Genomic DNA, 56,151 nt, shown 5'->3' with positions numbered 1-56,151 from the left:
CCAGGAGAGCCGGACGGCCACTCCTGGGGAACCACTGAAGGCAAGCCCTGTTCAGCCACATCCGACCCTCCCGGGCCACCCAACAACTTACGGAGGCCCTGTTGTCGCAGTTGTACGCGCTCCGTTGATCTCACCTCGCATGCCCGAACGTGCGATTGTCCCGGGCACGTGTACGGCAACGCGGCCGATCACCCCGACCGGGCACGAAGCTATCCGTCGGACATGCGGGATGCGGAGTGGGTGGCCGTGCGGCCGTTGCTGCCGGTGCCGGCCTGGCTCCAGGGTCGGGGCGGGCGGCCCGAGGGCTACTGCCACCGCCAGCAGCTGGACGCGGTCCGGTACCTGGTCGCGGGGGGATCTCCTGGCGGGCGATGCCCGCGGACTTCCCCGCCTGGGGCCGGGTCCATGCCTTCTTTTGCCGCTGGCGCGAACACGGGCTGATCGCCGAGTTCCACGACCGGCCGCGCGGAAAGGTCCGTGAGCGGGAGAGCCGTGGGGCCGAGCCCAGGGCAGGGGTCATCGACGCGCAGTCGGTGCGGGCCGCGGCTTCGGTGCCGGCCTCCTCACGCGGCCACGACGGCGGGGAGAAGGTGCCCGGCCGCAAACGGCACATCGTGACCGACACGCTCGGCCTGCTCCTGGTCGTCGCGGTCACCGCCGCGAACATCGGCGACCGGGACGCCGCGGTAGGCCTGCTGAGGAGGCTGCACCGCCTGCACCGCGACATCACCCTCATCTGGGCCGATGGCGGCTACACCGGCTCCCTCGTCGGCTGGGCACGCGAGAAACGTGCCCTGACCTTGCACATCGTCAAACGCACCGACGACATGCGGGGATTCGTGGTGCTGCCGAGGCGGTGGGTGGCAGAGCGCACGTTCGCGTGGCTGATGAACTCGCGCCGCCTGGCCCGGGACTACGGGGCGCGGCCGGAGAACAGCGAGGCGGTGATCCAGTGGTCGATGGTCACACGGATGAGTCGGCGTCTGGCCCGGCCACGGGCAGCCGACCAGCACTGAAGGCCCCCGACGCGTCCAGCCGGAGCCACCTGCCCTCCGCCAGCCGCCTGGCCTTCGAGCGCACCCCCTCGACCTTCGCCGGCGTCGTCTCCAGCCCCACCCCCACCGCGATCCCCTTGGCCTTCAGCGGCCCCTTGCCTGCTGAGGATTGCTCCTCCACCACACCCAGAATCCGCCCGTAGTCCGGCGCCAGCACGGTCACCGGCAGCCCCTCCCGCCACGGCGGCACCGTCGATCCCGGCACCGGCGTGGGCGCCGTTTCCCGCTCCGCCTCAGTCTCGGTCACGGCAGTCGCCTCGGCCGTGGACGCGGCCAGCACCTCGACCAGCTCTTCCCACGCGATCACCCGCCGGTCCAGCTCGATCTCCGCAGCCTCCAACACCTCAGCCAGCCGCGCGGCTTCCTCCCGCAGGCCCTCCACCCGCACCCGGGCAGCCGTCTCCCGCTCCTCCAGTATTCCCAGCACTGATGCCACCGGACACCCCTCGGTCATGAAGCAGACACAAGACGCCGCATGCCTCCCTCACCCCGAGCGAAACCATGCCTGACCACCAAGAATCAAACGATCACGTTCGGTTGGGATACGGCTTCTCAGGACTGATGAATGGCCTCAGCAAGCGGTCAGATCCGCCGCCGCACCGTCGGCCACGGCGAGGGCAGCAGCGGCCTCGCCTACGACGGACTGCACCTGGCCGGGGACGACCCGCACGCCCTCGGCTCAGAGGGAGCAATTCCCCAGGAATGATCGCCTGTAGGAGCGAAGGGCTGCCCCCGTTCGGCCCTGAACGCATGGCTGTAGTGCGTACCCTGCGCGAGCCTGTCCGAAAGTCTCGTTCTTTCCGGGTACGCCCGGCTGTGCGTCACACCGGCTGCGGATGGGAGCTTCGGTGAGCAAGGTCCTTGTGAGCAAGTTGCCGATGGTCGGCGCCCTCTTCTGGACGATCAAGATCGTCGCGACCACGCTGGGTGAGTCGGTCTCGAATTACGTGTCGATGGCACCCCTGAACATGGGCTACGCCGCCAGCGCACTCATCTTCCTGGCAGCCTTCGTGCTCACGCTGACCGTACAGTTGAGGTCCGACCGGTTCCGGCCGGTGGTGTTCTGGTCGGTGATCCTGACGACCAGCATCGTGGGCACCGCGATGTCCGACTTCATGAACCGCACCGCGGGTCTGGGCTATGCCGTCGGCGCGACCGTGCTGACGACCCTGCTCGTGCTCGTACTGATCGGGTGGCGGGCGACCGGCCAAACCATGGATGTGGAACGCATCGCCACCACCAAGGGCGAGATCCTGTACTGGACCGCGACTCTCGTGTCCAACACGCTGGGCACCTCCAGCGGTGACTTCCTCTCCGACGGCCTGGGCATTGGTTTTCGCGACAGCGCCCTGGTGCTGGGCGGGGCGATGCTGCTGATCCTGGCCGCCCACTACTTCTCACCGATCTCGGGCACAGTGCTGTTCTGGGCTGCCTACGTCCTGACCCGACCTCTCGGGGCGGTCGCTGAGAACGCTGTGGAAAAGCCCGTGGCACAGGGCGGCCTCGGGGTGGGGACCACCATCACCTCCGGCGCCCTGCTCGCTGTGCTGGCGGTTCTGGTGGGTTACCAGCAGCTCACTCACCACGAGCGAACCATCGCGCCGGACCATGCTCCCCGAGCTGCGGGCCAAGCCGATCAGCACCCGGAGGCGGCTCCGCGGTGGTGAAAGCAGACTGATCGTCCAGCTGATGGACGCAGGGCACCGGTGCCGCTGTACGACGACGGACACAACTGCCAACTCGTCCACGTCAACTGATAGTTGAACACATCATGCCCAGAGCTTTCACCGGCTGAGTCGTCAAGGTCATCACCAGCGCTGCTCTGGCGGGGAGCCGCGTTCCTCGCAACCGCCGCACATGCCCACGCCACGGCTCCCAAGCCGTCGGCAGTCAGCGTCAGGCCCGACGCCTCGGCCACCGAGTACGGTCTCCTCGCCGGCCAGCCTGACGCCACGGCCGTCCAGTAGTCCGCCCCAGGTCGTATCGCGCCTGGCTAGGGTGTTCACCACCGTCACTCCGTCCACGGGATACGGCGCCTCCCCACACGAACGGTTGGCGCACCGGCCGCGCTTCCCAGTCGATACGCACCTGAGTACGCCGCAAGGATCAGGCATGCCAGATTGGGGTGGAGGAGCCGCGCCCAAGGACCTTGTCGGGGACGTGGGCCCTGGCGCGACGGTGCCCGTTGCCGAAAAGGCCGTTGGCGAAGGCTCGTCCGAGGAAGCTGCAGCCCAGGCCCCCGACACTGAGGGTGAATCGAACGGCGAGTAGCCCTTGCCGGCGGCGGCTGACTGCATCACTGGTCGGCCGCCGTTCGCTCGCCGCCAGTTCCCCAGGAGGGCTGGACACCAGTGTCGTCGACTCACCGCGAGCCCCCGGCGGTTTACGGAGCCTCGCCGGTTCCCGGTTGAGCCCGCGACCTGCGGCGTGCTCCGTAGCGACGCCCATCGCCTCTCCGTGATGGGACCCAGCCGGGATTCATGTCGCGATATAACGTTACTCTTCTACTCGCGCCGCCGCCGGCGTCGCGCGGAGACGTTCGACAGGACCAGGACGGAAGCATGTCGGGAGAGATTTCGCCCACCGGGAAGCGGTCCGGCCCCAGCTCGTCGCCTGAGCTGCGAGCCTCTCATGCGGACCGGGACCGGGTGGTGGATGTGCTGCGTATCGCGGCGGGGGACGGCCTGCTGACCGCGGACGAGTTGGACGAGCGCCTGGAAGCTGCCCTGTCGGCGCGGACTCTGAGCGAACTGACCGCGCTCACCGCTGACCTGCCACCCGTCGGCGCGACGGGAGCAGAGGTCAAGGACGTAGTCCGGATCGAACAGGTCCACAGCGGCGCGGTCCAGCGTGTCGGGCGCTGGGTGGTGCCGCGGAGGCTGGAGCTCGCGGTGACGTACTGCGAAGTGACGCTCGACTTCACTGACGCCGTGATCACGCACGACACCCTGCGGATCGACGTGGGTATGACGGGGAAGACCCTGACGCTGGTCACGAGGCCGGGCATCGTGGTCGATACTGATGGTCTGCAACTGGTGCACAGCAGGGTGAAGCACCATCGGACTCCGACGAATCCTGACACGCCGGTCACTTTGCGAGTGGAGCTGGTCGGTCAGAAGGCTCACGGCCGTGTGGTGGTGCGGCCCCCGCGTCGGACGTTCGGGCAGTGGCTGCTGCGCAGGCCCACGTCCCCTTCCGTCAGCGCCTGACTCCATCGTTGTGAACTGCCGGCGGGGCGATCACTGAGGTCTCCTGACCTGGGCGACGCTCGGGTATCGCGGGTGCGGCCGCTGCCGAGGTGAGTCTGGTCAGCTCGACTGCTTTGTCCGGTGGGCTTTGCTGCGGGTGAGCCTGTAGGACTCGGTTCCAGTCGCGATCACGTCGCCGCCGGCCGGTACTTCGCCTCGGCGGTCTGGGTTGCCTCCGCCGACGTGGAAGAACCCACGCCGTAACATCGACCAACCCCCTCGACCGTCCGCGCGCCGAAAGGCGGGAACGCGGGAGTCGTTCCGTGGCGACCGCGGGAGCCGATCGCCTGCGCGGGAACGGCTCACAGGACGGCCGAAGAGATACTTCCGCCAGGCAGTTGAGGCTGCTGCCGGGACAGGTGGGCACCAGGCCAGGGAGCGGAGGGCAAGACCTGCGCCAGCTCGTGGCGTACGCGGTCGGCCTCACCATGGACCTGGGCCGGCACATCACCCCGCTCCGCGACAAGGCGGTTGAAGATCGGGGTTTCCTGGAACACGCTGGGACCTGCCTTCTGAGGTGGGCGCGACACGGCAACCGCCGAGCTGCGAACCGATCATGTGACGGATCAAGTATCCAGCGCCACAAGCAGGGCAGTGACCAGCCATACCCCAAACCGAGGTCCCAACCCAAGACGCACGCAGCGACTCCCGTCCAGACCGGCACCGAGTCCTACCGCCTCGCCCACACCAAGGCCCAGATCCAGCAGACTTCCGCCGGCTGAAGGCGGCCCACCAGCACAGGTCCCAGCGCAACCCTACGCAGAAAGGCCGACGAGGAATGGGGACATCAGGTCATACACGATGTCGGGTTGCTCCAGGTGCAGGTCATGACGGGTTCCAGGAATGCTGACGGACACGGTCGGGACGCAACGGCGCATGAGATCATCGACCCGTGCAGGCGGGATGAAGCTCGACTGGGCGAGGATGAGCAGAGTGGGGCAGGTGATGCGCTCCCACTCGTGCGCGAAGGAGTGCTGGGCGGCATCCGCCACGGACCGGACCATCACGTCCCGGTCGAAGCGGGGCCACCACTGCCCACCGCGTTCCTCCAGGCCATCCGCCCAGCCCATGCCGATCGCTCCGCCGCCGAAGAACCGGACCGCGGCATCGCGCGAGGGAAAGGGGGCCGGCCATGAGTCGAACCACCGGCGGATGTGAGCCGGCCATTCGGGGTCGGGACCGCTCACGTCTGCTTCGATGGCCACCAACGCACGGACGAGCTCAGGATGCCTCGCGGCGCCCAGGATTGCTGTGTGTCCGCCCAGCGACTGTCCGACAAGAACAACGCGCTCCAGGCCCAACTGGTCTGCCACGGCAACGACGTCTTCAACGAAGGCGTCCCTGGAGACGTCAGAAGGGAAGCGGTCGCTGGCGCCTTGACCGCGTTGGTCGACTGCGACCACCCGATATGCCGAACTCAGTCGTCCTGCCAGTGCATCCCACTCACCCGCATGACCGGCCAATCCATGCAACAGCACCAACGTCGGCCCGTCTCCGCCCCAGTCCCGGCAGACAAGCCGCACGCCTTCCCGCTCGACCACACGCTCGGTCCAAGTCACCTCGGCACCCTAGCGGGAAGAGATCTCCTGACAACACCCTCGGCAAGCCTGGCTGCCAGGATCCAACGAGCCATCGGCTGGCATCAGTTCTCACGAATATTGATCAAGCAGAACAGCCATGAGCGACTCCCGACCCCGGGCACCACGGCCGCACCGACGGCCGATCATCCTCGAATCCCCCGCGTGAGCGCGAACACCCGCCACTCCGGTACGCCGTCGGTCCACTGCACAGCCAGCCATGGACCGCCGGACCAGGACCCGGCGTCGAATCCGGTACCCGGCATCGAGCGCCCCGCTACGGTGAGCTGCACCAGCTGCCGGTCCTCGTGGTCCAGCTCGGCCGCCTTGTCCCACGCGGCGCCGACGTCGGGCGTTGCGGCTTCAACTCGAGGCGCCCGGCGGCCGTGGCGCTCTTACACGCCCGCGAGCCGCGCCGGTCCGACAGCAGCTCGGACGTCACCGGCCCGGCAAGGTCAGTGATGACGTCGCCGACACTGCCGCAGAGCAGGTTGACTGCAGATTCGGGGTCAGTGTTCCAGACATCCACTGTGCTGCTGATACCGGATGAGGACCGTTCGCGGCGGTGGCTTCCAGACCGGCCAGGCGCAGCAGGCTCTGGGCGACGGGCATCCAGTCGATGACGGCGAACCCGAAGTGAGAGAGGACGCTGTCCTGGGTGACGATGACGCACGGCCCCAGGAACTCTGTGAGCGCCATCGTGGGTGCGTCGTCCGGGTCGCCCCTGTGCTTTCTCGCGGCATCTCCAGGTCGACCACACGTAGGGCGGGCAAGATCTGCTGATCGAGTACGCGGCGCGCCTGACGCTCCGGCACCTCGAAGTCGGCTGCATCTTGGCCGGGTGTTCGTCGACCTCGCCGGGGACGTGTGCGGCGACGTACCGGGGGGCTCGGCCGGTAGCGGCCAACGCGGTGACCCGGTCCTGTCGGCCGCTGTGCCTGGCAGAGAGCAAGCTTCGACCAGCAGGGCATCGGTGCCGAGACGGCACGGTCGAGCATCATGGATGAAGTCCGGCGGCCGCCACTGACATCGGTACGGAATTTTCGAACTCACCGTTCGGCAACGCGCCGGCTGCCCTGATCGCGCCGCCCCCACTCGGACGGGGTGACGTCGTGCAGGCGGATCCAGTGCGATGCCCACCGCTCAAGGCGCGCAAGCCACCGGCACCCCTTCCCCCGCCGTGCAGCGTCTACCACTGCGAGCGGGCGCTCACTGCGGCTGTCGTGCATCGGTCAACGCAACCTGCCCGGCTTTCACCTCGGTGTACCACCGGTTTTCACCCGTTTGCACCGGATGAGGGGCTTGAGAGCGCGAATGCGTGAACGCTGGTGTGCCGTAGGCCCCAACGGAAAGCGAGTTCGGCATGACGGCATCTGCGGTCCCTGGCATAGGACGCCGCACGCGGCGTCTGCGCTTCGCGGCGGCGGGATGCGCGGTCGCCGCCTTGTGCACGGTCACGGCGGCATCGACTGCATCGACTGTCGCGGACGTCGGCACGGGCGGCGCCAAGCCGACCATCGTGCTGGTGCACGGCGCCTTCGCCGACGGCTCGAGCTGGAACGGCGTGATCGAACGGCTCGAGCGCCGTGGCTACAGGGTCATGGCCCCCGCCAATCCGCTGCGCGGGCTCCACAGCGACTCCGCCTACATCGCCTCCGTACTCAAGAGCATCAAGGGGCCCGTCGTACTGGCCGGCCACTCCTACGGCGGAGCAGTGATCAGCACGGCCGCTGCAGGAAATAGCCAGGTCAAGTCCCTCGTTTACATCTCGGCGCTGATGCCGGACGTGGGCGAGAGCGGCATGTCGCTGTCCGCCCGGTTCCCCAGCGCTCTCGGCACCGCCACCACGTCCGTGCCTTACCAGGCCGCCGGCACCAGCGGAACCGACCTGTACCTCAAGCCCGACAAGGTGCACCCGGTCTTCGCGGCCTGCCTCCCGGCCGGCCAGGCGAACCTGCTGGCCGTCACCCAGCGGCCCGCGGCGACCACCGCCTTCTCGGAGAAGGCCAAGGTCGCGGCCTGGAAGAACATCCCGTCCTGGGCCCTCGTCGGCCGGCAGGACATGACCATCACTCCGGACCAGGAACGCTTCGAAGCCAAGCGCGCCCACTCACACACCGTGGAGATCAACACCTGCCACGTATCCCTGATCGCCCGCCCCGACGCTGTCGCGGACCTCATCCTCAAGGCCGCCACCGCGACCGCGGACCACCGCCGCTGATCCTGCTGGCTCAGCACTCGCGACCACCGGTAACAGGGGCCCCGGGCGGTCTTCATGTGGGACACCCCGGTGGGAGCACGAGTTGGACGGCCTGCTGGAGCCCGAGGAGCATGTGTGGTCCGGGCTCTTCGAAACACCGATACCGTCCAGCGGATGCCCGACCTTCTGGACAAGCCACCCTCGGCATCGGTCAAAACCGTACCCGCGAGAGGGGGCGTCGTGCGCTGTGGCGACAACGACTACGCGGTGGGTCGCTCGTCGCCGGACGCCACGAGGTAGTGGGACCGTGAACCCCGCGCGAATGGCCTCGCCGAAGGAGGACGACGCCGCGGCTTCCGCCTGCTGCAACCGGCTCCACAACACGCTCGTCGGGCACGCGGATCTGCTCGACCCGGGACGCCGAGGACGGCCGGGCGACCGGAGTCACGTACCGCATCGACGCCGTATGTCGTGTCCTGGCCGCGGCAGTAGCGGCCCCCGCGGCCGCGGACGTCTCACGGGTCGTGCCCGGCGCTGGTGTGCCCCGGCGTGTGCTGTCGTTGCGCCCGGTTCGCGCCCTGCCCCCACCCGCTTGGCGGCCCGCACGCTCCAGAGCATGGGGGACGACGAGTACGTCGAGCGCGAGAACGGCATGATCCCGTTACCCGGGCCCGGCCCGGACAGCTTCCGGCAGCCACCCGCCGGAGCCCGGCAGCCGTGGGAGCTGGTGGACCGGGCGCAGGCCGCCATCGACGGCGCGACCGGCCCCGAGCCACCCGCTCCGCCCATCTGCCCGAACTGCCATCTCCCGGGCGACCGCTGGCCTACCTACACCGGTCGGCACGTCCTCCTCGAACCCATGCCCATACCCGCCCACCTCGTGCCCGGCGGACACCGCTGGACCATCGACTCCGGCGCCGGCATCGCCTGGAACCGAGGTCTGGACGAACCGCCGCCTGGTGCGCTGTGCCGGATTCCGCACCAGCTGGCCTGTCCTGGCATTCCCCTGGACGAGATCAAACCGTGGGCGTGGCTGACCTCGGTCCGCGAGCACAACGAGGCCGAGGCAATGCGGCGCTCGGACGAGGCCGGGTATCCGGGCCGGTTGCCGGATGCCGGCTGACCAACCTGGAAAGAACCCCGGGCTCTCATGCCGGGGGGCCGTAGTATCAGTCGGCCTGTGTCCAGGGCGGGTCCGGGGTCCAGTTGTCCCTACCGCAGTCCCAGCACTCGAACTCATGGGGGAGCCAGTACCTGTCGGTCCACCACGATGTGACCGGCTTGCCCCACATGACGCACTCGGCGCCGCACCAGCCGTACACGAACAGGAAGTTCACGCTGCCCCTCCCCCAGGCCGTCCGGCCATTCCACCCTTGACAGCAGGGGCGCCCCCTGGTGGCGACCACGCGTCGGCCGGGCCTTCGCGCTCTGCCGCACCATCTGGAGCGAACCGCATTCAGCGGCACACTGCCGCCCAGCATGCCCATGGCCGACATAACCCATGGACACCCGATGGGCGAAAACGACCCGCAACACGACGGCACCCCGTCGTGACTTCATCGAAGACCACGACAGCGGCCAGCAGACCATCCGCGTCTGGTGCCGCTGGCGCTGCCACTGGCACGAACACGGCTACAGCGGAATCCCGATCGGCGACACCGCCGACCGGGCCTCGCACTGCTACGCCCCCGACAGCCCGTACAAGGACACCGGCTACGAGATCCTCATCAGCGGCACACCGTTCTCCGGCCGGATGACGGCGAGGACCGAGCCGGGGGAACGCGGTCGCGGTCGAGGTGATGCTGTACGCGTGCCCTTCGGGGCATCTGCGCGCAAGCACGTCGAACGGATCCGCGTCAGCGGCGGTGGGGACGGCGACGACCAGGAGGAGCGGGAGCTCCGGCTCGGTGCGTGGATCGGGAACCAGCGGGGCAGGGCCACGACGCGGTCGCCGGAGCGAGTGGAGCAACTCTCCGCGATCGAGATGCGCTGGTCGTAGCGGCGTCCGAACGGACGACGGGGGCGGGCAGAGTGATCCCTGTCCGCCCCCGTCGTCAGGCGAAGAGGCCAGCGACAAACAGCGACAAACACGAACTGCCGCAGCGGGCCGAAGGGGACCTCGATGGGACCAGAGACCACGATCGGTGGCTTGGGCGATGGCACGTGGCTGCCCCTCGCGGACGCCCTCACCCTTGCGTCGCTCGCCGTGACGTTGCTTGGTGTGTTCGTCCCTCCCATAAATCCGGCTCTTGGCTGGGAGGACCGCAGCACCACGGTCAGCTCATGGCCGGCTCGGGCTCATAGTCTCTCACCGTGACCGATGCAACTGAGCACGAAGACGCCTTCAAGAACCGAGTGGCGAACGCGGCACGCACTCTGTCTGCATGCGCCGGATATTTCATCGACCGAATCTCCTTCGACGCCTTCGCCCAGGAGGACTCCATGGAGATCGCGCTTCGTGGAGGACCCTGGAAGCCCGATGTCGTCATCTCGCTCTCCAACCTCCATCAGGTCTCGGTTGCCAAGGGGCCCGAGCTCTCCGGCTCCTTCATCGACGAGATCTCCCTGATCCATCTCCCGAAGATGCCGCATCCCTGGCCCGACGACGCCATCGGACGCCTGCCTCGATTCGGCGGACTGTCCGAGTTCGCGTGGCTCAGGATCATCGGCCCAGCCGAGGTGGAGGCGATCGCATCCATCGTGACCGTCTACACGGCGATGAGCGACGCCGAGGCCACCTCGGCGCAGCAGACCGCCTGAGACGAGTCCTTGACAAACGACATTGGGAATCGGTGACAAAAGGCTCAAGGTCGGATGACACAGGACAGTGTTCGGGGACTGCGATGGGCACACAGGAAGTGTCCCGTCCCTGTCGATCTGGTCCCTGTCTCAGATGATCTGGTTCGATTTGCCTGCGGACTCAGGTGACCTGGTTCGCTTACGCGTTTGAAGCGGGCGTCGCTCGCACGTGTCCGAGCATCCTGGGTACACCGCGTCTCCTCAGCCAGCGGTGGTCGGCGGTTCTGCAATGCCGATGAAGTTCCCGGCCTTGGTCCGGATACGGACCGACCACCCCAGCGCGGTGAGGTCGTCCGTGAGGGTCTGGGCGTCGTGGAATACCTTCACGATGCGGTACTGGCTGCCGTCATCGAGTCGGCGCAGCGCCGCCGGGGCCGGCTGGTTCGCGAGGACTTGCTCGTATGCGGCTGCGGCGGGGCCGTCGTCGATGAAGATCGCTTTGCCTCCCGGCGCGAGTGCGGCGGCGATGGTGTTCCAGAAGTCGGGCAACCTCGTCGGCGGAACATGAGAGAGCCAGAAGGCGAAGAACACGGTGTCGTAGCGTCGTGGCGGCCGCCACTCGAACAGGTCGGCCTCGAGGAACCGGACGGAGAGGGATGCGGTGCGTGCCCGAGCGAGGGCCAACACTTCGGCTGCCGAGTCGACGGCCGTCACCGAACGTGCCCGTTCGGCAAGCCTCAGGGTCCACTGGCCCGTTCCGCAGGCCAACTCCAGCACATCCCCGGCAATCGGAAGGTCATCGACGACAGCCAGCAACTCCTGCAGGGCTTCGTACTCTGCGTATTGCCGGTCGTATTCGGCAGCGCCGGCCCGGTAGTAAGCCCTCTGCTCCGCCAGGAGAGCGTCGTCATCCATGCAGGTTCCTCTCATCCGGGTTCGGTCCAGGCCTATCACGCCCAGCTCGACGGTTTGGTCTCCGTAGACACTGTCGGCCTTCACCTTTGGGCAAGGTCAAGACTCATGAGGACCTGGGAACGTCCACGCCGGTCGGCCGGTGGCGGTGCGGGCGTGGTGGGCTGGCATGCGCTGTTCGGTGTCCGGGTCAGGGGGGAGGCGAGTACACCGGTGATCTCCCGCAACTGGGCGGCGGTCAGGGTGGGTTCGGCGACGGCGTCGGCCGCTTCCTTCCAGTGCGACGTACTGGAGTCGGCGATGAGGACGTCCGTCACCCCTGGGCATGACGCCACGCTCAGGGTGCAGGCCCGTGCGGGGGTCAGGCCCGGCCGGATGAGGTCGGCGAGCTCCTGGCCGACCATGCTGGGTAGTTGGCCGCCGTGCAGCGGCGCGGATGCCATCACCCGCAGCCCCGCACCGTCGGCCACAGGGAGCGGGCCACGGCCGTGAAAGGCCTGCGCGATCGGCGTCATCATCAGCAGGCTGACCGGCAGCTGGATCGCGGCCAGGTGGTGCCGGCCGCCCGCGGCTTTGGCTGCGAGGGTGAGCAACTCCCCTACCGTGAACGCCTCCTCCTCCAGGCCCGCCCACGTGGCGATCCCGTATCCGGCCGCGTGCCCGGCCGCCACGGCTTCCTCAAGGATGGCGAAGGCGTCCCGGATCGCGCGGTGGAGAGCTGCGCGGCCACCGGGGTGGGCGCGCTCGGGGTTGTGCCACAGGACCAGATCCAGCCGGTCACGCCCGAGCTGTGTCGGTTGCGGTCGATCTGCCAGCGCACGTGATCCGGGGTGAGGCTGTGCCCGGCCGGGGCCTGGCCCGCGGTGAGAAAACCGGCGTTCACGGCGTCGGTACCCGTGGTCAAGGTGCGGTAGCCAGCATTCGTGGAGATCCGCAGGGCCGGGTGTGCGGCGAGGGTGGGGGCGAGCAGGGTCTGCGCCTCCCCCAGTGGCGTAGTTTGGGGCGGCGTCGATCCACTGCGCGCCGGAGGCAGCCGCGCGCACGGCCGCTTCCGACATCGCCCGGCACCTGTAGGTGCCTAACGCGAGCGCGGCTGTCACAACAGGCTCCCCACCACGGCGGCCTGCCCGGCAACGAGCTCCTGCACCAGAGCGACGACGGACGGGGCGTCCAGGCCGGCCGCATCGGCGAGCGCGGCCAGATCGGCGGTGCGGCCGTCGACCAGCGGGCGCAGCACCGCCTCCACCTCGGGCGCGAACTCGTACGTGTTGCCGGCGGCGGGCAGTATCACCGCGTCCTCGCCTGTCTCCCGGACCGCGCGGGCGGTGGTCAGCCGTACCCGCAGGTGCGAATCGGTTGGGATGCCGTCGACGTGCGGCAGGCTCGGTGTCATGCGGCCGACGGCCTGGCCGTCCATCGCGTCCCGGTAGCGGGCGATCAGCGCGGGGTCGTCGAGCAGTTCGGCGAGGCGCTTGCGCATGGCGTCCAGGGCGTCGGCCTGGACATCGGACGGGGGCGAGCAGCGACAGGTCGCGGCGCCAGTCCTCGAGGGAGCGGACGCCCTGGTCGACGGAGACCGCGTGTCAGACGCCGCACGGCACGTACAGCACGGCCCCGGGGTGCGGGACCAGGTCGTCCACGGGCTCGGTGGGTGCCTCGGCGGGGTCCTCGATGTCGCGGTACAGCGGGGTCGGGCGGTGGTGCCGTAGATCCGCCACCGGTTGGCGCCGTCCGACTGGACCACGATGGTGTCGTGGTGATCGTCCCAGTGGACGCAGAAGCCCTCGGTGGCGCTCCAGGAGGCGTACGGGTTCGCCTGCACGGGGGTGCGGAAATCCCGCTCGATCGCTTCGGCGAGGCGCGCGATCAGCGGGTAGCTCGTCGACGCTGTCCAGGGCGAGCGAAACACCCTCAGACAGGCGGGTGTGCAGTTCGGCGGGGTGCAGGCCGTGCCACACGATGTGCCGGCGCATGGTCACGGAGCGGTGTATACACCGGCCAGCAGCGTCTCGCCGTCGCGGGACAGGCGCATGCGCGGTGGATGAAGGCGGTGGCCGGCCAGCAGGTGCTCGGGGGTCGGTGAGGTCCTTGGCGTACGCGACGCGCTCGGCCTTCGTCCAGGCGTAGGCACCTGAATCCCAGGCCTCGGCGAGTGGGACGAGGTGTTATTCGCCCTGGGACAGGGCGCCGCTGACGCCCGTGACATGAACGATGCGCACCGTGTCCCCTTCCTGGACGGCGCGTTATCCGGCACAGCAATGAGATACCACTGACAGTGATGACAGAGGGGGTGTGGTGGCGAGTACGCAGCAAGTGGTCACCGCTCCAGCTGTGACCGGATCGGTCCGTACCCGGACCCGATGAGGCCTGTCGCCACTGCGGCCTCGCCGGTCAGGCTTGGGAGCATGACCCGAGCACTGATCGTCATCGACGTCCAGGAATCCTTCCGCGCCCGCCCGCTATGGGAGACCATCTCCAACCCGAAGATCGCCCACCAGGTGGACCGACTGGTCCGGCTCGCCCGCCAGGCCGGGGACCTGGTGGTGTGGGTGCTGCACTCCGAGCCCGGCAGCGGCGATGTCTTCGACCCCGCGCTCGGCCATGTCCGGCTGATGAAGGAGTTGCAGCGCCGGGACACGGAACCGCTGATCCACAAGACCTCGCACAACGCTTTCACCACGACCAACCTGCAGCAACTCCTCACAGAGCGCGGTATCCAGGAGCTCACTGTCTGCGGCATCCGCACCGAGCAGTGCGTAGAGACCACCACCCGCGTCGCGAGCGACCTCGGCTACCTGGTCACCTTCGTCATCGACGCCACCGCGACCAACCCCATCCCGCACCGCGACGCTCCCGCCGACCAGACCGTCGCCGAACTGCTGTCGGACCCCCGCACCCTGAGCGCCGAGGAGATCATCAGGCGCACCGAGTACGCCCTTGCCGGACGCTTTGCCACCATCACCACTGTCGGGCAACTGGAGGCCTCGGCCGAGCCTCGGGCATGATGACCGGATCGTGAGCCACATCGCCTTTCTCCTGGTGCCCGGACTCCACCTGCTGGACCTGGCAGGCCCCGCGCAGGTCTTTTCCACGGCCTCCGACTTCGGGCACCCCTACACACTCAGCTACGTCGCCGAGCAGCCGCTGGTCCCCACCGCTCAGGGCCTGCCACTGGTGGCCCAGCTCGACTGGCCCGACCTCGGCCCCGAGGACCTGATCGTGGTGCCCGGCTGGCGGGCGCTCACCCTGGCAGCCAGTCCTGCCATCGGCGCGGCCTCCCTGCAGTCTCTCCGGGACCACCACGCCAGGGGTGGCACCGTTGCCAGCGTCTGCGCTGGAGCCGAGGCGCTCGGCCGAGCCGGCCTGCTCGACGGCCGCCGCTGCACCACCCACCACGATGTGCAGGACGAGCTCGCACGCCGCTACCCCAGGGCGATGGTCATTCGCGATGTTCTGCATACCGCCGACGACCGGGTGGTCACCTCGGCCGGCATCGCCAGCGGCATCGACCTGGCCCTGCACCTGATCGCCACCCGGCACGGCCCCGCCGTCGCCGCGCAGGTGGCCCGGGACATGGTCGTCTACGCGCGGCGCAACGGCCATGAACCGCAGGCCAGCGCAATGCTCAGGTACCGATCCCACCTCGACGACACCGTGCACCACGCCCAGGACCTGCTCGACGCCCGCTTCGACCAACCGTTGCCCCTGTCCGCCCTGGCCGCGACCGTGGGCGTGAGCGAACGCACTCTCACCCGACTCTTCACCCGCGCCACCGGTGGCCTCACCCCACTGCGCTATCAGCAAACCCTCCGTCTCGAACGCGCCGAGCACCTCATCAGCCACGGCGCCACGGTCGATGCCGCCGCCCGCGCGGTCGGCTTCGAGGACCCCCGTATGCTGCGCCGCCTGCGAGCTCGCCAGCACTGACCAGTAGCAGCGCACGCCAAAACGAAATGCAAACCACTCTTGGCGAGGGCGGCACCGGGCCGGATGTCTGGACCCGACTGGTCTACCTCCGGCCGGGCCCGAGCAGACGATGCGGTCCGGCATGCCGGCAGCAGGCACTCGACGCGCTCCGGCGCCAGCTACCGGCATGCCTCACTGCCGGCCGGACACGGCCCTCGGCGTCGCCGACCAGCGTCAGCGCGGTCGGGCGCTGCGCGGGCGGCGGCCCGTCGTCTTCTTGGCGGCCGTCTTCTTCGCCGCGGTCTTCTTGGCAGGCTGCTTCTTCGCGGCCGCCTTCTTCTTCGGCTTCGGCAGCTCGTGCACTTCGGCCGGACCGGCCTCCTCACCCCCCGACGCCCTGGCCTGCTGAACGGAGGCGTTCAGGGCGGCCATGAGATCGAGGACCTGGGCCGACTGCTCCGGCTCGGGCGGGCGTCGCCACGAACCCGGCGCACGCCCAACCTCTCGCGGCCGCTCCACGCGTATTTCGCGATGGCCACCCTGCTGGAGCGGCGCAGCGCTTCGACGAGGAGCCTGTATGGCTTCGCGGCCACCTGCCCGCCGGCGACGAGGTAGTACCCGGCGCCCCTACGGTGTGGGCACGGCCAGTTGTGGGCCGAGTCCGTCTCGCGCTGCGAGGCAGCGAGCAGGCCGAGCAGCAGGGCAGCCAGGGCGAGGGCGGCGCCGGCGAGGGAGGGGCCCTGAACCACTGACCGAGCGCATCCGCCGCTTCGGCGAATACTCCACCCGCGAGCTCGCCGACGAACCCGACGCCTACGACCCTCACCTGGACGTCGACTTCACCTCGATCCGCGGCGACGGCCCGCCGACCGACGGCTTCAGCCGGGCGCGAGAGCCAGCCAACGGCCGGATGCCTGAGCTGGCCGGGCGCGTGTCGGCGAGCACCTCACGCAGCCCTGGCACCACGTCCGGGGGCTGATCGCGGGAACCGGGTTGAGGTCACAGCAATCGGTCGACCAGCCCGTCGATGTAGTCCGGGGTGAGCGGGCCCATGCCGAACAAGACGCGGATATACATCGGGGCCAGGATGTGGTCCAGCACGTCGAACGCGTCGGGTGCGTCCTCGCCACGGTCGCGGGCGCGATCGAGCATGGACTGCAGTTGCCGCATGCGTTCGGCGCGGAGATCGTCACCAGCCTGCAGGCCCTGCTGACCGTTGCTCGACAGGGCGACAGCCAGGCGCACCACCGCCAGACCGTCGGGTCCGGTGATCTCGCGGGCCACGTTGGCCGCGTACGTGCGCAGGTCGCCGACCAGGCTCCCGGTGTCGGGCATCGGTGACTGCGCATTGAGGCGGGTGAGCGCCACGTCGGCGAGCAGGGTTTCCAGGCTGCCCCACCGGCGGTAGATGCTGCTGTCGGCTACGCCTGCGCGGGCTGCGACCTCGCCGACGGTGAAGTTGCCGTAGCCACGCTCACTGATCAGGTCGGTGACGGCCTGGTGCACCTGCGCGCCGACGCGTGCGCTGCGCCCGCCGGGCCGCCGGGCTCGCTGTTGTTCGTTCATGCCCCCACCTTAACGCAGTCGCGACTTGCGTTTGCGAGGCAACCCTCCCTATAGTCTCCTAACGCAGTCACCGACTGCTTTAGAGCGCTCAGGTGTATCGCCGCCCGCGTCGACCGTGGCCGGGCGCAACGAACGATTGAGAGGAATCCCCATGGCTGCATCGCATGCGGTCGTAGGCAGTCGATCAAACCGGGCCGTGCTGCTCACGGTGACCTGCCTAGGCCAATTCATGGTCCTGCTCGACAACACGATCGTTGGAGCGGCGCTGCCCGATATGCAGCAGCGGCTGCACACCCAGTTGACCGGTCTGCAATGGATCGTCGACGCGTACGTACTACTGGTCGCCATGCTGCTGCTGTCCGGCGGCATCTTCGCCGACCGGTTCGGCCGCAAGCGGGTGTATCTGACCGGCGTGGCGGTGTTCACCGCCGCGTCGGTGCTGTGTAGCCTCGCGCCCTCGCTCGGCTGGCTGGTCGCCGGCCGGGTACTGCAGGGCATCGGGGCCGCGGCGCTGAGCCCTGCCTCGCTCGCCCTGCTCGCCGCCGCCTATCCCGTGCCGCAAGAACGAATCAAGGCGATCGGGCTGTGGGCCGGATTCAGCGGAATCGGTCTGGCCGCAGGCCCCGTGGCCGGCGGCGTGCTGACAGATGTCTTCGGCTGGCCCGCCATCTTCCTGGTCAATCTGCCCATCGGCGTGGTCCTTCTGCTGGTCGGTCTGCGCAGCCTTGAAGAGACCCGCAATCCGAGCGCCCCCGCGATCGACATCCCGGGGACGGTGCTGTCCGTTCTGGGGGTGGGGGCGCTGACCTACGGGCTGATCGAGGGTGGTGCCCGCGGCTGGACGTCGCCGGTGATCCTGGGCAGCTTCACCGCCGCAGCGATCCTCCTCGCCGCCTTCGTCGCCGCCGAAGCGCGTCGCTCCGCACCGATGCTGCCGCTGCGGCTGTTTCGGCGGCGCCTGTTCACCGTGTCCAACACCGCCATGGTCGTGGTGGGGTTCGCGCTCATGGGCTCGTCGTTCTTCTTCTCCCAGTTCTTCGTGTACGTCCAGGGCAGCTCGATCCTGTGCGCCGGCCTGCAGACCCTGCCGGTATCCCTCGCCATGGTGATCGTCAGCCCGTACGCGGGCCGGCTCGCCGCCCGGTACGGCTTCCGAATCGTGGTCACCACCGGCCTGGCCCTGGCCGGCCTGGGACTGCTGGCGCTCGGCACGGTGCACGCCGACACCGGCTACGGGAACGTGTGGTGGCGGCTGGGACTCGCCGGCACCGGCTTCGCCCTGGCCATGTCCCCATTGACGGGAGCCGCCATTCAAGCGGTCAGCCCGCAGGAAGGCGGCCTCGCCTCAGGCATCAGCAGCACCACCCGGCAGATCGGCGCGGTGCTCGGCGTGGCGGTACTCGGAGCCATCGTCCGCACCCGGCAATCCGGCGGCGCCTCCTTCGAGGCCGGCCTCAACAGCGCCTTCGTCGCTGCCGGCACCGTCACTTTGGCCACCGCCGTGTTCACCGGCCTGTGGCTGGCGAGGTCCAAGCCCGCGGAAGGCTCCGCGGCGCCGCGTCGTTCCACCGAGCCAGATGCGGTCACCACCTCGAACGAGGCATCCGTGAACAGCCGTTGACCATGACAACCGCCTTGGCCGGGAGCAGCGGCTGCGCGCCGAGGGCGTCGACATCACCATACCGCTGCCGAGAAGCCCAGGGGCGAACGCTACTTCCAGGTCTCCGACCCCAGCGGCGTGATCATCCAGTTCACCGAGTGGGTCACCCCACCCAGCCCCGAGAACACCTGAAGCCCCACCGGGCCAGGTTGATCCGGCCCTGGCCCGGCGACGCCCCGCCAGGACCGTGTGCGACATCCCTCAACCACGCAAAGGACCCCGGCCTTGTCCCCTGACCCGACCACCGTGCACCCGCTGCCCGCCCACGAACGCGTGGTGTTCCTCAAGCCGCTGGTCACCTCACCGAACATCGCCGTGGGCGAGTACACGTATTACGACGACCCGGACGGCGCCACGGACTTCGAGCACCGCAACGTCCTCTACGCCTACGGGCCGGAGCGTCTCGTCATCGGCAAGTACTGCGCGATCGCCTCGGGAACCACGTTCCTGATGGCCGGCGCCGAGCATCCGACGATGGGGGTGTCGACGTACCCGTTCACCATGTTCGGCGGCCGGTGGGCCGAGCGGACGCTGGACATCGTCACCGCCATGCCCAGCCGCGGCGACACGGTCGTCGGCAACGACGTCTGGTTCGGGTACCGGGCGACCGTCATGCCTGGCGTACGGATTGGCGACGGCGCCATCATCGCGGCCGGCGCCGTGGTCACCGCCGACGTCCCGCCCTACACGATCGTCGGCGGCAACCCGGCCAGACCGATCCGGCAACGCTTCGACGACGCCGACGTCGAGCTGCTGCGGCGCGCCGCATGGTGGGACTGGCCCGTCAGCCTCGTCACCGAGCACGCCCGCACCATCATGGCCGGAACTCCGGCCGACATCGCACGCATCGCCGCCGAGCACGGCCTGGGGAGGCCCCTGTGACCCACGCGACCGTCGAAGAGCACACGGTGGCCGACCACGCGGCCGGACCCTACTCCCTCACCACGGGACCGGACGGCGCCCTGTGGTTCACCCTCGTCCACAGCGGTCGGATCGGCCGCCTCGTCCCCGGCGAGGAGCCGACGAGCCACCGGCTCGACCCCGCCTGCGGGCCGACCGTCATCGCATCCGGCCCGGACGGCGCGCTGTGGTTCACCGAGTACCGGGCGGACCGGATCGGGCGCATCACCACCGACGGCGTGATCGACGAGTTCGGTGTGCCCGGCTCCGGCTGCGGGCCGTTCGGCATCGCGGCGGGACCCGACGGCGCGCTGTGGTTCACCGAGACCGCCGCCGACCGCATCGGCCGCATCACCGTCGACGGCAGCGTCACCGAATTCCCGCTCCCCGTCACGGGCGCGTTCCCGTCCGCGATCACCGCCGGCGGCGACGGAGGGATGTGGTTCACCCTCAACCAGGCCGACGCCATCGGCCGGATCGGCATGGACGGCGCGGTCACCCTCCACTCCCTGCCGACGAAGGAGGCGGCGCCGGTGGGGATCGCCGCGGGACCCGACGGTGCGCTGTGGTTCACCGAGATCGCCGCCGGCCAGATCGGCCGGATCACTCCCGACGGACGGATCACCGAGTTCCCGTTGCCCGACCGCGCCGCCCGACCGCATGCCGTCACCGTCGACGGACAGGGCACCGCGTGGTTCACCGAATGGGGAGGCAACCGCGTCGGCACGATCACCCCCGACGGCTCCGTCACCGTCCACGACCTGCCCACCCCCCGCTCCGAACCGCACGGCATCACCGTCGGCCCCGACGGTGCCCTGTGGACCGCGCTGGAGATCGGCACGCTCGCCCCCGTCGCCCCGCCGGACAGCACCACCTGAACGAACCGCCCCCCTCCCACACCGTCAGCAGTGGTCGCCCGTACGGCGGCCGGAGTTGGAAATCCCATGAAATACGCACTCGTGATCGGCGAGACGGACGAATCGCGCCGCCGGATCCAGGCCGACCGGGCCGCGTACCGCAAGGAGTACGAGGGCTGGATCGGCGGCCTCGCCGCGGCCGGGAAACTGGTCGGCGGCGAAGCCCTGGAGACCGAGCGCAACGTGCCCCTAAACAGGACCGCTAGGCAGACCTAACGGAGCCCTATTAGCCGTCTACCACCGGTGTGGCGTCGGGGCCCGTCAGCGCCCGGCTGGCGGGCGGGACGGGCGGGCCAGCAGCGTGCGCAGGTCGGTGATCCGGAAGCCGCGGGAGATGACGGCATCGAGGATCCCCGGCAGGGCCTCGGCATCGATCACGTCGGTGCCGCCCCCGGATGCACCGACGTGCATCTGCAGGATGGCTCCCGGCCGCAGGGCGTCCAGGGCTCTGCGGCGGGCGCGGGCCACGGTCATCCCGCCCTCGGTGCCCTTCCACCCGTTGGTGTCGGTGGTGAATTCGATGTCCGCGAATCCGAGCGCGTTAACCTCTCCGATCTGGGCGGGAGTGGTCTCGCTGTAGGGAAACCGGAAGAACGGCGTCAGGGCTCTGCCCGCCCCGGCCGCTCTCAGGGCTCGCTCAGCCGCCCGGACCTGCCGGATCCTCCCGGGAACGGTCAGGTCCTTGAAGTAGGGGTGGTTGTAGGAGTGGTTGCCCAGTCCGTGTCCCGCAGCCGCGATCCTCTTCACCGCCTGGGGGTAGCGGTAGGCGAAATCGCCGGTCAGGAAGAAGGTCGCAGGCGCGTGCTGGCGTGCCAGCTCACCGAGGATCCGGTCCAGACCGGCATCGTTCCACGCCGCGTTGAACGTCACCGCGACCACCCGCTCCCGCGTACGGATCACACGGTTCTCCGACCCGAACAAGGACACCAGCCCCGCGTCACCGGCCGTCACACCTGACGACGCGACTGGAGTCAGCGGCGGCGGAACCTCTGACACCACCGCCCGCAGAGCGGTGTACTGCGCACCGGACGCAAGGAGCATGCGGCGGGAGACGACACGGCGTAGCGCGGCCTGACAGCGTGGTTCCATGCCCCCACCATCGGACAACCGACGCAGACCCTTGAGGAGACGCCCCGTGGTGGCATCCGCGAGCGGGGCGCATCCGGTACGGCTCAGGCTCAGTGGCGGGCCCATTGCCCGCCCCCGGGAAGGAGTGCCGACGGCGCTCGCTGGTTATCCCGTGGTGTAGGGGAGGAACTTCACCGAGGAGGCCACGTCGTTGAAGCCGTTGCCGTTGTTGAAGCTGATCGACTCGCCCGGCAGGAGTGTGACGGGCACTCCCTTGAAGTCGTAGTCGGGGTAGATCCGAACGATGTAGCGGCTGTTGTTGACGACGGAGCTGGTGATGTCGTTGAAGAAGTAGTCGTCCAGGCGCGAGATGTCTTCGGTGGTCCGCAGGATGCGGGCGCTGGTGGGGGCGTTGTAGTCCCAGTTCTCGTAGAGGCAGACGTAGTTGTGGGTGCAGGCGTCGCGGCCCTGGCCCCGGATGATCGACGCGTCGGCGGAGGCCGGAGCGGCTGCCGTCAGCAGAACGGCGGTGACGAGCGCGGCACCGGGCACAAGGCGGGGCGAAACAGCGACAACGGCGCGGCGCGTACGCGAGCGAGCGGCACGGAACACGGACGTTCCTTTCCAAAGGGAGCCGGGATGGCCGGCTACACAGCCGACCGTGAAGGCGCATCCAGCACCCCAACCGCGAAGCGTGACACCAATACGCCCCCTTGCCCTCCCCATCACCGCCGTCGGCGGCTTCAACGACCAGCGCGAGCATCTGGCTCACGCCCCTGTTCGCAGGCCGGGACCCCGCGGAGTGCCCCCGGCCGAGCGAACCACCCATCGATGGCGGCCGAGGCGTTGTGTGGTCTCGATGCCACGGCGGGCGATACGGGGTGTGATGCCACGGTTCGCGGATCCATCGGCGCAGGTGAAAGCACGGACGCTGACGGGAGTCGTCGGCGAAGCGCGACCTTTCCTGCTCTCCCCGGGGGCCGAGCTCATCGAGGATGACGCGGTGCAGACGGGCCCACACCCTGGCCTGGCTCCACCGGTCGAAGCGCCGGTAGACCGTCGGCCAGGCAGGCCCGAACACTGAGGGTGACTGGCGCCACGAACACCCCGACGTGGCCACGAAGACGACGGCCGCCGGGCACTCGCGATCTCCCGCCCGCCGGCGTCCGCCCCTTGCGGACGCGCGGCCACCGTCTCGTGAACCACCCGCCGGAACAGCTCCCACAGATCATCCGCCGCCAGACGTTCAGCAGGACTCGTCCTACCAGCACAAGGGCCCAGCCCGCCGAAGCGTCTTCTGTGACCGCTTACTTGTGGTCACGGAGGAAGGTCGGGATGTCGGCTCGGGTCGGATAGTTGGGCAGCGGTGCGGGCTTGTCCTGGAGGAACGCGGTGATGACGGCTGCTGCTCGTTGGTCGTTGTCACTCAGGCCGTTCCACATGTGGTGGCCGACGCCGGGCATGTACTGAGTGCGCCGGATGGCGGGGTCGTCGGCGAGGACGGTTGTCTCCCACTGCCGGACCTGGGAGGAGCACTCGGCGATCATCAGCATCGCGGGCGTCCGGGAGCGCCTCAACTGCCGGGCGATGGAGGCGGAGTCTTTGACCGTCTGCTGGACGCGGAGGCTGGCGGCGGCGCTGAAGGAGAAGTTCCGCGCTGTGTCCTCGACTGGGATGCGGTGCGCGTCTTGCGCGCAGTAGCCGGACGCGGTGTCGCTGCCGAGATCGGCGGCCGTAAAGGCGTTGTCACCCTCCGCCTGTCCTACCAGCCCGTTGTCCGGGCTGAGCAAACCGAGCCGCATAAGGCCGAACGCGACCGCGTACCGCGGAACATGTGTGGAGCGCGGTCCGGTCATGGCCGGTGCGATGCCGCGCGCCGACGGCCTGCCCTTCTGCCCCGCGATCCGGGCGGTGGGGCCGTCCATCGGGCCTGGCTCGGCGATGACCGCCCGGTGCAGGTGGGCGGCGATGGCCGGGTCGGCCAGCGCGCGGGTGAGCACGGCCGCGCCCGCAGAAAATCCCAGCACGTCGACGCGGCCCTTGCCGAGCCTGTCGACGAAGGCGCCGAGGTCGCGGACGGACCGGGTGATCGAGTACTGGTCCATGGGCAGCAGGTCGCTGCGCCCGCCGCCGGCCTGCTCGTATGTGTACACGTCATAGCCCTCTCCCGCGAGCCGCTGCAGGAAGTGGTGGTCGAGCACCGAGATGCCGCGCACCGGGCCGCCGTTGAGGTAGACGAGCGGAACGCGGTGACGAGGGCTGTTGCTGGTGGGCGGGTAGCGGTAGACCGCGACCCGGCTGCCGGTGGACAGGCCCCAGTGCTCGGTGGTCACGAACGGCAGGGCGGACGGGTAGCGACGCGTCGTGGGAGCGGTCGGAACGCACACCGACAGTGTCAGGGCCGCTGCGACGAACACCGGCAGGAACGGCACCAGCCGTCCACGCCAGGTCCGGCGGCGGCCCCGCCACAGCGCCGCGACGACCGCGATCCCGAGAGTCGCGGACCACGCGGCGAACCCCGATCCCGCGCCGTCGGTGGCGACGATCAGCGCCAGGAAGACGGCGACCAGCGCCACCACCCCGGCGGTCGCCGCCAGCAGTCGGCCGACGAAGCGGAACGAACGTATGACGGACGGTGGCATGGCAATCTCCCCCAGCTTTTTAAAACGCCGTTTCAAAACGATGTTATCAGTATGGGTAGACTGCTCCTCGTGGGAAGGCCGAGAACGAACGACGACGCCGTCAGAGAACGGCTCGTGGCATGCGCGACCGAGATGTTCGCCACCCGCCCCCAGGAGTCGGTCACGGTCCGCGCGCTGGCCACCGCCGCGGAAACGTCGACGGCAGCGGTGTACACGCTGTTTCAGGGCAAGGACGGACTGATCCGCGAGGTCCGCGACCGGGCGGTCGCCGGCCTGTTCCAGGACCTGACGGCGGTTCCTGTCTCCGAGACCGCCCTCGAGGACCTGTACGCGCTGACCGCCGCGTATCGCCGTTGGGGACGCGAACACCGCCACCTGTACACAGTGCTGTTCGGCGGCGCGCAGTCCTTCGACCCATCCGGCAGAGTCGGCGACCACGACCCCGTACGACCGCTCCTCTCGGCGATCGACCGCGCCGTGGCGGAACACACCCTCGCGGGCGACACCACACTCATCGCCGTCTCACTGTGGGTCGCCCTGCACGGACTCGTGACCCTCGAACTCGCCGGCGCCCTCGACGACACCGCAGCCGAGACCGCGTTCCGATCAACGATTCACGCCGTACTGCGCGGCTGGGCAACCCCCGCCGCACTCCCTGGCCTTCGACGCACTGACCCCGCCCCGAAGCGGTGACGCCGTAGACACACGTACGTGACCGACAGCGGGCCGAGGCGACACGTAGGCACCGCGGCAGGCACACAGCGGTTCACGGTCATCGCTACCAGGCTCATCCACTACCCCGACTCACCCAGTGAAACGACGCCTTACGCCGTGTCCCATGCGGTGAGGCGGACATTGGTCCGGTAGCAACGAACACGGCAGCAGGGCGGCGGAAAAGCCGACACGCCTGATGAGACGCTGTTCGCGGCCATCATCTACGTGCTGGTCAGCGGGTGTGCATGGGGAGCGTCGCCGCCGTGCTTCGGCGTCTCGAAGCCGACCGCTCACCGCCGCTTCCCGATCTGGTCCAGAGCCGGAGTGACTACTCGGTTGGGGATAGTTGGCCATACGTTCCTGAGACGGGACGGTCAAGCCCTTCGTACGGTGGGACCGCCCAGGGGCGCCGGGTGTGGCTCTTACTTGGCTGCCGCCCGTGGCTGGAGTGGCTTGGCCGCCCGGCACCCCACGACGACTCCGGCCGCCGGATTGGAAAGTGCGAGCAAGATCGCTGTGTAAGGCCATGCTGGCGAGGTCGTGTGTGGCACGAACCCTGCAGGAGGATCGTCTGGAGCACGATGAACGAGATCTGGGCCGGCATCGACAGCGGCAAGACCACCACTGCGTAGTGCTCAACGAGAGCGCCCCTACATACCCGGCCGTGTGGTCAACCGGGCCAGCGACGGCTACCGGGGCGAAGGCAAGACCGACGCCCGCGACGCACTCGTCATCGCCGACCAGGCTCGCATCCGCCGCGACCTCCAGCAACTGAGACCCAGCGACGAGGCCATCATCGAGCTCCGGCTCCCGACGAACCGCCGCGCCGATCTCGTCTGAGACCGCACCCGGTCCATCAACCGACTCCGCGCCGCCCTGACCGGCATGTTCCCCGCGCTGGAACGCGTGCTCGTCCTGACCAGTGCCTGACCACTCGTCCTGCTGGCCGGCTACCAGAGGCTGGCAGTCCTTCGACGCATCGGAACCGCGCGGCTCACCCGCTGGCTTCGCGCCCGCGGCGTCCGCAGCCCAGAGGCGCCGCCGCGGAAAGCTGTGGAGGCGGCTGAGTGCCAGCACACCGTCGTCCCGGGTGAGGCTGCGATCGCCCAACTCGTTCAGACACTCGCCCGAGAGGTCCAGATCCTGAGCGAGAAGGTCGCCGAGAGCGACCGGCTCATCGAGGCCCGATGCACGATTCCGGGAAGCGCAACGGCGACCTGCACCGACCGCGTCACTGTCACCGGAGTCTCCAGCGAGTCTTCTATATGTCCGCCCTGACGAGCGTGCGCTACGACCCCAACTCCCGGACCTTCTACGACTGAAAGCGGGCCGAGGGGAGACGCCATACCCCGGCCGTGATCACCCTGGCCCGCCGCAGAGTCAACGTGCCGTGGGCCCTGATCCGAGACCGGCGCCCCTGCAAAGTGGCCCCGCCCCGGCCGACCGGCTAGTCCGGGCGATCATGCGACCGCCACAACCAGCGCAAGGCATCAGGGAGCAGGACACCACCGTGGTTGGGGCTGTGGCCGCCCTCGCCCAGGACGAGGCGGAAGTCGTATCCGGCTTCCGCGAGCGCGGCGGCGACCCGCAAGTTGTTGGCGAGCCAGTTCGCTTCGGCCTGGTTCCAGCGCAGGTCACGATGGCCCGCTTGCAGGAAGATGCGCAGTGGCTTGCGGGGAACGCCGGGGATCAGTTCGGGGTACGGGTTGCCGCCTGGCATCTGTGCGAAGCTGGACAGGCACCCGATGACGCGGCGGAACTTGCCGGGGCGCAGCCATGCTGCGGTAAAGGCGCAGTTGCCTCCGCTGCTTCCACCGCAGATGCCCCACCGGTCAGGGTTCTCGGTGATCGTGTACCGCTGCGTGACCTCAGGGAGGATCTCGTTCAGGAGGAAGCTGACGTACCGGTCGTCGAATGCGTCGTACTCGGTGTTGCGGTTCTTTGGGGCCTCGGCGTCGGGGAAGACACCGGGGTCGACGAACACGCCGATGGCGACCGGGATGTCGCCGCGGTGGACAAGGTTGTCCAGGACGATCGCGCCGCGGACCTCGCCTTCGGGGTCCAGGTACCACCATCCATCCTGGAACACCATCAGCGACGCCGGCTGTGCGGGGTCGTACTGGGCGGGCACATGGACCCAGAACTTCCGGGACGTGCCCGGGTAGATCGCGCTGTCGTTCCAGTCGAACTCGATTGTCTCGCCGACAGGCACGCCGGGCTGGACAGCCGAGTCGGGGCCGTGTGCGTAGCGGACGTCCGACTGGTCAACCGGAAGCGGCTGGTAGGGCACCTCGATCGTCACGCAGGCCAACCTAGGAGAGATCACGAGCCCTCTCAAAGGGGTTTAGTGCTCATGTCTCACGGCTTGACTTCGCCATCAGGAAGCCATTCCGAATCCTGACCAAACGATCACGCGACTGTGGCTGGAGGCACAATGTCGAGCGCCCGTGCGGGCCGTGCGAGGATCGCGGCGTGAATGATCTCCACTTCCGCCTCGCCGGCGACACCGACCTCGCCACTCTGGTTCGTCTGCGCGACGACGCTGCCCGCTGGATGCTTGCCCAGGGCATTACTGGCCAGTGGCAGCCCGGCCAGCTGGACGAGGACCACTTCCGCCGGTCCATCGCGAGTGGTGAGGTCTGGCTCGCCGAGGCCAACGGCCGCGTGGCCGGGGCCTGGGAGCTGTGGTGGGAAGACGAGGACGCCTGGGGACCGCAGCCGCCGGTGGCCGGCTATGTGCATCGGCTGATGGTGGATCGCAACAACGCCCGGCCAGGGACGGGGCGGTTTCTGCTGCGTGCTGCGGAGCGCCGCGTTGCCGCGGCGGGGCGGGCGGTCGTGCGTCTGGACTGCCTGGCCGACAACGCACGCCTGAACGCCTACTACCTGGACGCCGGCTACCGGATCGTTGGCCACAAGGCAGGCAAGCCGCAGCCGGGCGGTGCACTCAAGTCGTTCACGCTCCTCGAGAAGACCTGCGGGCCGGCGGCGAAGGCTGAACGACTGTGGCCGCAGGAGCCCGACGGCTGAGGAAGATGGTGGTGGTCGGGGTCCGCCCGTGGCGGTTTCCTGTGCTCGGACCGCCCGGGTGCCGGCGAGTCGGTAGGACTCGGTCCCGGTCTCAATGATGTTCCCGCCGAAGGTGAAGCGGTCGACGACGGCCGCACAGAGCCGCGGATCCGTGAATGTCTTGGCCCACCCGCCACATGATTCGTTGGAGCGGGACGCCGTGCACCGTTTCCCGTGCCGGTTTTCCCGTCCCCGCCCGCCGAACCGGACGTGCCCCTTGGCCGGGCATCCGGCTCTCCGCGTGATCCGATGTGTCAGGCGAGGTATGCGCCGACCTGGCCGACGAAGGCCACGTCGGCGTGGCCCGTCCGGCGGAAGCGTGCGCCGTCGGGGTCACCCTCATCGAGGTTGCAGGGCGTGCTGATCCGTGATCCGCAGAACGTGTGTCACCGGAACTTCATCGTCGCCGGCTTGCAGAGGACGGCGCATCGGCGTTCGTGTCCACCTTCCAGTTACTGAAAAGCGCAACCCCTGTCGCACACAGGATCTGCGGACGTCTGTCGGTCAACTTCGCCGACGCCAAGGAATTCGCAGGCATGAGGTGGTTCTTGCTCCGCAACCGGGCTCCTTCGTCTCCGCCGCGCTGAGCTGAACAGGGTGTTCCTCGGTCCACCCGATGCCCTCACGCCGCGGCGTGAGCGACGCCGCTCGGCCCCGCGCCCGCCACACAGCAGCCCGCTGCCACCATTGGCCCGACCGCCGCGCGCCCTCAGGAGTCGCCGCGGACTTCCTCACCGAGCTGTTGGGCGATGCGGAGCAGGCCATCCGGTTGCGCGAGACGGCGGAAGTCTGCCTCGCCGTCGGCCGGCACTTCGCCTCGGCGGTCTGGGTTGCCTCCGCCGACGTGGAAGAACCCACGCCGTAACATCGACCAACCCCCTCGACCGTCCGCGCGCCGAAAGGCGGGAACGCGGGAGTCGTTCCGTGGCGACCGCGGGAGCCGATCGCCTGCGCGGGAACGGCTCACAGGACGGCCGAAGAGATGCTCCCGCCAGGCAGTTGAGGCTGCTGCCGGGACAGGTGGGCACCAGGCCAGGGAGCGGAGGGCAAGACCTGCGCCAGCTCGTGGCGTACGCGGTCGGCCTCACCACGGACCTGGGCCGGCACATCACCCCGCTCCGCGACAAGGCGGTTGAAGATCGGGGTTTCCTGGAACACGCTGGGACCTGCCTTCTGAGGTGGGCGCGGCACAGCAACCGCCGAGCTGCGAACCGATCATGTGACGGATCAAGTATCCAGCGCCACAAGCAGGGCAGTGACCAGCCATACCCCAAACCGAGGTCCCAACCCAAGACGCACGCAGCGACTCCGTCTGATGGCACGTACCCAGGCCTGCATGGTGGACGTGAAATCCGGCGTAGGAAGACTCCGAAGCAGCGAGCCCGTTTTGTACGGACAGTAGGGCGAGTTCACCGGTTTTTGAGTACACATGCCGCGTACGGTGGACGTGCCGCCCGACCACCACCTCTGTGGTGGGGAGGTGCGCATGCTGCGAACGACAATGGAGGCAGGATGTCGGTGGAGGCCGCGGCCGGCGGGCTGGACGAACGGGTGCTCGGGCGCAGGTGGACAGTGCGACTGGATGCTGTCGGCCGGGGCAGCGCGGAGGTACGCGTCTCGTGCAGTCGTCCGGCCTGCACCGCGCAGCGTCTGCCCGCCCCTGCTGCCGGCCGCGCGGTTGCGGTCGGACACCTCAGGGCACACCTGCGGGCCGCCCAAGGGCCCCGCGCCGAGGCGTACTGCGCCTGCCGGGCCGAGGACTGCCACACGCACCTCCGGCCCGACGGTCCGCGTGAGCGTGCCGCGTCCTGGCGGTGCGGAGGAGCGGTCGTCCTGGCCGTCATCACCGACCGGGAGGGGCGCTGGTGGCAGGCCATGGAGTGCTGTTCGCGCTGCGCGGCCGCCCACCCCACCGCGAAGATCGTCGCCACCGCCCTGTCTGCCGCAAGGCCAGCCCCGGCGGCCGGCCCCCACTCCGGGGCCGACGGCGCGCCCGGCGCGTCTGCGACCGGCCCGCAGTTCTCCCACAGCACCGCGACCGCGCCAGCCGCCTCGCAACAGGTGCCGGCTCCCCGCCCCGCATCGGCGCGGCGCCGTCCCAGGTACGCGAAGATCGCGCAACGTGTGATCCCGCACGACCTACGGCCCGAGGTCCTGCGCGACGAACTGATCGAACTCGGCGACCTCTTCCGCGCCTACCAGCAGCGCACCGAACCCGACCTCGCGCTGCTCGCCGACCTCCACACACGCAAGGCAAGGGCCTTCACCACCTGGGCCGATGTCACCGGCGACACACAACTACGCCTCGATGCCCAGCGCGCCGAACAGGCCGCGACCGCCGCACTCCTCCAGCACCAGCAGCGCACGGGCCAGAACACGGACAGCACCACAGCCACGCCACGCCTGCTCACCGGGCCGGCGCAGTGGGACCACGCACGAGCCGTCCTCACGCATGTATCCGGCAACACCCCGCTGCCCGGCCCGGAGGCACGCCTGCTGGTGCTCATGCTGACCCTGCGCACCGCGCACGCCGGCGTCGGGAACCTCGTCGGACAGGACCTGACCTCACTACCCCTGCCCGATCCGGAAGACCTGGTCACCCAGCTCGTCGACTGCGGCTGGCTCGGCATCCCCGGCGCCGCCGGTGACCTGCTCGCCTCCCGGCCGCAGAACCCCAGCCGGATCACTGTCCCGTCCCTGACGACCACCGCCGACGTTCCCGGCCCGTTCACCTTCGGCAAAAAGCTGCGCCCCAAACTCAGCGGATGGGCACAGAACGTCGTCGGAGACAAAAAGCTCCGTAAGACCAAGACCACCGCCGCCGCCCGGCTGCTCGCCCTGGCCCTGGCCACCCAGACCACGCCTGACGGACAACTCGGCCCCGCCGGCCAAGGCCTCGGCATCGAACCCCTCGCCACCTGGTGCGCCATCGCCCCGGCGGAACTGCACCAGCTGGCCGACAAGTTGACCGCGGCAGAGTGGCTCACCGAGACCGTCGTCACCGACACCCACCTCACCGGCCGGCTGACCGAACGAGTCCTCCCCCTCACCTGCCCACTGACCTCCGCCTGACCAGGCCCCGCACGTTCCGGCTCGGGAGCGGTGGTCCGGCATGGCGTGGATCCGGTCTCAGCCGGGCTGGGCACGGCGTCTGGCGATGCGCGAACATCGCGTGCGTGACCAACTGGTGCGGGCTCGCAGGCTGTTCAGGGACCCCCCTAAAGGTCGAACTCCAGGTGTTCAATGTCGGTGAAGCGCACCCCCTCCAGCCGGCCGCCGCTGAACGACTGCGGCGTCGGGCAGCAACGGCGCGCTTTCCACCTGGTCGACTGCCTCCGCCAGGGCATCGGCGATCACGCGCGGTTCGGGAAGATACGGCGTCAGCGCCACCGCGGTCAGGAACAGTGCATCGCCCCCGGCACCCACCACGGCGCGTAGCGCCTCCGGCCGGCCCTGGCGGTCCGCGTGTCCGAGTACCGTCAGTAGCTGGAGCCTCTGTTCGCTGGACGACGCCGAGCAGGTCAGATTCCAGTGTGTTCAGCCAGCCATCATCTGGATGCAGCCCATGGGCCCAGTCCGCGTAGCAGCCCAGCACCCGGGCGTGTTCGCCCTCGAGACCCGGAAGCCCGCGAGCAGTGTGAAGGTTTCCGCGCGGATCGCTGCGCCGCACAGGGGGCGGCAGCCATGACCGCGTCCAGCAGCCGCTGGTCGGGGTCGGGGAGCTGGCCCGCGCAAGCGGTGCCCGCCCAGTATTCGCTGCTCGTGTGCGAGCATGCGTGCGGCGAACTCCAACTGTCGGTGGGCTGCGTCGGTGTACAGCGGAGGCAGCGCATGCTCCTTGCCGGGACCAGGGCTGCCCATCTGTCCGACAGCCAGCCGCACAGCCGTTGCCACCATTCCGTTGCTGCGCGCCAGTAGCAGGGCCCGCGCAGCGGGCGGCGGCATGTACGGCGCGAAGACAGCTCGTATCAGGTCCGTGTCGAGGTCGCTGGGCCTGGGGTCCCGGGGCGCGAGCAAAGTCCGCAGCGCGCCCGGGCTCGGCACCGACACGACGATCCTCGCCGACGGCCCCGCCAAGGGGCGCATGGGGGCCGGATAGACCCGCCCCGGGCCTCGACGGTGCTCCCAGTCTGGCCAGTGCGATAGCCCTGGACTCGCCACGTACACTGCTCGACCGCCACGACGGGATCAGCCGCCCTTGACGTCCATGACGAGGGCCCGCGCAGCGGAGAGATGAGGTGTCGGCCGAGCCAAGGGTTACGGTCGCCCTCTGGTGAACGAAGTGGATACGCGGTGGCTGCTGGTCTCTGTGACGACGGCTGCGGCGGCACCGTCCTTGCGGATGCAGGTGTGGCGGAAACTGAAGGGGCCGGGAGCACTGTATCTGCAGCAGTCCGTGTGTCTGCTGCCCGACCGGCCTGCCGTGGCCTCCGCCCTGGACGAGCTGCGGGAGCGCGTGCGCACGGATGGGGGCCGGATGCGGGCCGTCTTCGCCGAGGTGGTTGAGTCGGAGGCCGACCTGGAGCGGTTTCGCTCGTGGGTGGCGAAGATCGAGGCTCGGGACTGCTTCGGCGCACCGCTGGGCGAGCAGGTGCACGCTGAACTGGCTCGAGCCGCCGCGAACGCGTCAGAGGTCGGGCCGCCGGTCCCCTGTCGACTGGGCTGAGGCGAGGGGTGCGCTGGTCACGGCGGCCGCTCCTGTGATGCGGGCACGTCGTTGGACTCGGCTCGTGATCAGGGCGGAGAGCGCGAGCGCGGAGGACGCCGAGATGAGGCCGCCCAGGACCAGGGTGGAGCGGGCGCCGAGGGTGTCCGAGACGAGGCCGACCAGCGGGGCGCCGACGGGGGTGCCGCCGAGGAGGACGAGGAAGTAGACGGACATGACGCGGCCCCGCAGCTCTGGGTCGGCATGGAGTTGTGTCAGCGCGTTGGCGGTGGTGGTCACGATCACCGCGGCGAAACCGGTGGGGATCAGCAGGGCCGCGAAAAAGCCGTAGCCCGGCATCAGGCCCGACACGGCTTCCAGTGCCCCGAAGACGATCGTGGTGGTGATCAGGCGGCGGGCGCTGGGGGGCTTGTCGCACGTCGCCCCGTACACCGCGCCGATGAGGCTGCCCAAGGCGTATGCGGCGGAGAGGTAACCGAAGGCGGCGGAGCCCGTGTGGAATGTCGTGATGGCGACGAGCGAGATGGTGACCTGGAAGTTGAGGCCGAAGGTGCCGACGAAGGCGATGAGGGTGATCGGCAGGAGTAGTTCCGGGGTGGCGGCGATGTGGTGGAAGGCGTCCTGCAGTCGGGTACGGCCGGGTCGGGGGCGGCCATGGTCGCCCGCGTCTGTACGGATGGTGATCAGACCGTAGAGGACGGCCAGGTAGGAGGCCGCGTTCACGAGGAACACCGGTCCCGTGCCGAGGGCAGCGACCGTCAGGCCGGCGAGGGCGGGGCCGAGGGTGCGGGCGACGTTGAACTGCGCGGAGTTCAGACTGACCGCGGTGGCCACACGCTCCCGGTCGACCAGTTCGGAGATGTACGCGTTGCGGGCGGGGCTGTCCACGGCGGTGGCGGTGCCGAGGGCGAAGGCCAGCACGTAGACGGACCACAGCTGCACCGTGCCGGTGACGGTCAGCAGACCGAGCAGGAGTGACTGCACTCCCATGGCCGTCTGGGTCAGGAGCAGGACCCGCCGCTTGGGGTACCGGTCGGCCAGGACCCCTCCGGCCAGGCCGAACAAGGTCTGCGGCAGGAACTGCAGCGCGGTCACGATGCCGACCGCACTGCCACTGTTGTCGGTGATGTGGAGGACGAGCAGGTCCTGGGCGGCGCGCTGCATCCAGGTGCCGACGTTGGAGGTCAACTGGCCGAGCAGGTAGCGACGGAAGTTCCGGACGGCGAGTGTGGCCGTCACCGGCATGCCGGAGCCTGTGCTCATGACATCTGATGGGCGTACGTGTCGCCGGGGATGGAGACCTCGACGTCGTCGACATGATGGAAGGTCGGGTGGGGGTGCATGAGGAAGGCGTGGTGGGAGATGTTCCAGGCGTAGGCGCCGGCCATGGCGAAGGCGACCCGGTCACCGACGCGCAGCCGTTTCACCATGACGCCGTGCGCCAGAACGTCCTTGGGCGTGCACAGCTGGCCGACCAGCGTCACCGGCTCGTCGCGGGCCTCCGGTCGGTCCCAGGGCCGGAGCCAGGCGTCGTCGGGGATCACCTCGAAGGGCTGGTCGTGCTGTTTCGCGGCCGGGGTGCGGAGGTGATGCGTACCTCCGCGTAGTACGGCGAACGCCTGCCCGCGGCTGAACTTGATGTCCAGGACCTGGGTGACGTACCAGCCGCAGTACGCCGTGACCGAACGGCCGGGTTCGATCCGCAGTGTGAGGTGAGGGTGGCGGGCCAGAATCCGGGCCAGTCCCGCGCCGAGGGCGGACCAGTCGAACAGCTTGTGGGGGTGGGTGTAGTCGACGCCCATTCCTCCTCCGACGTTCAACTCGGCCAAGTCGACTCCACGTTCGTGCGCCCAGTCTTCGGCCCAGGTCAGGACCTCGTCGATGAGCGCCAGTTGGGCTCGGGCCTGGAGTCCGCTGGCCAGGTGGAGGTGCAGGCCGCGCAGTCGGATGCGTGGGTCGGAGGCGATCAGCTCCAGGCAGCGGTCCAGCTGCGCGGGGTCCATACCGAAGGGGCTGGGGTGGCCGCCCATCACGAGGGCGACCTGGCCGAGGTCGACGGGCAGGTTGACGCGCAGGAGGACGTCGGCGCTCCGGTGGCCGAGCAGGGTGGTAAGGAGCCGCAGTTCGTGCTCGCTCTCGATGTGCAGGCGCTCCACTGCGCAATGCACTGCCCGGGCCAGCTCGGTCTGCGTCTTGCCGGGGCCTCCGAAGGCGATCGGCGCCTCGGCAACGAGCCTGCGCACGTGGCTCAGTTCACCGCCGGAGGCCACCTCGAAGCCGTCGACGTGCGCGGCAAGGGTGCGCAGGATGCGGGGATCGGAGTTGGCCTTGGCCGCGTACAGCAGCTCGACGCGTTCCGGCAGTGCGGCCCGGATGGCGCGAGCGTGCTCGCGCAGGACCGGGAGGTCGTAGACGTACGCGGGCAGGTCGTCGTCGGTCAGCCGGCCGACGTGGTCGAGCAGGGCGGGCCTCACCGGATCACCTCGCGGGGGAAGTCCGCGCCGAGCGGGCTGGGCAGGGGGACGTAGGTGGCGTGCCGGTCGGCCTTGCGGGACCAGCGCAGAAGGAGGTTGGCCTTGGCGGGCAGCGGTACGCCGGACAGCAGGGCGCGCAGGCGGGGCGGTTCGGCGGCGGCGCGGGCGTAGGTGTCGAGGTGGTCGCGGACCAGGCCCCAGAGGGCGGGTTCCCGCGTCGGGTCGAGGTCGGCCAGGGCGCTGAGCACTTCGGCCGTGTGGTTGACCAGGAGGCAGTACGCGACTCGGTTCCAGCCGCGTTCGGGGTCGTAGGTGAGTGGGCCCCGGACGTCCTCGGGCAGGGCGTCGAGGGCGCGCTGGTGAGGGCCGGGCAGGAGCTTGGTGCCCTCCAGGTCGCGGAAGAGCATCTGTGCTGGGGTGCCGTCGGGGTTCACGCCGACGACGACGTTCTGCAAGTGGGGTTCCAGGACGACGCCGTGTTCGAAGTAGGCGGCCAGCACCGGTGGCAGCAGCAGGCCCAGATAGGCGTCCCACCAGGCCAGGACGTCCCCGTCGCCGCGGGCGAGCAGATGGGATACGTGGGCTGCGCTGGTCGGGTACTCATCCGCCACGGCGGCGGCCAGCAGAGGTGTCACCCCGGGACGCAGGTGGTGGCGCAGGCCGGAGCGGATGATGACGCCGAGACCCTCCAGGAGTTCGCCGTCGGAGTCGAGCGTGCGGTATCCGGGCTCGGCCAGGAGCACGCATCCCCGGAAGCGGCCGGCCAGTTCGGTGAAGACGGGCTGCAGCAGCCGGTTGAGGGCGACGGCACCCGTCAGTTCGTAACTGGCGTGTTTGCGAACGCAGTTGGTGAGGCGGACGTTCAGGCTGAACTTCAGGAAGGTGTCGGTGCCGGGGTCGTACAGCGTGCGCACCGAGGCGGTCGGCACCAGCTCCGGTCCGCTCACCCCGGTGTCGACGACATCGCCGGAAGCCATCGCCTCACGCAGCCGGGCGTGGTCCTGGAGAAACCGGTACTGCCAGGGGTGCACCGGCAGTATCGCGAATCCCGGGTCGGCCGCCGGGCACAGCGCGTCCATCTCCCGCAACTCGCCCTCCTCACGCAGGAGAGCGCGGCGCACGGCCATATAGCGCAGGGGGAAGCGCGCGCCGGTCTCCGGGCCGTACGTCAGCCAGTCGGCCGGGTCGCCGGTGCGGGCCTTGGGAGTGGGGTGGAATCGGTGACCGAAGACCAGGGACTGCTCCGACGCCACGTACGGGTCCGCATCCGGCGTGGTGTCCGCCCGCTCCTCCAGCGCGGTGCGGATCGTCTCTCGGCTGTCGGCGACCTGGGCGAGGAACTCCTCGTTGGCGACACCCGTGCGCAGTTCCAGTTCGTGCTGGATGTAACCGGCCAACTCTTTCCAACCCACCGTCACCCAGGCATCGTGGTCGAGCCGCTGCACCGGCCCCTGGAAGCGGTGCGCTCCGATCAGCGAGACCCTGCGCAGCGGGCAACGCAGCAGGATGCCCCGGCGGGGCAGGCGTAGCAGGAGATGGTCGTCGTCGACCGTCACCTGATGTTCTTGGGCGGAGACCTCGCGGATCAGGCAGTTGAGCAGCGTGTAGGCGGTGACGGTGTCGGCCGTCGTCGCCGGCGTGCTCGCGCCGATCGTGGTGGCTTGGGTGACGGTACCGGTGTTCATACGGTCGCTCCAGGGGGACAGCGGTCGGTGCGGGGCGTCAACGGCGCAGCGCCAGAGGGTTGGGTACGGCCGTCCACTGCGCCTTGCCCGGGTTCTCGGAAAGGCGCATGGCGATGGTCGCCTTCAGCGGCATCGTGTCGCCGAAGAAGGCCGCCGCGTCCTCCTGGTCCGGCAGGCCGGCGTACACCTGGCGGCCGACCTCGGCCACCGCGCCCCACAACGCCCAGGGATCGGCCTCCCGGGTCCGGCTGAGGATGTCGACCAGCTCGCTGAAGACTCCGCTGATGAGGCCGCCGAACAGCTTGGAGTGCAGCGCGTCCACGTCTTCTCCCGCGCGGGTGCCGAGCAGTGGCGGCAGCGTGAAACCGTACCGGGCCAGGCGGCGCGGGCTGATCCGTACGCCGTCCAGGTCCCGGTACAGCACCCGCACCGGCCGCCCGTCCCGCAGTACGACCAGGGTGTTCTGGCCGTGTGCCTCCAGCGCCACCCCCATGGACAGCAGCGTCAGTGCGGGCGGCAGCACGAGCCCGGCGAAGTCCGCCAGCCAGCGCACCGGGTCACCGGACACCACGGCGGCTCCGGTCGCATGGACGGCAGTGAGCGGAACCACGATCTCCCCGGCGTCGAGGTGGCACTCGGCCGACTCCCGGACCATCACCGCCAGGCTCGCGGAGGGCTGTCCGTCCACGCGCACCGCGCCGCCGCCCAGCTCCCGCAGGATGCGCAGGCTGCCGCCGTACCCGGCCTTGTCGATGACGGCCGCGACCAGGTCGGACAGCGGGGGCCCGTCGGCGACCTCGGCCGGGGAGATGGTGCGCCGGTAGTTGGTGACCTGCACGTCGAGAGCCGTCTTGATGTGGCAGCCCGGCAGGACGTCCAGCGGTGCGAGGGTGCGCAGCGACAGGAGCGGCCGGGCCGGGATCGTCTCCTCCGCGACGCCCAGGTCGGGGTGGTGCGCAAGCATGTGGTTCCGCTGCCAGGGGTGCAGCGGGAGGAGGATCGTGTCGCCGTCGCGCAGTCGCCGAGGCCAGTCGCCGGCTCCCTGCCAGCGGTCGGCCGGGACGCGGAGCAGCGCCAGCTGGACGACGGGGTGGTGCTCGGGGGCGTAGGCGAGCACGTCGGCGATCGACATGCCGGTACGCGTCCGACAGCAGGGATGCTGTGGGTGCCCGTCGATGACCGCCTGCTCAGCATCCACCGAGTCGTTCAGCGAGACCGTCCGGCTTGTGTTCGCGGCCCGTGCCAGGGCCAGGTTGACCACGCTGTTGTCCAGCTCGGACGCCAGTCGCTCCGCGGCGAGGGTACGCAGTCCGAGCTGAGCCAGCAGCTCCGCCGGCCCGCTGATCGGTCCCTCTGGCCCGGATACGGCGAAGTCGTCGCACGCCTCGGCGAACGGCCGCGCACTGGACTCGGGTGCCGAGAGCGAGCCGCCCCGCCGCAACTCGACCACCAGGGCGTCGGACTCCCGGCGATGCCCGGTCACACCGGGCAGGGGTTCTCGTACGAAGGCGCCCCACAGCCGGCCCAGCACGGTGGCGCGTGCTCCCGGGAGCGCGGTCGTGAAGGGCTCCACCAGGTCCGGGCGCGTGCGGCGTAGTTCATCAAGGGGCATGGGGATCCCAGGTGCTCGTGGGGGGCGCTTGTCGCGCGGTGCTCGAGCGGCACCGGCCGGGCAACCGAAACTACGGGAGGACGATCAAGCGGAATGCCAGAGCACATACAGCGGGGATCCGGATATCTGACAGCGTGGAGTAAGGCGAGAGTTAAGGCCGCACACGTCAGTGCTCAATTCCCCCAGGTGAAAGCCAAGGTCCGGGATCGCCCTCACGTCGCGCTTCCGCGGTTACGCCGTCCGTGGAGGATCACCGGCTCGGGGGAGGTTCCGGCGTTTGCGCCACACCCTCCGGCCGAGGTCTGTGAGCCTTGCGGCATGCGTGTCTTGCTGATCGAGGACGACGACCGGGTGGCCGGACCGTTGGCGGAGGGGCTGCGCCGCTTCGGATTCACCGTCGAACACGCCAGAAACGGGGCCGACGGCCTCGCCGCGCCGGAGGCGGAGATGGTGCTGCTGGACCTGGGGCTGCCCGACATGGACGGCATCGACGTCTGCCGTGCCCTCCGCTCCCGCTCGTCCGTGCCGATCATCATGATCACTGCCAGGGACGACGAGGTCGACCGGGTACTCGGCCTTGAGCTGGGCGCGGACGACTACGTCTCCAAGCCGTTCGGTGTGCGGGAGCTCGTCGCCCGGATCCGTGCCGTCACCCGCCGCACCCGGCCCCCCGCTCCGGACACCCGCCGTGCGCAACCGCAGCCCCCGGACGACCCGGCACAACACCCCGGGACGTCCCGCATCCAGCGGATCGGCCCGCTGACCATCGACCATCGCACCCGGCAGGTACACCTGCACCAGGCGCCCGTCGCCCTCGCGCCCAAGGAGTTCGACCTGCTCGCCTGCCTCGCCGAAGACCCCGGAGCCGTCTGCTCCCGCCGGCAGATTCTCGACACGGCATGGGAACCGCACTTCTTCGGCCCCACCAAGACCCTGGACGTCCACATCGCCGCGCTGCGCCGCAAGCTCGGTGACTCATCCTGGATCGAGAACATCCGCGGAATCGGCTTCCGCCTGGCCGCCCCGGCAACCGTCGACGCCACGTCCACCGCAGAGTCGGCGCGCGGTGGAGGGCCGCGGTGACGCGTCGCATCCTGCTCAGCCATCTGAGCCTCATACTGCTCGTCCTGCTCTCCCTCGAAGTGCCGTTCGGCATCCTCTACTCCCACAGCGAGCTGTCCCGCTTCTCCCATACGGCGCAGCAGGGAGCGATGACGCTCGCCGAGGTCTGCGAGGACAAGATGGAGCACGGGCTGACGGCCGACCTGCCCGAACTGGCCCGCGCCTACGGGCAGCGCACCGGCAGCCGTGTGCTCGTCGCCGACCGCAACGGCGCTGCCCTGACCGACACCACTGCCCGCGCCCCGCTCGGCAGGGACCTGTCCGCCGAGCCGGACATCTCCACCGCACTGCGCGACCAGCCCGCCGTCGGCACCCGCAGCGACCCGTCCACAGGTGGCGAAGTCCTCTTCGCCACCGTGCCGGGCGGCTCCGACGCCGCCGTCGCCTGTGTGGTGCGAACCGTGTATGCGCTGGGCCCGCTCAAGGCAAAGGTCCACGCCACCTGGCTGGCCCTCACCGCCGTCGGGCTCGGCGTCCTGGTCGCCGTCTCCCTGATCGGCTTCGCGCTCGCCCGCTCGATCACCCGCCCCGTCCAGGCCCTGGAACGCGCCACCGCCCAACTCGCCGAAGGCCGGATCACCGACCCACCGGCCACCGATCACGGGCCGCCCGAACTACGCCGGCTCGCCGCGTCGTTCACGACAACCGCGACCCGGCTCCAGCACCTGCTCCAAGCGCAGCAGGCTTTCGCCTCCGAGGCATCGCACCAGCTGAAGACCCCCCTGACCTCGCTACGCCTGCGTCTGGAGAACTTCGAGCCGCACCTCGCCCCCTGCGCCCAGGACAGCCTCGACAAAGCGCTCGGGGAGCTGGAGCGGCTCAGTCGTATGGTGCAGGGGCTGCTCGCGCTCGCCCGCTTGGAGAACTCGGCGATCAGGCCGGAGGCGGTCGACCTGAACGCCGTGGTCGCCGATCGCGCGGCCATCTGGACGGCCTTCGCCGATGAACAGCAGGTCGGCATCGTCTTCTCCGGAGCCACGGCCGTGCGCGTGTGGGCGGTGCCGGGAGCGCTGGAGCAGATCATCGACAACCTGCTCTCCAACGCGCTGCGCGTCTCCCCGCCGGGAACCGCCATCACACTGGCGACCGCCACCGCCCCCAGGGAAGGCAGCCGCACCCCGCCGATGGGCGAGCTGCACGTGATCGACCAAGGGCCCGGTATGACCGAGGCCGAACGGCACAGAGCCTTCGACCGGTTCTGGCGGGCCGCTGACGCCGACCACGACGGCACGGGCCTCGGCCTGCCGATGGTCCGGCAACTCACCCACGCCAGCGGCGGTGAGGTGACCCTTGAGGCAGCCCCCGGCGGCGGGCTCGACGCCGTCGTCCGACTCCGGTGTGCCGCGGGCCGTACCCACCGAGAACACCCGGATGTCGCTGTGACGGACACCTTCGCGTGCCGGAGCGTCTGGTCCTACGGCTCACTACAATGCGCGGCTCGCGGGGGCCTTCGCGGGAGGGAGCCGGGAGCGAGGAAGTGATCACCACAGCAACGCCGCCTCCGAAGTGGAGCGTGTGCCGCCCGCTCGGCGGCTACTCCTGCGGCGCGGTGGCGGGCAGTCCGGCGAGGCGCCGTATCACGTTGAGCCCGTCCTCGGTGCCCGGCCAGTGCCGGGTGAGGGCGCCCGCGCCGGCCTGTCGGATGACCGTGCGCAATCCGAGGGCGACGACGATCGCGTCGTCGGCATAGCCGAGGACCGGGATGAAGTCGGGGACCAGGTTGATGGGCAGGGCGAGATAGCCGGCCACGATCCACAGCCGCCAGCGTGTGCGACGCGGGAGGGACTTGTCGCGGGCGAGGCGGGAGATCAGGCGCAGGAGGTCGGGCAGCAGGCGGACGGCCTCGGTGAGGATGTTGCCCTTGGGGCGGGCGACGGCGAGGGTGGCGAGCAGGATCAGCCAGCACGCCAGCAGGCCGGCGGCGATGCCGATCAGGGTCTGCCACACGATCACTCACTCTCCCGCCGGGTCACTCGACCGGGCCGGTTCCACTCACCGGATCCGTGACCCTACACACTGTAGGAATTCGACGCTCGGCGACCTCCTCAAGGGCAGCATCGACTCCTGCCCATTGCCGTTCCGCTCCCGCCGCGCCGCCGGCCGGTGGCATCGGTTCGCCATGGAGGCCAGGCCGAGGCGGTGCTCACCGGGATGGACAGGAAGCGTTCGCCGGGGACTGCGCCCACCCGCTCGCGCATGGGTTGACCGCAACACGGTGTGTCCGGGTCCCGGCTCTTCAATGATGACCGCCGACGGGACTCTTCGGCTTGTGATGTCCGGCGCCACGACCGTGGGAGGCGGCCCCCTTCGGGACCGTGAGCGAGGCCGGTTTCGCGGCGGCGGGCGCCGACACGTGGACCTGCGTGCCGACCTCCACGCCGGATTCCCGCTCGGTGACGATCACTGTCGCCGTCGCGGCGCTGGCCGCGACCACGGCGAGCGGGATCGCCCAGGCGAGCACGCCGCGCGCTCGTTCTGCGATTTCTCGCATGTTTACGGTCTCCTCGCCGTCGCACGGTGTGCTTTCCGCGGGTCATCCGTAAGTGAGTGTGGCGCACGGGTCGTCGCTCGCGGACCGGGCCCCCTGATTGAGGCTCAATTCGCTCGACGTGGACGGCGAGGCGACGGTGCCCGAGTGCGCGGTGGCGTAGTCCTGGCCGAGGATCAGGGCGGAGTGAGGACTGACCGCGTCCGTACGCCGACCGGTGAAGCAACCGGACGGCAATGAATTGTTCACTTCCCGTGTCTACCCGCATAGACAGGCCTGGTGTTGTCATGTCAGCGACACCCTGACGCCCCGTCGGAGTGCATTCCCCACACCCCGGGAGTCCCCATGTCCCGTATGCTTCAACTCGCCGTAGCCGTATCGTCGTTGGCCCTCGCCACGGGCGGCCTGATCGTCACCACCACCGGCACCGCCCACGCGGCCGGCTGCTCGCAGTCCTACCTGCCGCTGCAGGACGCCGCCTGCCAGCCCGGCGCCCTCAACTCCGCGGTCACCCAGTCCACGATCAACTCCACGATCTGCGTCTCGGGCTACAGCTCCTCGATCCGCCCCTCCACGAGCTACACCAACGCCCTGAAGGTGAAGCAGATCGCCCAGTACGGCTACAGCGACACCAGCACCGCCGACTACGAGGAAGACCACCTCATACCCCTGTCGCTGGGCGGCAACCCGACCAGCGCGCAGAACCTGTGGCCCGAGCCCCGCTACGACGCCGGCGGCTACACCTCCACCGACAAGGACACCATCGAGTACAAGCTGTACAAGGCGGTCTGTGCAGGAACGATCCAGCTCGCCCCGGCACAGAAGGCCATCGCCACCGACTGGACCACCGCGCTCCAGGCCGTGGGCCTGAGCTGAACCCGCCGGCAGGGCCCTTGCCGCTCCCGCTTCGGATCGGAAGCATGTGACGAAGGCGCAAGGGCCCTGGAGGCCGACCTCATTGGTGGTGCGTCAGCTGCGGGCGTCGGCTCGTGGGCCGTGGCGGTGGTGGGGGTTCCTGAGTCAGCCCACAGACCGTGACGAGGGCGCATACGTCAGGCGTCGCAGACCCTTCCTGAAGTGATCTTCAGGAAGCTTCAGCGTGACTTCAGGATCGCTCGCCCAAGCAGTCCCTCAAGCGCACGCTGACCGGCCGCCGCCGTACTGTCGCCGCCTCCCCCGGCACCGACGCCACGCTGGTCAAGAACGCCAAGGTCGGCATCGAGCAGGCCGCCGACACCGCCACGAAGTCCGTCGCGGGCACGGTCACCTCCGTCGGCCTGGAGGGCCAGAACGGCAAGGTCACGGCCGCCAGGACCGACGACGACAACGACCACGGCAGCGACTCCGGCGATCACGACGAGGACTGACGGCAGAGCACCGGCGTACGACGAACCGGGCGGGGACCGCTCCGGCGGACTCCCCCGCCCCGCCCGGTTACACACCAGGCTGTGGGGAGGCCGTACCGCGTGCTCCGGGCTACGCTGCCAGGCGGGAGCTGTCGTGGATCACGGAGTCAGCCATGCCGAAGTCCGAGCTGTCGAGGAACCGGTCGTCCCTGGGGCACAAGCTGCGCTACGCCGTACGGCATCCCGGGCGGATCCCTCCTTATCTGCGCCGCGCCGTGCGGGACACCTGGCTGGGCCTGCGCCACCGCGACCACGTCGCGTACTACCGCGCCGTCATGGCCTCCGACACCGCGCGCAGCCCCGAGCGTGCCGTCGGCAGCGGCTCGGAGGCGCAGTGGCTGGCGCTCGGGCAGATGCAGTTCGACTACCTGCTCGAACACGGGCTGAAGCCGCAGGACCGAATGCTGGAGATCGGCTGCGGGAACCTGCGCGCGGGGTGGCGGTTCATCGACCACCTCGAACCCGGCCACTACTACGGGATCGACATCTCGCCGGACATTCTCGTCGAGGCGCAGCGCACGCTGGTCCGCCGGGGCCTGCAGGACCGCCTCCCCCACCTCACTCTCGTCGAGAATCTGACGCTCGACTTCCTGCCCTCGGGCTGGTTCACCGTGGTGCACGCCCACAGCGTCTTCTCGCACTCGCCGCTGGAGGTGATCGACGAGTGCCTGGCCAACGTCGGACGGGTACTGGCCCCCAGCGGCTTCTTCGACTTCACGTACGACCGCACGGAGGGCCCCGAGCACCAGGTCCTCCGCGAGGACTTCTACTACCGCACCGAGACCCTCCGCGCGCTGGCCGAACGGCACGGCCTGACCGCCCGTTTCATGGACGACTGGGAACGACGCCCGCACGGCCAGTCGAAGATCCGGGTCACGCACGCGGTGGCGGTGTAACGGCGTCACCCTGCGGCGCTCCTGGGCGGTCCTGGTGAAGCTGCTGGTGAGAGGGCAGTAAGAGCAGTCTCCGACGGCCCCCGGGGCCTGCCGTCGGCGGCGTCGGCCAGGCACACTGGCGGCGCCGACCGCCCCAGAGGAAGCCCCACCCATGGACAGCACAAGACACCGGCTCGCGATCCTGCACCCCCGCCGCAGCCTGGGCACGGTGTTCGCCCTTTCCTTCGCCTGCGTCACCGCCGCCACCACTCTCCTCGGCGGCTTCCTCAGCTACAACGCGGCGGCACGGATGGTGCGAGTCGACCAGGACGATGTCTTCCGCGGCGTCGTCAGCGACCTCCACCAGCAGGTCGTCCAGCGGCGTCTGTCGCCGTCGGACTACTTCAGCGTGAGCCCTGACCGCGACAGCCCCCGCGACGACCTCTCGCGCCGCATCCGCACCGACGTCCAGGTCCTCGGCCCCACGGGCCGCGTCGAGGAACGCGGCTACCCGGCCCTGAGGATTCGCGCCGCCGACCGCGCAACGGCCTCGGACGCCAAGGCCGGCCACACCATCTACTACAAGACCCAGCTCGAGGGGGACCGCTACCGCGTCGCCACCGTCGCGCTGGGCGGCGGCCGGGGCGCCGTGCAGGTGGCGCAGCAGTACAGCGACACCGAGGACCTGCTCAAGGAGCTCAAGGAGCGCACCGTCGAGCTGAGTGCCATCGTCATCGTCGTGGCCGGCCTGGCGGGCTGGTGGCTGGCGCGCCGGATCGCCGGGCGGCTGGTCCGGCTGACCCGGGTCGCCGAGGACGTGGCCCGGACCGGCCGGCTGGACACTGCGGTCCCGGTCGCCGGGCCGGACGAGGTAGGCCGCCTTGGACGGGCGTTCGACGGGATGCTCGGCAGGCTGGCCGCCTCCGAGGAGGTGCAGCGGCGCCTGGTGCAGGACGCCGGGCACGAACTGCGCACCCCGCTGACCTCGCTGCAAGCCAACGCGGCCCTCCTGGACCGCATAGACCAACTGCCTCCGCAGGCCAAGGCGGACCTGATCGCGGACATGAAGAGCGAGACCCGCGAGCTGGTCAACCTCGTCAACGAACTGGTCGACCTCGCCGCCGGCGACCGGAACGCGGAACAGCCCACGGAGATCACCCTGGGTGCTCTGGCCGAGGACGCGGCCGCCCTCGCCCGGCGCCGCACCGGCCGGGAGATCCTCATCGAGTCCGACGACACCGTCGTACGGGCCCGTCCGGACGCGGTGCAGCGGGCGCTGACCAACCTTCTGGAGAACGCGGCCAAGTTCGACCACAACGGAACCGAGCCGATAGAGGTCGCCATCACGGGCACCCGCGTGGAGGTGCGCGACCGCGGACCGGGCATCGCCGACGCGGACCTGCCCCGCGTCTTCGACCGTTTCTACCGCGCCGACAGCGCCCGCAGCCTGCCCGGCTCCGGGCTGGGCCTGGCGATCGTGCACGCCGTCGCCGTCGCCCACGGCGGCACGGCCTTCGCCCACAACCGCGCCGGCGGCGGCGCGATCATCGGCTTCACCCTCGACCCCGCGTCCCGCCTCCCACGGCCTCACACGGCACCGACGGCCGACTCCGCCGCCACGCTACGCTGACCTGGCCTTGGGCCCCGCCCGGCTGCCCCCGGCGTCACCAGCCCCGGCACCAGCGGCAGCCACGCCGTCGGCAGCCGGTAGCCGAGCACCGCCGAGGCGGCAACGACTCCGGGCGCGCCCGCTGCCACGAGCGCGAAGGCGAGAGCCGCGTCCAGCGACCCCGCTCCCGGCGCCGAGCCGCAGCCCCTGCGGATCCTCGGGGCTCATGCGTTGACGCCCTCGTGACCGCGGGAGTCAGGTAGATCCGCAGTCCTTCCCGCTGGACGGACGTCCAGCCGCGGGCGTAGGCAGGCGGCGCGCTCGTGCCGTCGGTCAGGACCGCGACCGGCGTCCGTTCGCCCGTCCGGGTGAGGGCGGCAGCCGTGGTGTTCGTTTGTGGCCGCTGGTGTCGACGGAGGAACAGTCGGCGCAGAACGCGATCGGCACGTTGTCGCCGTCGGTGACCAGGCACGGCGCCCACACTCCCAGGCGGTGCGGTGCATGCGCCGTACGCGCCCAGCCGCGGTGGCCCGGTCGACCGTACGCTCCAGCACCACGAGCTGGACGGCCAGATGCCCGGCGAGCCCGAGCGCCACCAGCGTGACGGCCGCCGGGCCGCCAGGTGCGGGGTGGCGCCGTGACCAGGTATGCGAGGGCGTCGGTGGCCGGGATCGCCAACAGCGCGTAGGCCCGGAGCAGGCATCACCGACAAGCCGGTGCCGGGGCTGGCATCCCGGAACACCACTGGGGACTCCGGCACTGCTGGGGGTGATCTTCGAACGCCGACCGGCGAAGGGATCAGTAACGGATCATGAGAATCTCCCGTACACGTTCCGGTACGCCCTGCGCACGCCGACCATCGGTCCCCTCGTGGCCCTGGCCATCGGTGTACTGGTCTTCTCGGTCACGACAGACACCTTTCTGACACCGGAAAACCTTTCACTCGTGCTGCAGCAGTCCATCGTCACCGGCACGCTGGCGCTGGGGCAGTCCCTGATCATCCTCACCGCGGGCATCGACCTGTCGAACGGAGCCATCGCGGTACTCGGTACGCTCGTCAACGGCCTGCTCGTGGCCCGGCTGGGCCTGCCGCCCTTCATTGTGACCCTGGGTGCACTGACCGTCATCTACGCCGTGAGCAGGCTCTACTCCGAGTCCCGCAGCTATCCGGTGACCAACGACCTGCTTCTCTTCTGGGGGAACGGCGTCCACCTCGGCGGCGTGCTCGTCACCTGGGGGACGTTTCTGCTCGCGGGTCTGTACGCGTTCTTCTGGTACTGCTCGGCAACGCATCCGAGTCCGCCCGCCTACCGGCATCAGCGTGCGGCGCACGGTCCTGTCGGTCTACATCACCGCCTGGCAGTCCTTCGGCCGCATCCCCAACGCCTACCAGACGGCGAATCTGGAGAGCATCACCGCCGCCGTCATCGGCGGGACCAGCCTGTTCGGCGGCCGGGGAAGCATCGCTGGGACGCTCATCGGAACGCTCATCGTCACCGTGCTCCGCTCCGGCCTCACCCAGGCGGGTATCGACAGCCTCTACCAGGACGTCGCAACCGGGACCCTCGTCATCGTCGCGGTCGGCGTCGACCAGGTCCTGCGCAGAGGCAGCGCACGCTGACGCGGCGCCGGATGGTGCCGGCGAGGCCACCCGCTCCGGCGACACACGGCGGGCTGCGGGCGAGGTCGCGGTACCGCCAGGCCACACCGAGAAAACACCCACTCGAACCAACCATCAACAGCCCAGGTCAGACACAACCTATGGTTCTGTCGCGCATCTGCTGCCCGACGCCCCACAAGGGCGTCGGGCAGCGAGCGATCAGGTCAGGACGAGCTCCAGCACAGTGACCGAGAGCGGCGGCACAGTGCTCGTGAAGGACGCCGCGGCGCCCGTGACGGTGCTCGTCCTGGGCACCAACGTGTCAGGTTCCGTCAGCGTGTTGGTGGTGGCACGCGAGGGGCCGGTCAGGACCGTCGCGGTGGCCTGCCTCTTGACCCCCTTGGCCAGCCCCTTCAGTTCGACCGGCACGTTCACCTTCTCCGTCCCGCAGTTGACGACCGCGAGGTAGAGGCGATTCCCGGAGCGGGTGGCCACGGTGGCGAGGCCGGGCAGCGCACGTGCGGTGGCCGGCAGCACCGTGTTGCCGAGCCTGCTCGTCAGCATGTGCTGTGCCCAGTAGCTGGGCGACACGTAGCTGGTGAGGTTGTCGTAGGCGATCAGATTGGTGGCCCAGACGTTGTTCTTGACGTGCGAGAAGAGCGGCGCGTAGCACTCCATGAGGACCTGGTCCGAGTTGCGGATCAGTCCGGCCAGCCACGCGGCGTCGCCCAGCGCCGCGTTGAGGTCGGGTGTCGGACGGCCCTCCTGCGCGGCCCACTCCCCCACGAACACCTTCGTCGAATTACGGTCCCGGTTGTCGTACTTGTGGGTGGAGGCCTGGGCGGCGGACGGCGCGAGGTAGTAGTGCTCGTCGATCAGGTCCGGCGTGCGGCTCGTCACGGACGTCGTGGCGATCAGCTTCAGATGCGGGTACTTCGCCTTGATCGCGTCGTAGAAGGCCGCGAACCGCTCGTCGTACGACCCCGAGGAGTCGAACCAGTCCTCGTTGCCGATCTCCACGAACTCCAGCGGGAACGGCTTCGGATGTCCGTCGGCGGCACGTCGTGCGCCCCAGGTGCTGGTGACAGGACCGGTGACGTACTCGATCTCGTCGAGCGCGTCCTGGACGAACGGCTTGAGCGCGTCGCCGGTCACGTGTTCGCCCTTGAGCGCGTAGCCGGCGTAGACGGCGAGGACCGGCTGGGCGTGCATGTCCTCGACCCATTCCAGGTATTCGAGGAGTCCGAGGCCGTCCGTGGACCAGTAGCCCCAGGCGTCGTCCATGTGGCCGGGGCGCTCCCAGACCGGACCGATGGTGTTCTTCCAGTTGAACCGTGTCGCAATGGTGTTGCCCTCGAGGAAGTTTCCGCCGGGGAAGCGCAGGAACTTCGGCTTCAGAGCGACCAGTTTGTCCATCAGGTCGATGCGCAGGCCGTTGGGCCGGTTGTTGTAGGTGGGCGGGAAGAGAGACACGTGCTGGAGCCACAGGGTCTCGCCCGCGGCGGCGGGGTCGGCCGTGGTGACGGTCAGCCTTGCGTCACCGACCACGGGGGTGCGCGAACCGGTGCGCAGGGTCAGCTCGAACGGGCGGCCGGGGAAGGCGGTGCCGATGTGGGGCACGTGGGCGGACGCGTACACCGTCGCGCCGTCCGCCGACTCGAGGGACACCGTGAGCGCGCCGATGCGTCGCGACGCCTTGGCGAACAGCCGGGCGGTGTAAGTGGTTCTGGGCCGCACGGGTATGCCCCAGAAGCCGTCGTTGGCGACGCCGGCCCGGTTCCCGGCTCCGGTGCCGCTCGGCAGTACCACCTTGAGGGAACGATTCAGCGCGTCGTTGAGCGGGTTGGCGGTGTCGAGTGAGAGCGTCGTCCCGCCGACGGCGGACCAGTGGACGGGCGTGCTGTCGCTGGCCATCATCGAGCGGTTCTGCACCAGCTCGGCGTAGATGCCGCCCTCTCCGGAGTGGTTGATGTCCTCGAACATCAGACCGGGCAGGACCGGGGACACGGCGTGCTCGGGGTTGCCGACGTCCACGCTCAGCAACGGCGTCGTGGTCTCCACAGGGACCCCGGCCAGCGCCGCGACCTGCTCGGAGGTGAGGACGGACGGGAACATCCATACGTCGTCGATCAGGCCGTGCCACTGGTCGACGTGCCCGCCGCCGTAGAGCGCGCGGCCGATGGCGGTGTCGCCGGTGCCGGCCCAGCCTGCCGTGTAGGCGGTCTCCCCCTCCAGCACGCCATTGACGTAGAGGCGGATGACGCCGGCGGCCGGGTCGCTGACGCCGACCAGGTGGGTCCAGGTGTTGGAGGTGGGCGCTGAAGCGGCGGCCGCCACCGAGGCACTCTGAGTGGCGTCCGAGCCCAGCCGGGCGAAGGCGAAGGTGCCGGTGTCGTCGCGCAGCCCCAGGTAGAAGGAGCTGACGACCTTGCCGTCGATGCTGACGGCGGTCTGGTAGCCGCCGAGTTGAGCGAGGTTGACCCAGACGCCCACCGAGAACGCCTTCGAGGTGTCGAGGGCCGGCCCGGAAGCCGTGGCGTTGCCGCCTGCCGTGAGGCTCAAGCTGTGGGTGCCGACCTTGCCGGTGCCCCAGCCGGCAGCGCCCTGGAGCGTCGCGGTGCGACCGTTGCCGGAGGAGTCGGCGGCCAAGGTGCCGGAGCCTTCGTCGAAGGTCCAGTGGGCGGCCGCGGCGGGGAGGTCCGCGGCAGTGGAGCTTGCGGTTGTGCCGGTGAGTTCGGCGGCCCCGGCGGGAACGGCGGCGGTGAAGGTCCCGGCCAGGGAGGCGGCGCCCAGGACGGTGAGGACGGTTCTGCGGGGCACTCCGGCTTCTGAAGGCATGCGGCTCATTCCTTTATGACAGACCGTTGCGTTGCGTACCGGCCGGAGCAGGGCAGCCTGCCGAAGCTGCCAGCCGACCTCGTTCGAAATTCCGTACACCGATCGATACTTCGAGCAGCAGGGATCTTAGGGTGTCGACGAGGCCCGTCAACACCCCTCGTACGGCAATGCTTCTGCAGGCCTCGTCCGCCCCACGGTTCGGCGGTCGACCTCCGTCTCGCCTCGGCGTCCAGTTGGCCTGGCTCCTCTTCCGCGCCGGCGAGGCCACCGGCTCCCACGTCCGTCAGCTCGGCGAGGCGGTGGCGGACGAAGCACGGTTCACCGTGGCCCAGGTGCGGAAGCTGCTGGATGAGTGAATCACCGCGCGCTGGCCGCACCGCCCCCACGAAGGACTGCGGCACCCCGTCCTGCCGAGGAAGGCTCTGCCGGTGCACTGGCATCCCGTCACCGACCGCGGCGTCCGCCTCAACTTCCGCGCCTACGACCACGTCTGCCTGAACGAACACCGCGGCCGGCCCTCCCCCCGCCGGCCCGGCGACAGTTGGGAAGTCCACCACCGCGTGGCGTCACATCCGCGCCACGCTCACCCGGAGCGCCGACCGCGGTGCACACGAGGCAGCCCTCACGGAAATCGCCGACGAGGTCCTGCGGTGGAGACGGCCCCCGCCCTCCAGCCCGGCAGCAGCCGTGGACTGCACGGCTGCCCAGCCGTCCCAGCACGCGGCCGAAGACACCGAGGACGGCCCCGACGACGCAGAAGTACATGCCCCAGGCGACACCAGGCACACGGGTGATGAACAGCCCCCGTCACCGGCCCGGTTCGCGCTGCACAACGCTTCCGAGGATGCCAAGCACCGGTGAGATACACCCGCACCAGACCCGCCGGCGAGGACGCCTTGCCGCAGACGGTCACCACGTTCGACGATCAATAAGCAGGCACAACAGCTACGCCACGAGAACGCACGCAAACTCGCAACCGCCGTGGCTCAGCCGAGCTCGACCCGAAGCGCATCACGGTCCCGCCGCCCTCCACGGCACCGTCGCCTCGATCCGACTCTGGCTCCGCCCATGATCTCCGCCGGATCTAGTCGCCGGTCGTTCCGTCGAGCATCTCGCGCAGGATGTCCAGGTGGCCGTTGTGGCGGGCCGTCTCCTCGGTGAGGTGAAGAAGGATCCAGCGCAGGTCGACATGGAGACCATCGCGGACGGCTCGCTCGGCCTGTTTGTCCAGGTCGTTTCCGGCGACCAGTTCGCGGTAGCGGGCGCTCTGCTCGGCGTATTCGTCGAGCACCTGCGTGAGCGGGAAGTCGACAGCGATGCGCATCTCGCGGTCGGGGTCCTCCTCGGTCCAGGGGCCCCGGTCTTCCTCACCGAGGAAGACCACCTGGAACCAGTGGTACTCGACCCAGCGGAGATGGTTGATCACTCCGCTCATGGTCATCAGCGGTGAACCCGGCAGGAGCGCCTTGCGGGCGTTCTCTGCGGAGAGGCCATCGCACTTGGCACGGGCGGTGTCACGTGCGTAGTCGAGGAAAGTGGTGAGCTGGGTGCGCTCATCCCACGCGGGAGGTGTGTCGCCGATTCTGGTCATCGCGCGAAGCGTCTCCGATCACGCGACCGATGTCGAGGTATTTATCGACAGGCCCACCCACGCAGGTGAGCCCCCAGCAAGATCCGCCGGACAGGCCGCGCTCCGGACGCAAGTTCCTGCAGGTCAGAAACTACCTACTGCAGATATACACTCAGAGTATATCTCTGGTGTATGGTCCCCTCATGAGTGTTCCTCTCACCCTGTTGGGGCTGTTGGAGCGGGAGCCGAGCCACGGCTACGACCTCAAGCGTGACTACGACGCCTTCTTTTGCCGGGGCAAGCCGCTGCCGTACGGGCAGGTCTACACGACTCTTGGCCGGTTGGCGCGGGACGGAAAGGTGGTGGCCGGCGAGGCGGAGCCCGGGGTCGGCCCCGAGCGCAAGCGGTACGTGATCACCGAGGCGGGGGCGACGGAGTTCGAGACCTGGCTCACCGAGCCGGTGGCTCCCGAGCCCAATCTGCAGACCGTGCTGTTCACCAAAGTCGTACTGGCTCTGATGCTCGGCCGGGACGCCCAGCAGTACCTCGACACCCAACGGGCCGCCCACCTGCAGCGGATGCACGAGCTGACCCAGCTGCGCCGCACCGGCACGCTCGTCGACGCCCTGCTCGCCGACCACGGCCTGTTCCACCTGGAGGCCGACCTGCACTGGATCGAGCTGACAGCGGCCCGGATGGATGCGCTCGCCGAGGAGGTGCGCGCATGACCGCCCTCATCGAGGCCCGCGATCTCACCCTGTCCTTCGGTGAGACCCCTGCCCTGCGCGGTGCCAGCCTGGCTGTCGAGGCCGGTGAGGTGTTCGCCGTGATGGGCCCGAGCGGTTCGGGCAAGTCCACCCTGCTGCACTGCCTGGCCGGCATCCTCACCCCCGACTCGGGCGAGGTGCACTTCGACGGACGCCGCATCGACACCATGAACGAGTCGGACCGCAGCGCGCTGCGCCGCGACACCTTCGGGTTCGTCTTCCAGTTCGGCCAGCTCGTCCCCGAGTTGACCGCCGAGGAGAACGTCGCCCTGCCGCTGCTGTTCTCCGGCGTGCGCCGCGCGGCCGCGCTCGCCGAGGCCCGGCCCTGGTTCGCCCGGCTGGGCCTGGACGGCCTGGAGGGGCGGCGTTCCGGGGAGTTGTCGGGCGGTCAGGCCCAACGGGTGGCGCTGGCCCGCGGCTTGGTGGCCCGGCCCAAAGTGCTGTTCGCCGACGAGCCAACCGGGGCGCTGGACTCGCTGACCGGCGAGCAGGTGATGGAGCTGATGGTGGACGCGGCCCACGAGCAGGGCATCTCTGTCGTCCTGGTGACCCACGAGCCCCGGGTTGCCGCGTACGCCGACCAGAAGGCCATCGTCCGGGACGGCAAGGCCAGTCTGCTCACGGCCGGACGGATCGCCTCGTGATCGCCTTTGCGCTCCGCCTGGCGGTCAGCGGAGGCCGGGAGGCGGTCGCCCGGCTGGTCATGATCGCCGCCGCGGTGGCCATCGGAGTCGCGCTGCTGCTGTCGACCTTCGCCGGCATGAACGCCGTCGACGGGTCGAACCAGCGGCAACTGTGGCTCGACACCGGCGCCGCGAGCCGCACCGCGCGGGCGTCGGTGGCCCCCCTGTGGTGGTGGCCGCACCGCGACTACTACGACGGCGCGTCACTCACCGAGGTCGACGTCGCCGCAACCGGCCCTGACTCACCCGTCCCTCCCGGTCTGACGCACCTGCCGGCGCCCGGCGAGTACTACGTCTCCCCCGCGCTGGCCCAGCTGATCCGCGACACCCCGGCCGACCAACTGGGCGACCGCTTCCCCGGCCGACTCGCCGGCACGATCGGTGACGCCGCTCTGCCCTCCTCCGACTCGCTGATCGCCGTCATCGGCCGTACCCCGGCCCAGATCAAGAGCGAGCCCCAGGCGCGAGCCGTCACCACCATCGCCACCGCCCTGCCGCCCACCTGTGACAACGCCTGCTACGGCGAGGTCGTCCGCGGTGACGCCATGACGCTCATCCTCTCCGTGGTGGCCGGCGCGCTGATCTTCCCGGTGTTGATCTTCATCGGCACCGCGACCCGTCTGTCCGCCGCAACCCGCGAGCAGCGATACGCGGCAATGCGGCTGGTCGGCGCCACTCCCCGGCAGGTGTCGGTGATCTCGGCGGTGGAGTCCACGCTGGCAGCGGCCGCCGGGACGGTGGTCGGCTTCGGGCTCTACGTCGCACTGCGTCCCCTGGTCGCCACGATCCCGTTCACCGGGCAGCGGTTCTTCCCCTCGGATCTGACGCTCAGCGCGTCCCAAGCCCTCGGCGTCGGCCTCGGCGTGCCGATGGCGGCGGCGATCGCCGCGCGGCTGGCACTGCACCGGGTCACCATCTCCCCGCTCGGCGTGGCCCGCCGGGTGACCACGCGCCCGCCGCGCGCCTGGCGGCTGATCCCGCTGCTGGCGGGCCTGGCCGAGCTGGCGTACTTCATCGGCCGCCGCCCGGCGACCGGGAACGGTCAAGCGGCGGCCTACCTCCCGGGCTTCCTGGTGGCGATGCTCGGCCTGGTGATCGCCGGGCCGTGGCTGACCATGACCGCCGCCCGGGCGGTGGCCCGACGCACCCGCCGCCCGGCCGCCCTGATCGCGGTGCGCCGGCTCGCCGACGACCCGAAGGCCGGCTTCCGCGCGGTCAGCGGCCTCGTCCTGGCCCTGTTCGTGACCACCGCGACGGTCAGCATCATCGGCACCATCAACCACTACCGCGGCACGCTCGACGGCGACCCGCAGACCCGGACGGTGATCGAGGACGGTTCCCTCGGTGAGGCACCGCTGACCGGGGGCGTCCCGGCGGGGCTGCTCACCCAGGTGCGGGCGATTCCAGGCGTCAAGGGCCTGGCCGTCGTGCACGCCAACCCCGGCGATGTCGGCAAGGACCCGGCCGATCCGCGCCCTGATGCGCCGGCGCTTGTGACCTGCTCGGACCTGACGCAGACTCCGATGGTCGGCCACTGCCCGGCCGGGGCGAGTGTCGCGGCCGTCGACCTCGACGCCTTCGTCCGCCTGCAGTCGCAGGCTGACCACCAGTGGCCCTCCGCCCCGACCAGCACAGCCGCCGTCGCCCGGCTGCCCGCACAGCTGGTCTACGTGGCCACCGACGGGTCGACGGCGTCGATGGAGCGCGTGCGGACGCTACTCACCACCGCCTACCCACAGCACCAGGCCCGCGCAGTCGGCGACTACGGCACCAGCCTCCAGCAGGAACTGGCCAGTTGGCGGCAACTGGCCAACGTGGTACTGCTGACCACACTGCCGATCGCCGGTTGCAGCCTGGCAGTGAGCGTCGTCGCGGGCCTGTCCGACCGCCGGCGCCCGTTCGCGATCCTGCGGCTCACCGGCGCGCCCCTGCGGCTGCTGCAGCGCGTGGTCGGCCTGGAGAGCGCGCTGCCACTGCTCGCCGTCTCCGCGATCGCGATCGGCACCGGCTTCGCCGCGTCGGCGATGTTCCTGACATCGCAGATGCACTACGACCTGATCTGGCCCGACGCGACGTACTACGTGCTGGTCGCGGGCGGACTGGGCGCCGCGCTCGGGATCATCGCCTCCACCCTGCCCCTGCTCAAACGCATCACCGGTCCCGAAGGCGCCCGCAACGGCTGACGCGCCAGCGGCCTCGGCCTGGAGTGGATGCGCGACGGACGAGGGCGATCCCTACCGCGGGCCGATCGCCCTCCACAACGGCACCGTCCACATCAGGATCAGCCCGGAAGCGGCCGACCCCGCGGCGTGACTTCGAGGACCTGGCACCTGCGTTCAAAGGGCCCGGTCAGAGCCCATCTGATCGTCATCACAAGATTGCCAACAACCAGGGACAAAAAAGGTGGGCCGGGCCGGCTGTCCAACGCGGGGCATGGCCCGGCTCTGCCCAAGAAGCCCACACTTCACGTCTCGATCCCGTGGCCGGTCCCGGGCACCACCGCGAGTTGATGGCCAGCCTCTGGTACCCCGCCCGGAGCGTCGAGCGGTATCCGCCGGCCCGTTGGACGTCCCCCGCCGTGGC

General features: G+C 69.7%; 55 protein-coding genes and 5 pseudogenes. 33 read left to right on the top strand and 27 right to left on the bottom strand.

The window, feature by feature from the left end:
• The first annotated feature begins 371 nt into the window (after positions 1-371).
• Entirely contained in the window at positions 372-1,016 is a 645-nt protein-coding gene (locus tag ACH47Z_RS41190; RefSeq protein WP_399083799.1) for an IS5 family transposase, read from the top strand.
• Here ACH47Z_RS41190 and ACH47Z_RS41185 read toward each other — a convergent pair.
• Positions 964-1,509 carry a hypothetical protein gene (locus ACH47Z_RS41185; RefSeq protein WP_399083796.1) on the bottom strand — a complete coding sequence of 182 codons (546 nt, stop codon included), beginning with the start codon at positions 1,507-1,509 and terminating at the stop codon, positions 964-966. The genes ACH47Z_RS41190 and ACH47Z_RS41185 overlap by 53 nt on opposite strands.
• Before the next feature lie 111 nt (positions 1,510-1,620).
• Here ACH47Z_RS41185 and ACH47Z_RS41180 point away from each other — a divergent pair, with 111 nt between their 5' ends.
• The 3 genes from ACH47Z_RS41180 (at position 1,621) to ACH47Z_RS41170 (ending at position 4,264) form a co-directional block, all read left to right on the top strand.
• A complete protein-coding gene (locus tag ACH47Z_RS41180; protein ID WP_399083793.1) occupies positions 1,621-1,761 on the top strand; it encodes a hypothetical protein in 141 nt (46 codons plus the stop codon).
• A 142-nt stretch (positions 1,762-1,903) separates the two neighbouring features.
• A complete protein-coding gene (locus ACH47Z_RS41175) occupies positions 1,904-2,722 on the top strand; it encodes a hypothetical protein (protein WP_399083790.1) in 819 nt (272 codons plus the stop codon).
• An 894-nt stretch (positions 2,723-3,616) separates the two neighbouring features.
• Positions 3,617-4,264, top strand: a complete 648-nt coding sequence (locus ACH47Z_RS41170) for a DUF1707 domain-containing protein (protein ID WP_399083810.1) — start codon at positions 3,617-3,619, stop codon at positions 4,262-4,264.
• A gap of 794 nt (positions 4,265-5,058) precedes the next feature.
• Here the strand turns inward: ACH47Z_RS41170 and ACH47Z_RS41165 are convergent.
• Positions 5,059-5,862: an alpha/beta fold hydrolase gene (locus tag ACH47Z_RS41165; protein ID WP_399083787.1), complete on the bottom strand. Its 804-nt coding sequence runs from the start codon at positions 5,860-5,862 to the stop codon at positions 5,059-5,061.
• Positions 5,863-6,318: 456 nt separating this feature from the next.
• Positions 6,319-6,579: a hypothetical protein gene (locus ACH47Z_RS41160; protein WP_399083784.1), complete on the bottom strand. Its 261-nt coding sequence runs from the start codon at positions 6,577-6,579 to the stop codon at positions 6,319-6,321.
• Positions 6,580-7,243: 664 nt separating this feature from the next.
• Between ACH47Z_RS41160 and ACH47Z_RS41155 the strand changes: the two genes are divergently transcribed.
• Positions 7,244-8,101 carry an alpha/beta fold hydrolase gene (locus ACH47Z_RS41155; protein WP_399083781.1) on the top strand — a complete coding sequence of 286 codons (858 nt, stop codon included), beginning with the start codon at positions 7,244-7,246 and terminating at the stop codon, positions 8,099-8,101.
• A gap of 595 nt (positions 8,102-8,696) precedes the next feature.
• A complete protein-coding gene (locus tag ACH47Z_RS41150; protein ID WP_399083778.1) occupies positions 8,697-9,203 on the top strand; it encodes a DUF6083 domain-containing protein in 507 nt (168 codons plus the stop codon).
• Between the two features lie 46 nt (positions 9,204-9,249).
• Here ACH47Z_RS41150 and ACH47Z_RS41145 read toward each other — a convergent pair whose 3' ends face one another.
• Positions 9,250-9,417: a hypothetical protein gene (locus tag ACH47Z_RS41145; protein ID WP_399083775.1), complete on the bottom strand. Its 168-nt coding sequence runs from the start codon at positions 9,415-9,417 to the stop codon at positions 9,250-9,252.
• 164 nt (positions 9,418-9,581) lie between these two features.
• Here ACH47Z_RS41145 and ACH47Z_RS41140 point away from each other — a divergent pair, with 164 nt between their 5' ends.
• Positions 9,582-10,079: a helicase associated domain-containing protein gene (locus tag ACH47Z_RS41140; RefSeq protein ID WP_399083772.1), complete on the top strand. Its 498-nt coding sequence runs from the start codon at positions 9,582-9,584 to the stop codon at positions 10,077-10,079.
• A gap of 314 nt (positions 10,080-10,393) precedes the next feature.
• Positions 10,394-10,840 (top strand): hypothetical protein, encoded by a 447-nt coding sequence (locus ACH47Z_RS41135; protein WP_399083769.1) that lies wholly within the window; start codon positions 10,394-10,396, stop codon positions 10,838-10,840.
• A gap of 240 nt (positions 10,841-11,080) precedes the next feature.
• On the opposite strand, the gene ACH47Z_RS41130 is transcribed toward ACH47Z_RS41135, so the two are convergent.
• From ACH47Z_RS41130 to ACH47Z_RS41110, 5 genes and pseudogenes are all read right to left on the bottom strand, one after another.
• Positions 11,081-11,734: a methyltransferase domain-containing protein gene (locus tag ACH47Z_RS41130; RefSeq protein WP_399083766.1), complete on the bottom strand. Its 654-nt coding sequence runs from the start codon at positions 11,732-11,734 to the stop codon at positions 11,081-11,083.
• An 80-nt stretch (positions 11,735-11,814) separates the two neighbouring features.
• A complete protein-coding gene (locus ACH47Z_RS41125) occupies positions 11,815-12,789 on the bottom strand; it encodes an aldo/keto reductase (RefSeq protein ID WP_399083763.1) in 975 nt (324 codons plus the stop codon).
• 38 nt (positions 12,790-12,827) lie between these two features.
• The gene (locus ACH47Z_RS41120) at positions 12,828-13,211 is read right to left on the bottom strand and encodes a winged helix domain-containing protein (RefSeq protein ID WP_399083807.1); all 384 of its coding nucleotides are present in this window, start codon (positions 13,209-13,211) and stop codon (positions 12,828-12,830) included.
• Positions 13,212-13,314: 103 nt separating this feature from the next.
• Complete coding sequence (locus ACH47Z_RS41115) at positions 13,315-13,449, bottom strand: hypothetical protein (protein WP_399083813.1); 135 nt, start codon at positions 13,447-13,449, stop codon at positions 13,315-13,317.
• Between the two features lie 23 nt (positions 13,450-13,472).
• Positions 13,473-13,553, bottom strand: a pseudogene (locus tag ACH47Z_RS41110) (hypothetical protein); the annotation flags it as partial.
• A 583-nt stretch (positions 13,554-14,136) separates the two neighbouring features.
• Here ACH47Z_RS41110 and ACH47Z_RS41105 point away from each other — a divergent pair.
• Together ACH47Z_RS41105 and ACH47Z_RS41100 are read left to right on the top strand one after the other, a co-directional pair.
• Entirely contained in the window at positions 14,137-14,736 is a 600-nt protein-coding gene (locus tag ACH47Z_RS41105; RefSeq protein WP_399083760.1) for an isochorismatase family protein, read from the top strand.
• A 10-nt stretch (positions 14,737-14,746) separates the two neighbouring features.
• Positions 14,747-15,658: a GlxA family transcriptional regulator gene (locus tag ACH47Z_RS41100; RefSeq protein ID WP_399083757.1), complete on the top strand. Its 912-nt coding sequence runs from the start codon at positions 14,747-14,749 to the stop codon at positions 15,656-15,658.
• Positions 15,659-15,871: 213 nt separating this feature from the next.
• Here ACH47Z_RS41100 and ACH47Z_RS41095 read toward each other — a convergent pair whose 3' ends face one another.
• The 3 genes from ACH47Z_RS41095 to ACH47Z_RS41085 form a co-directional block, all read right to left on the bottom strand.
• Positions 15,872-16,069 carry a hypothetical protein gene (locus tag ACH47Z_RS41095; protein ID WP_399083754.1) on the bottom strand — a complete coding sequence of 66 codons (198 nt, stop codon included), beginning with the start codon at positions 16,067-16,069 and terminating at the stop codon, positions 15,872-15,874.
• A complete protein-coding gene (locus tag ACH47Z_RS41090; protein ID WP_399083805.1) occupies positions 16,057-16,230 on the bottom strand; it encodes a Ku protein in 174 nt (57 codons plus the stop codon). Before ACH47Z_RS41090 ends, ACH47Z_RS41095 begins: the two co-directional genes overlap by 13 nt.
• Positions 16,231-16,636: 406 nt before the next feature.
• Positions 16,637-17,203 carry a TetR/AcrR family transcriptional regulator gene (locus ACH47Z_RS41085; RefSeq protein WP_399083751.1) on the bottom strand — a complete coding sequence of 189 codons (567 nt, stop codon included), beginning with the start codon at positions 17,201-17,203 and terminating at the stop codon, positions 16,637-16,639.
• A gap of 151 nt (positions 17,204-17,354) precedes the next feature.
• Here ACH47Z_RS41085 and ACH47Z_RS41080 point away from each other — a divergent pair, with 151 nt between their 5' ends.
• The 4 genes from ACH47Z_RS41080 to ACH47Z_RS41065 all read left to right on the top strand — a co-directional run bounded on the left by ACH47Z_RS41080 (position 17,355) and on the right by ACH47Z_RS41065 (position 20,896).
• Positions 17,355-18,824 carry an MFS transporter gene (locus ACH47Z_RS41080; protein ID WP_399083802.1) on the top strand — a complete coding sequence of 490 codons (1,470 nt, stop codon included), beginning with the start codon at positions 17,355-17,357 and terminating at the stop codon, positions 18,822-18,824.
• 264 nt (positions 18,825-19,088) lie between these two features.
• Positions 19,089-19,745, top strand: a complete 657-nt coding sequence (locus ACH47Z_RS41075) for a CatB-related O-acetyltransferase (protein ID WP_399083748.1) — start codon at positions 19,089-19,091, stop codon at positions 19,743-19,745.
• Entirely contained in the window at positions 19,742-20,641 is a 900-nt protein-coding gene (locus tag ACH47Z_RS41070) for a virginiamycin B lyase (RefSeq protein ID WP_399083745.1), read from the top strand. The genes ACH47Z_RS41075 and ACH47Z_RS41070 overlap by 4 nt, the downstream gene beginning before the upstream one ends.
• A 66-nt stretch (positions 20,642-20,707) precedes the next feature.
• Complete coding sequence (locus ACH47Z_RS41065) at positions 20,708-20,896, top strand: hypothetical protein (protein ID WP_399083742.1); 189 nt, start codon at positions 20,708-20,710, stop codon at positions 20,894-20,896.
• A 45-nt stretch (positions 20,897-20,941) separates the two neighbouring features.
• On the opposite strand, the gene ACH47Z_RS41060 is transcribed toward ACH47Z_RS41065, so the two are convergent.
• The 4 genes and pseudogenes from ACH47Z_RS41060 to ACH47Z_RS41045 form a co-directional block, all read right to left on the bottom strand.
• Positions 20,942-21,769: a polysaccharide deacetylase family protein gene (locus tag ACH47Z_RS41060; protein WP_399083739.1), complete on the bottom strand. Its 828-nt coding sequence runs from the start codon at positions 21,767-21,769 to the stop codon at positions 20,942-20,944.
• Positions 21,770-21,913: 144 nt separating this feature from the next.
• Entirely contained in the window at positions 21,914-22,360 is a 447-nt protein-coding gene (locus ACH47Z_RS41055) for a peptidase inhibitor family I36 protein (protein WP_399083735.1), read from the bottom strand.
• A 403-nt stretch (positions 22,361-22,763) separates the two neighbouring features.
• Positions 22,764-22,973 (bottom strand): annotated as a pseudogene (locus ACH47Z_RS41050) (transposase); the annotation flags it as partial.
• A gap of 82 nt (positions 22,974-23,055) precedes the next feature.
• Positions 23,056-24,390: an alpha/beta hydrolase gene (locus tag ACH47Z_RS41045; protein ID WP_399083732.1), complete on the bottom strand. Its 1,335-nt coding sequence runs from the start codon at positions 24,388-24,390 to the stop codon at positions 23,056-23,058.
• A gap of 69 nt (positions 24,391-24,459) precedes the next feature.
• Between ACH47Z_RS41045 and ACH47Z_RS41040 the strand changes: the two genes are divergently transcribed.
• The 3 genes and pseudogenes from ACH47Z_RS41040 to ACH47Z_RS41030 all read left to right on the top strand — a co-directional run.
• Entirely contained in the window at positions 24,460-25,083 is a 624-nt protein-coding gene (locus ACH47Z_RS41040; RefSeq protein WP_399083729.1) for a TetR/AcrR family transcriptional regulator, read from the top strand.
• Positions 25,084-25,260: 177 nt separating this feature from the next.
• Positions 25,261-25,443: pseudogene (locus ACH47Z_RS41035) on the top strand (transposase); the annotation flags it as partial.
• 312 nt (positions 25,444-25,755) lie between these two features.
• Positions 25,756-26,555: pseudogene (locus tag ACH47Z_RS41030) on the top strand (transposase); the annotation flags it as partial.
• Here ACH47Z_RS41030 and ACH47Z_RS41025 read toward each other — a convergent pair.
• On the bottom strand, positions 26,552-27,442 hold the full coding sequence (locus ACH47Z_RS41025; RefSeq protein WP_399083726.1) for an alpha/beta hydrolase: 891 nt from the start codon (positions 27,440-27,442) through the stop codon (positions 26,552-26,554). The pseudogene ACH47Z_RS41030 and the gene ACH47Z_RS41025 sit on opposite strands and share 4 nt — an antisense overlap.
• 134 nt (positions 27,443-27,576) lie before the next feature.
• Here ACH47Z_RS41025 and ACH47Z_RS41020 point away from each other — a divergent pair, with 134 nt between their 5' ends.
• Positions 27,577-28,134, top strand: a complete 558-nt coding sequence (locus ACH47Z_RS41020; RefSeq protein ID WP_399083723.1) for a GNAT family N-acetyltransferase — start codon at positions 27,577-27,579, stop codon at positions 28,132-28,134.
• Between the two features lie 27 nt (positions 28,135-28,161).
• Here ACH47Z_RS41020 and ACH47Z_RS41015 read toward each other — a convergent pair.
• A pseudogene (locus ACH47Z_RS41015) lies at positions 28,162-28,389 on the bottom strand (ATP-binding protein); the annotation flags it as partial.
• Positions 28,390-28,807: 418 nt separating this feature from the next.
• Here ACH47Z_RS41015 and ACH47Z_RS41010 point away from each other — a divergent pair.
• Positions 28,808-29,038, top strand: a complete 231-nt coding sequence (locus tag ACH47Z_RS41010; protein ID WP_399083720.1) for a hypothetical protein — start codon at positions 28,808-28,810, stop codon at positions 29,036-29,038.
• A 98-nt stretch (positions 29,039-29,136) separates the two neighbouring features.
• Here ACH47Z_RS41010 and ACH47Z_RS41005 read toward each other — a convergent pair whose 3' ends face one another.
• Entirely contained in the window at positions 29,137-29,331 is a 195-nt protein-coding gene (locus tag ACH47Z_RS41005) for a hypothetical protein (protein WP_399083717.1), read from the bottom strand.
• A 354-nt stretch (positions 29,332-29,685) separates the two neighbouring features.
• On the opposite strand from ACH47Z_RS41005, the gene ACH47Z_RS41000 reads away from it, so the two are divergent.
• The 4 genes from ACH47Z_RS41000 to ACH47Z_RS40985 all read left to right on the top strand — a co-directional run bounded on the left by ACH47Z_RS41000 (position 29,686) and on the right by ACH47Z_RS40985 (position 32,839).
• Entirely contained in the window at positions 29,686-31,245 is a 1,560-nt protein-coding gene (locus ACH47Z_RS41000) for a hypothetical protein (RefSeq protein WP_399083714.1), read from the top strand.
• A gap of 177 nt (positions 31,246-31,422) precedes the next feature.
• Complete coding sequence (locus tag ACH47Z_RS40995; protein ID WP_399083711.1) at positions 31,423-31,611, top strand: hypothetical protein; 189 nt, start codon at positions 31,423-31,425, stop codon at positions 31,609-31,611.
• Between the two features lie 538 nt (positions 31,612-32,149).
• A complete protein-coding gene (locus ACH47Z_RS40990; RefSeq protein WP_399083708.1) occupies positions 32,150-32,272 on the top strand; it encodes a hypothetical protein in 123 nt (40 codons plus the stop codon).
• A 174-nt stretch (positions 32,273-32,446) separates the two neighbouring features.
• Positions 32,447-32,839, top strand: a complete 393-nt coding sequence (locus ACH47Z_RS40985) for a Chromate resistance protein ChrB (RefSeq protein WP_399083705.1) — start codon at positions 32,447-32,449, stop codon at positions 32,837-32,839.
• On the opposite strand, the gene ACH47Z_RS40980 is transcribed toward ACH47Z_RS40985, so the two are convergent.
• From ACH47Z_RS40980 to ACH47Z_RS40965, 4 genes are read right to left on the bottom strand one after another with little or no spacing between them, the layout of a single operon-like run.
• The gene (locus ACH47Z_RS40980; RefSeq protein ID WP_399083702.1) at positions 32,801-34,102 is read right to left on the bottom strand and encodes an MFS transporter; all 1,302 of its coding nucleotides are present in this window, start codon (positions 34,100-34,102) and stop codon (positions 32,801-32,803) included. The genes ACH47Z_RS40985 and ACH47Z_RS40980 overlap by 39 nt on opposite strands.
• The gene (locus ACH47Z_RS40975) at positions 34,099-35,313 is read right to left on the bottom strand and encodes a type III PLP-dependent enzyme (RefSeq protein WP_399083699.1); all 1,215 of its coding nucleotides are present in this window, start codon (positions 35,311-35,313) and stop codon (positions 34,099-34,101) included. The genes ACH47Z_RS40980 and ACH47Z_RS40975 overlap by 4 nt, the downstream gene beginning before the upstream one ends.
• Positions 35,310-36,998, bottom strand: coding sequence for an IucA/IucC family protein (locus tag ACH47Z_RS40970; RefSeq protein WP_399083696.1), 1,689 nt, complete (start codon positions 36,996-36,998; stop codon positions 35,310-35,312). Before ACH47Z_RS40970 ends, ACH47Z_RS40975 begins: the two co-directional genes overlap by 4 nt.
• Before the next feature lie 37 nt (positions 36,999-37,035).
• Complete coding sequence (locus ACH47Z_RS40965; protein WP_399083693.1) at positions 37,036-38,610, bottom strand: IucA/IucC family protein; 1,575 nt, start codon at positions 38,608-38,610, stop codon at positions 37,036-37,038.
• 318 nt (positions 38,611-38,928) lie between these two features.
• On the opposite strand from ACH47Z_RS40965, the gene ACH47Z_RS40960 reads away from it, so the two are divergent.
• Positions 38,929-39,693, top strand: coding sequence for a response regulator transcription factor (locus tag ACH47Z_RS40960; protein WP_399083690.1), 765 nt, complete (start codon positions 38,929-38,931; stop codon positions 39,691-39,693).
• A complete protein-coding gene (locus ACH47Z_RS40955) occupies positions 39,690-41,213 on the top strand; it encodes a sensor histidine kinase (protein WP_399083687.1) in 1,524 nt (507 codons plus the stop codon). Before ACH47Z_RS40960 ends, ACH47Z_RS40955 begins: the two co-directional genes overlap by 4 nt.
• A 52-nt stretch (positions 41,214-41,265) precedes the next feature.
• Here ACH47Z_RS40955 and ACH47Z_RS40950 read toward each other — a convergent pair whose 3' ends face one another.
• Together ACH47Z_RS40950 and ACH47Z_RS40945 are read right to left on the bottom strand one after the other, a co-directional pair.
• Positions 41,266-41,685: a YkvA family protein gene (locus ACH47Z_RS40950; protein ID WP_399083684.1), complete on the bottom strand. Its 420-nt coding sequence runs from the start codon at positions 41,683-41,685 to the stop codon at positions 41,266-41,268.
• Positions 41,686-41,968: 283 nt separating this feature from the next.
• Positions 41,969-42,223: a hypothetical protein gene (locus tag ACH47Z_RS40945; RefSeq protein ID WP_399083681.1), complete on the bottom strand. Its 255-nt coding sequence runs from the start codon at positions 42,221-42,223 to the stop codon at positions 41,969-41,971.
• Positions 42,224-42,565: 342 nt separating this feature from the next.
• Here ACH47Z_RS40945 and ACH47Z_RS40940 point away from each other — a divergent pair, with 342 nt between their 5' ends.
• From ACH47Z_RS40940 to ACH47Z_RS40925, 4 genes are all read left to right on the top strand, one after another.
• Entirely contained in the window at positions 42,566-43,096 is a 531-nt protein-coding gene (locus ACH47Z_RS40940; RefSeq protein ID WP_399083678.1) for a hypothetical protein, read from the top strand.
• A gap of 643 nt (positions 43,097-43,739) precedes the next feature.
• Positions 43,740-44,522 (top strand): class I SAM-dependent methyltransferase, encoded by a 783-nt coding sequence (locus tag ACH47Z_RS40935; RefSeq protein ID WP_399083675.1) that lies wholly within the window; start codon positions 43,740-43,742, stop codon positions 44,520-44,522.
• Positions 44,523-44,673: 151 nt separating this feature from the next.
• Positions 44,674-46,131 (top strand): sensor histidine kinase, encoded by a 1,458-nt coding sequence (locus tag ACH47Z_RS40930; RefSeq protein ID WP_399083672.1) that lies wholly within the window; start codon positions 44,674-44,676, stop codon positions 46,129-46,131.
• Positions 46,132-47,431: 1,300 nt separating this feature from the next.
• Positions 47,432-47,731, top strand: a complete 300-nt coding sequence (locus ACH47Z_RS40925) for an ABC transporter permease (protein ID WP_399083669.1) — start codon at positions 47,432-47,434, stop codon at positions 47,729-47,731.
• Between the two features lie 198 nt (positions 47,732-47,929).
• Here the strand turns inward: ACH47Z_RS40925 and ACH47Z_RS40920 are convergent, their stop codons facing one another.
• The gene (locus ACH47Z_RS40920) at positions 47,930-50,548 is read right to left on the bottom strand and encodes a LamG-like jellyroll fold domain-containing protein (protein ID WP_399083666.1); all 2,619 of its coding nucleotides are present in this window, start codon (positions 50,546-50,548) and stop codon (positions 47,930-47,932) included.
• Positions 50,549-50,679: 131 nt separating this feature from the next.
• On the opposite strand from ACH47Z_RS40920, the gene ACH47Z_RS40915 reads away from it, so the two are divergent.
• Complete coding sequence (locus tag ACH47Z_RS40915; RefSeq protein ID WP_399083663.1) at positions 50,680-50,904, top strand: hypothetical protein; 225 nt, start codon at positions 50,680-50,682, stop codon at positions 50,902-50,904.
• Positions 50,905-51,632: 728 nt separating this feature from the next.
• On the opposite strand, the gene ACH47Z_RS40910 is transcribed toward ACH47Z_RS40915, so the two are convergent.
• Entirely contained in the window at positions 51,633-52,139 is a 507-nt protein-coding gene (locus ACH47Z_RS40910; protein ID WP_399083660.1) for a DinB family protein, read from the bottom strand.
• A 182-nt stretch (positions 52,140-52,321) separates the two neighbouring features.
• On the opposite strand from ACH47Z_RS40910, the gene ACH47Z_RS40905 reads away from it, so the two are divergent.
• From ACH47Z_RS40905 to ACH47Z_RS40895, 3 genes are read left to right on the top strand one after another with little or no spacing between them, the layout of a single operon-like run.
• Complete coding sequence (locus ACH47Z_RS40905) at positions 52,322-52,846, top strand: PadR family transcriptional regulator (RefSeq protein WP_399083657.1); 525 nt, start codon at positions 52,322-52,324, stop codon at positions 52,844-52,846.
• Positions 52,843-53,529 carry an ABC transporter ATP-binding protein gene (locus tag ACH47Z_RS40900; protein WP_399083654.1) on the top strand — a complete coding sequence of 229 codons (687 nt, stop codon included), beginning with the start codon at positions 52,843-52,845 and terminating at the stop codon, positions 53,527-53,529. The genes ACH47Z_RS40905 and ACH47Z_RS40900 overlap by 4 nt, the downstream gene beginning before the upstream one ends.
• Positions 53,526-55,751: an FtsX-like permease family protein gene (locus tag ACH47Z_RS40895; protein WP_399083651.1), complete on the top strand. Its 2,226-nt coding sequence runs from the start codon at positions 53,526-53,528 to the stop codon at positions 55,749-55,751. Before ACH47Z_RS40900 ends, ACH47Z_RS40895 begins: the two co-directional genes overlap by 4 nt.
• Positions 55,752-56,151: the final 400 nt, after the last annotated feature.

It is taken from the genome of Streptomyces sp. NPDC020192 (genome assembly GCF_044388685.1).
Classification (GTDB): Bacteria; Actinomycetota; Actinomycetes; order Streptomycetales; family Streptomycetaceae; genus Streptomyces.
The sequence above is the reverse complement of the archived record's forward strand: the minus strand, read 5'-3'. Positions and strand labels throughout refer to the sequence as shown.

Bases quoted from the DNA above. Each gene is read 5' to 3' on its own strand.
- ACH47Z_RS40910 (WP_399083660.1), bottom strand. From the start codon at position 52,139: ATGACCAGAATCGGCGACACACCTCCCGCGTGGGATGAGCGCACCCAG.
- ACH47Z_RS40935 (WP_399083675.1), top strand. From the start codon at position 43,740: ATGCCGAAGTCCGAGCTGTCGAGGAACCGGTCGTCCCTGGGGCACAAG.
- ACH47Z_RS41000 (WP_399083714.1), top strand. From the start codon at position 29,686: ATGTCGGTGGAGGCCGCGGCCGGCGGGCTGGACGAACGGGTGCTCGGG.
- ACH47Z_RS40920 (WP_399083666.1), bottom strand. From the start codon at position 50,548: ATGCCTTCAGAAGCCGGAGTGCCCCGCAGAACCGTCCTCACCGTCCTG.
- ACH47Z_RS41080 (WP_399083802.1), top strand. From the start codon at position 17,355: ATGGCTGCATCGCATGCGGTCGTAGGCAGTCGATCAAACCGGGCCGTG.
- ACH47Z_RS41105 (WP_399083760.1), top strand. From the start codon at position 14,137: ATGACCCGAGCACTGATCGTCATCGACGTCCAGGAATCCTTCCGCGCC.
- ACH47Z_RS40965 (WP_399083693.1), bottom strand. From the start codon at position 38,610: ATGCCCCTTGATGAACTACGCCGCACGCGCCCGGACCTGGTGGAGCCC.
- ACH47Z_RS40930 (WP_399083672.1), top strand. From the start codon at position 44,674: ATGGACAGCACAAGACACCGGCTCGCGATCCTGCACCCCCGCCGCAGC.
- ACH47Z_RS41095 (WP_399083754.1), bottom strand. From the start codon at position 16,069: ATGGCCGCCCTGAACGCCTCCGTTCAGCAGGCCAGGGCGTCGGGGGGT.
- ACH47Z_RS41045 (WP_399083732.1), bottom strand. From the start codon at position 24,390: ATGCCACCGTCCGTCATACGTTCGTTCCGCTTCGTCGGCCGACTGCTG.
- ACH47Z_RS41060 (WP_399083739.1), bottom strand. From the start codon at position 21,769: ATGGAACCACGCTGTCAGGCCGCGCTACGCCGTGTCGTCTCCCGCCGC.
- ACH47Z_RS40960 (WP_399083690.1), top strand. From the start codon at position 38,929: ATGCGTGTCTTGCTGATCGAGGACGACGACCGGGTGGCCGGACCGTTG.
- ACH47Z_RS40905 (WP_399083657.1), top strand. From the start codon at position 52,322: ATGAGTGTTCCTCTCACCCTGTTGGGGCTGTTGGAGCGGGAGCCGAGC.
- ACH47Z_RS40900 (WP_399083654.1), top strand. From the start codon at position 52,843: ATGACCGCCCTCATCGAGGCCCGCGATCTCACCCTGTCCTTCGGTGAG.
- ACH47Z_RS41140 (WP_399083772.1), top strand. From the start codon at position 9,582: ATGGACACCCGATGGGCGAAAACGACCCGCAACACGACGGCACCCCGT.
- ACH47Z_RS41085 (WP_399083751.1), bottom strand. From the start codon at position 17,203: ATGAACGAACAACAGCGAGCCCGGCGGCCCGGCGGGCGCAGCGCACGC.
- ACH47Z_RS41125 (WP_399083763.1), bottom strand. From the start codon at position 12,789: ATGTCGGAAGCGGCCGTGCGCGCGGCTGCCTCCGGCGCGCAGTGGATC.
- ACH47Z_RS40940 (WP_399083678.1), top strand. From the start codon at position 42,566: ATGTCCCGTATGCTTCAACTCGCCGTAGCCGTATCGTCGTTGGCCCTC.
- ACH47Z_RS41185 (WP_399083796.1), bottom strand. From the start codon at position 1,509: ATGACCGAGGGGTGTCCGGTGGCATCAGTGCTGGGAATACTGGAGGAG.
- ACH47Z_RS41190 (WP_399083799.1), top strand. From the start codon at position 372: ATGCCCGCGGACTTCCCCGCCTGGGGCCGGGTCCATGCCTTCTTTTGC.
- ACH47Z_RS41150 (WP_399083778.1), top strand. From the start codon at position 8,697: ATGGGGGACGACGAGTACGTCGAGCGCGAGAACGGCATGATCCCGTTA.
- ACH47Z_RS41160 (WP_399083784.1), bottom strand. From the start codon at position 6,579: ATGGCGCTCACAGAGTTCCTGGGGCCGTGCGTCATCGTCACCCAGGAC.
- ACH47Z_RS40945 (WP_399083681.1), bottom strand. From the start codon at position 42,223: ATGCGAGAAATCGCAGAACGAGCGCGCGGCGTGCTCGCCTGGGCGATC.
- ACH47Z_RS41180 (WP_399083793.1), top strand. From the start codon at position 1,621: ATGGCCTCAGCAAGCGGTCAGATCCGCCGCCGCACCGTCGGCCACGGC.
- ACH47Z_RS40970 (WP_399083696.1), bottom strand. From the start codon at position 36,998: ATGAACACCGGTACCGTCACCCAAGCCACCACGATCGGCGCGAGCACG.
- ACH47Z_RS41170 (WP_399083810.1), top strand. From the start codon at position 3,617: ATGTCGGGAGAGATTTCGCCCACCGGGAAGCGGTCCGGCCCCAGCTCG.
- ACH47Z_RS40980 (WP_399083702.1), bottom strand. From the start codon at position 34,102: ATGAGCACAGGCTCCGGCATGCCGGTGACGGCCACACTCGCCGTCCGG.
- ACH47Z_RS41130 (WP_399083766.1), bottom strand. From the start codon at position 11,734: ATGGATGACGACGCTCTCCTGGCGGAGCAGAGGGCTTACTACCGGGCC.
- ACH47Z_RS41065 (WP_399083742.1), top strand. From the start codon at position 20,708: ATGAAATACGCACTCGTGATCGGCGAGACGGACGAATCGCGCCGCCGG.
- ACH47Z_RS41120 (WP_399083807.1), bottom strand. From the start codon at position 13,211: ATGCGCAAGCGCCTCGCCGAACTGCTCGACGACCCCGCGCTGATCGCC.
- ACH47Z_RS41155 (WP_399083781.1), top strand. From the start codon at position 7,244: ATGACGGCATCTGCGGTCCCTGGCATAGGACGCCGCACGCGGCGTCTG.